Below are 56,457 nucleotides of genomic sequence, written 5' to 3'. Positions count from 1 at the left end.
CTGGTGATAAGCGCCGCGATACCTACGAGCATCGGGCCATCGATCATGTCGGTCATGTCGGTCATGTTCCGACTCCCATGTTGATCCGATAGCCCATGTTCCATATATGTTCTTTGTAGGACAGCGCTATTTTTGCACGTCAGACAAGGATGTCTTCGGGCCCGAAAATGAGCCGTCGGACCACCTCGCCAGTCGCAGCTTCTTCGTTCGAAAATCCATCAAACTGGCGCAGTTCGCCGAAATTGAGATCGGTGAGGCCTTCTATACCCGCCACGGATCGCTGGTACGTCTTGAACGCCCCGAACAGCAACGATTGCTCAGTCAGGTCGACGTCATGGTCGATGAGGTAAGCAGAAGCGGAAGGTCGGCCGTCATCATGAACGAAGGCGACCACTTTCCAATAGGCGAGCGGGATCGCGACGCCGCGATAGACCGGGTCGTTCTGCCGGAAGACGGGGCCGGTGAACACGGTTGCTCGCTCACCGACGCGGCGCGTGTTGCTGAGGATATAGTCCTCGAGGCTGAGCCAGGTACGTTGGTTGAACGCGGAAAGCTGCGGCGCGCAATTGGTGAAGTGGAAGGTGTCGCGGTTGGCGACGCCAGCGGTTGGACCCCAGTTCGGATCCTCCCGGCGGACGAGGTGGCCACGGTCGAAGTCATTGTTAGCGTAGAGTTCGTCACCGGCCTGGGCCGTCTCCGGGATGCGGCCGTCGAACGCCCACGGATCACCGCCACGGGAGACCGAGACGCTCGCACTGCCATCGATGTTGACGCCGGTGAACAGCGCCAGGCGACGGCTCTTCGACATGACGATCGAAAAATGCTCGTAGTCGAGCCGTGCGTCGCTGTTACCCGGAACGGGTAGGACATCGGCTGCAATCGCAGAGGTGTCGGGCAACGGCACGACAAACGCGCCAAGGTGTTCGGCTCGGTATCCCTGCCGTCCTGCGAACGACGATGCTGGGGAGGTCCGGACTGCTGTCGCGTCAGGCGCGAGCGAGCTTTCGCTCGTCGACGTGATTGGACGTAGATCATCGAGGCGGGGCCGATAGGACATGTCGATCATCATTGGTTCGTTCTCTCCGATGGCTTCACGTCGTGTCCGTTCGAGGCTTAGTTGTTCGACCGCGAGCGCGTGCTGATGTGTCTGGGTCAGTTTCATAGCAGCGGAAAACGGCAGGCGTGTTTCGTCTCCGATTTGCAGCGGTACGGCCAGGCTGATGGAGGTGACGGCGGTTACCCCCTCGACCAATATGTCGTTATGCTCAGCTCACGTGATGCGCGATCCGGCAACGCTAGTTAGCCGACCGGTAGCTCTCGGCCAGATAAGTCATTCTGCCATTTGACGCCGATATCGAAGGAAGAGCCTCCCTGAATGGGAGGTAACAGACCCATTCAGTATCGCAACATGGCGGCAGCCGCATAAGCATTATCTGGCGGTTGATGATCTGCTGCCATGGAGGTCAGGTGATGGTTCGCAAATTACTCTTCGGTGCAGCGTTTCTCGCTTCTGCCGCTGCGTCCATGGTGCCATCGGTCGCCAGCGCGCAACGTTATGACGATCGGTATGAGCGTTCCTACCAGGGCGACGACCGGCGGTATGAACAGCGTCCCCGCTACGTTTCCCGCCGCGATGACCGACGCTACGATGATCGCCGCGGTTATGATGATCGTCGCGGATATGACGACCGTCGCAGTTACGGGGGTCAGGGCTATGACCGTCGTCCGCAGCGGTGCAGCCAGGGCACGACGGGCGCAATCATCGGCGCGCTTGCCGGCGGGCTGCTTGGTCGGACGATCGACAGCCGCGGTGACCGTGCACTGGGCACCATCCTTGGCGGTGGGGCTGGTGCCCTTGCCGGCAATGCCATCGAGAAATCCAACAATCCGGGCTATTGCCGCTAAGCCTGCAATTACTGCCGATCGTTGTTGAGCCCAAGTGCCTTCGGGCGCTTGGGTTCGCGGTTACATGCAGCAGGCTTGCCGACTTATAGCGGCGGGATGTCCTCATAGCGGCCACCCCCTGTCGCTAAAGCGGTGACATTCGTGACGTTCGAAAGTCAGGATATCTGCGACAAAGGGAATGGTTTTAGCGGGCAGGAATGATGGAAGAGTTCTCGGTGAGTTGCGCCCGACGTTGAGCGCGACGCCGGTACCACACTGTCCAGAGCCCGAGAGCACCCATGGAGCCGTAGCCCACGAACGGGCTGGCGACCATGTAATCGTGAATGTTCAGGGCAAATACCAGACCGCAGGCAACGGCAGACGACAGGAGCAGGCCGACGCCCCAGACCAGCGTCATCGTCGTCATGATACGACGAAACCTTGGCGTGTCCCGTTTTGCCTCGAACGCGGCAACTTCGTCAGGCGATTTACGGGCCAGGCCGGCGCGGGCAAGCTGATAGATCAGTGGTCGGCCGATGGCGGCCGAACCAAGAAACACGAGGCCGATCAGTGCCGAGACAAGGTTCTCGCGAAGCTGGAGGAATTTTGCCGATCCCCCTCCCAGCATGGCCAGCAGCGACAATCCGATACCGGCCAGGACCAGCACGGACAGGGCATCGACACGGCGCCGACGAATGAACTCGGCAAGCGACCACAGCAGGGGTGGCAGGGAGGAGGCCATCAGTGCCACCACATCGCCCGAATGCGGCGCGACGCGGTCGTAGATCAGAATCGGCAGCCCGAAGTTGATACCGGCCTCGATCGCGATGAGACCGATACGGCCACCCGATTGACGGTTCATCACAATGGTGTCCTTCATGTTCGTGACGATCGTGTTCATTCTACCCCTCCCTGATTGATCCAGTTGCCGTGGAAGCCGGGTGGGATGCGGTGGGGCAGGCTCACGGTTGCGACTGGGTTGCCTTCAAATTCGCCTGCGTCGAGGATCACCAGCTCGGTGGTGTCGCTCGGCTCATCGATGACCAGGCCGATCAGCCATCCATCGTCCTCATCCGCATCCTGATGCGCGGGCACGAAGACGAATTCGCCTGGATGACGGCCGGTGCCGAAGTCGTGCACCTCCCGGGTGCCTGCGACCAGATCATGCTTGTAGAGGCACCCGGCGCTCTGGAAACGACGATCCGATTGGACCCCCATGGCGTAGGCGTAGCAATATGCCTGGCCGAACCGACGCTCATCGAGACGCGGGAACTCCTGCGGGGTTGCATCGATCGTCTGGATAGCGGTCGTCCCGGTGACGGGATCGAGCGTCCAGCGCTCCAGCCCCCGCGAGATCGCATCCGGCCCGCCAGGCTGACCGGCAAACATCGTCGGATAGGCGCAGACGTCCAGCGCGACCCTGCCATCCGGCAGGTCAAAGGCATTGGCGACGTGAAAGACATAGGCCGGTTCGACGTCACACCAGATAATGGCGTGCTGATCGCCGCCGCGTGGCATCAGTCCGACGCGGGCGCGGTGGGCCGGGTTCCAGGCGTAGGGCAGCGGCTGACCAGAGAGCAGCGTCGGCAGCGAGAAGGTCACCGGCAGGTCAAGGATGACGACGTAACGCGCGGTGATCGCGCAATCGTGGATCATGGGACCGTGCTCGACCGCGATTGGCTCCTCTCGCACCACCTTGCCCGAACGGTCCAGAACGACGTGGCGGATCTCGTTGGGGCGACGCCCCTCGTAGCAGATGCCGTGATGCTCGCCAGTTAGTGGATCACGGTGCGGGTGTGCCGTGAACGACCCGGCGAGGGAGCCGCCAAAATCATCATAGCGTTGCTCGTCCAGGGTGTCGGATAGCTCGACCGGGTAGCTGCCACCTTCGACCAGCGCGAAGGCACGGCCGGCAAGGGCGACGACATTGGTATTTACTGTGTCATTGGACCCACGGCGCGGCCCGGGTGCCGGCATCGTGCCGCGAATGGCTGCGTTGGCCTGCGAAGCAATCCAGCGGTTGCGATACCAGAGCGCCTTGCCATCACCGAGTGCGAGACCGTGCACCATGCCGTCGCCAGTGAACCAGTGGAATCGGGCAGGATCAGCATTCAACGCGTTCGGACCGATCCGCAGATAACGGCCGCTGAGCGCCGGCGGGATGGTGCCACGAAACTCCAGCTCGGTGAGCGTGAGCTCTTGGTTCATCGGGCGATGGATACCCGACAGGTAGTGGATGGCGGGTTCCGTCTCCCCGCGTTTCTTGTCGTCGATCTGCGCCAGAACGCTAGCCATACCCACCCCCAAATGTTTACAGTGTGAGCATAGAGACAAAGGTAACAGTGTCAACATGGAAAAGCGGTATCACCACGGCGACTTGCGCAAGGCGTTGGTCGAGGTTGGCCTGCGGCTTCTGGCCGAGCGCGCCGTCGAAGGCGTATCACTGCGTGAGATGGCACGTGATGTCGGGGTCAGCGCGACCTCGGTCTATCGGCACTTCCCGGACAAGGCGGCGCTGATGCGGGCGCTTGCCCTTGAGGGGCTGGACCGACTGGCTATTGCCCAGCAAGACGCAGCCAGCGGCAAGAGCGGCACGGCGTCGTTTGCGGCGACCGGGCGGGCCTATGTGCGGTTCGCGCTGGCCAACCCTGCCCTGTTTCGTTTGATCTTCACGTCATCGGCTCAGTTGCAGGCGACCGGTGAAATCGAAGCGTTGCGAATGCTGCGTGCCAACGCTGCCGCAGGATTGCCGAGCGGCGCAGACGCGGGTCAAGCCGAGACGAATGCCTTACGGTCCTGGTCGCTTGTCCATGGGCTTGCCATGCTGATGCTTGATGGCCAACTACCAGCTGACGACCAGCTTATCGAAACGCTCATCTCTGGATAGTTCGTTGCGCCACGGTCCGGCATTGGACAGCAGATTGTCGCAAATCCAGTGACATACGAGACGTCCGAAACTTAGGACATGCGCGACATGAAGGTATCAATCTAACCTATTGGCTTGGGGTCTACGGTTTGTTAGCCGCGGTCGCCTTGGTGAGGGTGCGGTGTTCGTAGTGGTGATGCTGCTAGCCCGGCTGCTTGGTTGTAGCCATTGGGGTAATGGATCAGCTCATCCGTCATGGAGTTGCTGATCGAAGCGGTCGATCTGACACATCAGTTGGCTCACACTGGCTTCAGACGTACCTAGTAGCTTCTGCGAAGCCCACAAAACGGTGGCTTAAACGCCATTGTCCGGGAACGTAAAAGAACCAGAATGGTTATCGCCCTCAGGGGAGTCTGGCAGTGTGGCACGCTCCATGGAGGCGTGATGAAGCAGCGGGACGACTGGCACCTGACAGAAATGCTTGATTACGACCACGGACGAGCGGATCCGTTCGCGGCGGCCGTTCGCGCGACACGTATGCCGATGGTCATCACCGACCCTGCACGGGACGATAATCCGATCGTCTTCTGCAACGAGGCGTTCCAGCAACTGACCGGCTACGATCGTGACGAGATCATCGGACGCAACTGCCGTTTTCTTCAGGGCGCCGATACTGATCGTGACGAGGTGGCGAAAGTCCGGGCCGCCGTAGAAGCGCAGACAGATATTGCGGTTGATCTACTGAACTACCGCAAGGACGGCACCACGTTCTGGAATGCACTGTACCTCAGCCCGGTGCGCAACGACGCCGGCGAGGTGGTGTTCTTTTTCGCGTCACAGCTGGACGTCACCGAGCGCGTTCAGGCCCAGCGCATCATCGCCGAGCAGAAGGTGGTGGTGGAGCGGGAGGTCGCGGCACGCACGGGCGACCTGAAGGCGGCACTGGAAGCCAAGACGCTGCTGCTTCACGAGGTAGATCACCGTGTCAAAAACAACCTGACGATGATCGGATCGCTGCTGCGACTTCAGGCGCGCAGCATTCCCGACCCTGCGATCACGGCCCGTCTGGAGACGATGCTCGAACGGGTCGACGCGCTCGCCACGGTTCATCGGCGTCTCTATCAGTCGGACGACGTTACCCGGTTCGACGTCGGGGCGTTCGCTGAAAACCTGATATCGGATGTCGTCGGCGCCAGCGGCCGCAGCGACATCGAGATCGAAACGCGGATCGCAACGATCGATGTGCCTTCCAGCAAAGCTACCCCGCTTGGCCTGATCCTCAACGAGATAGCGACCAACGCGATCAAGCATGCCTTCAGCGATGGGCAGGCTGGCACGATCACTGTCCGTGCCGCCCTGGATGGCAACGATGCCATCATCGAAATCAGCGATGATGGAAACGGACTTCCCGAAGGCGATACCAGGCCAGATGGCATAGGCAAAACCCTGATCTCGCGTCTCGCCCGTCAGGTAAGGGCCACCGTCGTCTGGTCGGACGCAGCGCCCGGGGCATGTGTAACCCTGTCTTTCCCGGTGAACGACTGATGCCGACCCATCTGCAAGCGCCCCTCAGCGTCCTGATCGTCGAGGACGAAGCTCTGCTGGCGATGGATATGGAAGCGATGGTTGAGGATGCCGGCCACCGGGTCATCGGTGAAGCGGCCTCACTTTTCGAGGTGGAAGACCTTGCCGGCGACCTGCGGCCAGATCTCGCCTTCGTGGACATCCAGCTTGCGCAAGGGACCAACGGGCTGGATGTCTGCGCCTTGATCCGGAAGCGGTGGACAGATGCAATCGTGATTTTCGTCACCGCCAATCCGCTCAAGATACCGACCGATTATGCCGGTGGTCACGGGGTGATCCCCAAGCCGTTCTCGCGCAACGGCCTGATCTCGGCGATGCGCTATATCGAGGAAGGCGTTTGCGATCCTCCGCCTGTCTCTCCCCAGCCCGCCAGTTTCATTGCCGCTCCAGCTTTCCTTGCACGATGGTCATGACCACGGTCATAGCTGGAGCAGGCTATTCCCAAGTTGCGTCTAGGGCAGCTTGGTCAGGGGCTAATATTGCTCTGATACAAACTGTTAGCTAGAGCTGTTCCTGTTTTGGATCGTAAGCCACTTCCTTCTTCCCCCATTGAGCCATTCGAAGCCCCTCCGCTGGTGCAGGAGGCGATCGAGGCGTTTGCGCGTGGTATCGATGGCAGCGATCCGTTTGTGGCGGCGTTCGATCATTGCATCACGCCGATGGTCGTCAGCGATCCGACGCTTCCCGACAATCCGCTGGTCTACGTCAATGCCGCCTTCGAGCTACTGTCGGGTTTCCCGGCCGCAGAGGTCATCGGGCGCAACTGCCGGTTCATGCAGGGGCCCTTGACCGATCAGACCGATGTCGAACGGATGCGGCAGGCGATCGCTCGCCGGGAACGCATCGATATCGATCTACTCAACCATCGCCGTGACGGGACGCCGTTCTGGAACCGGCTGATGGTCGCGCCAGTGTTAGGTGGTGATGGCGCTCTGCGGTACTTCGTCGCCTCGCAGCTCGACGTCACGCTGGAACGCCATCGCCTGCGGCAGCTCGAACGCGACCGCGATGTCCTGAGCGCAGAAGTTGCCGAGCGCGAGCAGGCACTGGCGGAGCGCGAGACTCGCTTGGCGCTGGCGCTGGACGCCGGCGGGCTTGGCACCTGGAATATCGACCTGCCCGACTGGCGTTTGAGCTACTCGGCGATCTGTCTTGCCAATTTTGGACGGTCTGCCGAAGAGGTTCTGACGCCTGCCATGCTGTTATCGTTCGTCCATCCCGACGATCAGGAGCATGTCCGGTCGGCGTTTTACCAGACGCTAGAAAACGGCACGCCGTACCAGGTAGAATATCGTATCCTGACTCCCTCGGGTGACCAGCGCTGGATCCACTCGCAAGGTTCTCTGCAACGCCGCGCCGACGGTTCGCCCTTGGCGATGTCAGGGTTCTCGACCAACATTTCGGACAGGAAATTTGCCGAGGAGCATCGTGCCGTTCTCGCAAGCGAACTCACCCACCGTGTGAAGAACACGCTCGCCACGGTCGGTGCGGTGGTAAGTCAGACGCTGCGAGACGCATCGTCGCTGGAGGATGCACGAACCGCGGTGGGTGGCCGAATTGCTAGCCTAGCGGTGGCCCATGAACTGCTCCTCAAGGACGAGATAGATGGCGCTGCCATTGGTGATATCGTCGAACGCGTGCTCGCACCGTTCATGGACAGTAAGGGCCAGCGGTTTTCGGCCGCAGGCCCCACGATACGGTTGACGCCGGAGGTGACGCTGGCCCTCTCCATGGCGTTGCATGAACTGGCAACCAACGCGATCAAGTACGGTGCCCTGTCAATACCTGACGGGCAGGTGATGATCCGCTGGGACGTTACAGGAAGCGCAGTGGAGCGGCGCCTTGCGTTCTCTTGGGTGGAACAAGGCGGTCCGCCGGTGGTGCCGCCAACCCGCGTCGGGTTTGGCACTCGGATGATCGAACGCGTCCTGTCCCGACATGTTCGGGGCAAGGCCGAAATTCTCTATCTGCCGGACGGAGTTCACTTTGATATCGAGGCACCGATCTAAGATGAGGTAGCCAACTTATCGGCAATGATAGAAAAATGCCCACCCCACGGACACATAAGTTAACGGCGCTGGTTTAGCTCCTACTAAATTAGGACCAAGCGTCATGTGCCATGTGCTCGTCATCGAGGATGATTTCCTCATCGCTGATCATATCATCCAGTTGATCGAGTCAGCCGGGGGTACATCATTCGATCAAGCCGCCACCCAAGACGAAGCAATTCGGGCGGCACGTGCCATGCCGCCTTCAATTATCATGTCTGATGTCAATCTTCTGATCGGGACAGGCCCCGCTGCGGTACGAGCGATTATCGCCGAACATGGACCAACGCCAGTCATATTCGTGACGGGTTCCCCCGATGCCTACCGTCTTTGCAATACCTCAGCGATTATATTGCAAAAGCCTATCAATGAGCGTGTTTTAGTTGATACCTTTCGTGATTTGGCGCCAACTTGAAAGTTGGTTCATAGCGGTAAGATTTCTTCATAGCGCCCGGCCTTACGCAGCGGGCGTACGATCCCGTTGAAGGCAGCGGTGACCCCTTGGCACGACCGATATCATTCGTCTGTGAGGCTGCATCCCAGTAGAGCACGAGGGGCCATCGCTCAAAGCAGTGCGGCAACAGGCTGCGCAGCGCCAGCCGTACCTCAACGACGTCAACCCGCCCCTCGGAACAGCGCGACACACCGGTGCGCAGGATATGCACCGACAGCGCGATGACGACGCGTCGGTGCCTGGGCAGCGTCGACACAGGCTCACTGGAAGTCGTGCGACCTGAACCGCACGACCTCCTCCGGATCCATGCCGTGGGCATGCGGCGGCCAGTAGCAATTGCGCGGCTCCGGCTTCCAGCCCTTGTCGCCGCAGTCGGGGGAGCCGGGATGCTGGCCGGCATCACCGCGGCCGGTGCGGTGCGGAAAGGACATGTCGCCAACGCAGAGGAACAGGTCACCATGGTCGATGATCCGGTCGCAGATGACGTGGATCACCTCTCCGCCATGCCGTTCATCAGCATGCCGGCGTTGTTGACGACCACGTCGAGCCTGCCATGTGCCCGGGCGAGCCCCTCGACCGCCGCGACGGAGCTCTTCTCGGAGAGCACGTCCATCTCGACGGGGTGGACACGACCCTCATCTTCTGCCCGCAGCGACCGGGCGGCGGTCTCGTTGCGGCCGTCGACCCCCCGCATGCCGGCGTAGACGATATAGCCTGCATCCCGGAGCGCCTCTGCGACTGATCGGCCGATGCCCGACGCCGATCGGGTGACGAGCGCCACCTCGCGCTCTTCCCGACGAGTGGTCATGCCATGCCTCCATGGGCCCGCACGCTCTGACCGCTGATCCAATGCGCCTTGCCCGAGACTAGCTGCTCGATGGCGTCGGCAATGTCATCCGGCTGGCCCAAGCGATCCGTTTCGAAGCGCTGGCAGATGAGGCCGGGCGTCAGGTGGAGGCTCATGTATGGAAGGGCATGGTTCACGTCTTTGCGACCAACGTTGCCATGCTGAAGGCATCGGCTCAGGCGCTTGATGGGACCGCGGAGTTCCTCAAGCGCCACTTCTGACCGAGCCCGGGCCCGTCCGCGTCACCGGTCGGAGCCGAAGCGCGGGCGAGAACGTCGTGCCAAACCTGCGGCCAAGCACGGCTGCGACTGGTCAGCCATGGAGTGGTGCGCCCTTCACCGCCTTCTGGACGTCCTTGGCGGGGCCTCGAACGGCAACGCCGACTAGGTCCGCAGTGTCGACCGGCCCGCGGAGAAAGACCTCTCGATCGGCACAATCGTGACCGGTGTCGAACATCGCGCGGACATAGGCCGCACAGCATAGATCGCGCTGCAAGGCCTGCTGTCGAACCCGCCGAAGGGTGTCCCACCCTCATCAGGCAACAACTTTGATTCCCCTCGTGCCAGTGCCTTTTGAGTATACGCTACGCGCTCTCGCCCCTTTGAGAGGCGGTTTCGATTAGCAGATCACCCATCGGATTGCGTGATAATGGGCACTCGAGTCCTCTTAAGGTTCTAGCCAAAGAGCACCATACGGCACCTACTCAAGCGGCACTGTCGACGCTTCGTCTCGCGTGTCACGAAGTGCCCTCCCCACTGCCGCCAGTCCCACAAACGATCAGAAAGCGGGAACGCCAAACGCTTCTCGGAACTCGACCATGTGAGAATGTGAGATTAGCCTTGGAGGAACGATATAGTCGCTTGACGTTAAGTCGATCTAGGTAGATTTAATGCGCATGTCTCGAACACGCGCGCTCTCACCCCATGCCCGGATGGTCCTTGCCGTCCTGCTCGATGCCGGTGGCCAATGGTCACATGGCTATGAACTGGCCCGCCTCGCCAACGTAAAATCAGGCACGCTCTATCCACTCCTGATCCGTCTGGAGGCGCAAGGCTATCTCGAAGCGGAATGGCAGCAGCCCGCTGAAGGGGGACGACCGCCGCGGCACGCTTACCGGCTGACCGCGAGCGGCGTGCAGCTTGCCCGCACCAATCCCCCCGGACATGCGGTTCCACCGGTTGGGCGAAGCCGGGAGGCAACCACATGAGCGCCGGCCTTCGCCGCGGTCTGGCCGATCTCGCGTGTCGTGCCCTGCAAGCGACGCTGCCCCCTTCGCTGCATTCGTGGGGATGGGCGGTCCGTTGCGAGACCGCTGGCATCCCGGATGACACCAAGGCGCTCCTGTTCGCGCTCGACAGCCTGTGCGGACTGATGCCGCGCGCAGTCGCATCGCATCTGCTTCACCTCTTCACCTCGCTGAACGGCGATGGCGTTCCGTTCTCCGAAGGATCGACTTCCATGCCAGTCTTCGACGCCATGCTGCGTCGCCCTCGCTCCCTCGGTGTCGCCTGTGCGATCGGTGCGGTCGTTCTCGGCCTTGTCCATATGGTGATCGCAGGTGCGCCGACGCGCTATCTCGGGGTCAATGTCGGCGCACTGGCGGTCGGCCTGACGATGCTGGCGCTGCTCGGCCGCACCGCATCGATGGGACGACGATGGACGGGCGGTGCCATCCTCGCGATGACGGGCGCGCTGCTGGCGACCGCTGTCGCCGGCACCGAGGTCGAGGGCGTATCGCGCTGGGTAAGGATCGGCGGATTTGCTCTCCAGCCCAGCCTGATCCTGTTGCCGCTGATGATCGTCGCCTTCTCGCAAGCCCGTAGCGTGTCCGCGACCGCAGGCATCGTCGTCGCCGCTGCCGCGATGGCGCTACAACCCGACCGGGCGATGGCCGGGATGCTCGTTCTCGGCCTCACGACGCTCACGTTCCTATCCCGTGATCGGCACTCCATCGTGGCGCTCGCCGCCAGCATTGCCGGTTTTGTGGTGACGTTCGCTCGCGCTGATACGCTGCCGGCGGTCCCCTATGTCGAGCGGGTCTTCTACTCGTCGTTCGATGCTCACGCCGGTGCCGGTCTGGCGGTGCTGGGTGGCTCGGCGCTGCTCCTGGTCCCGGCGATCGTCGGTTGGCGACACGATGCCGGCAACCGCGCGACCTACGCTGCTTTCGGTGCCGTGTGGTTCGCCGCGATCATGGCGGCAGCGCTCGGTAATTACCCGACGCCGCTGGTCGGCTATGGCGGCAGTGCCATCATCGGCTACGCATTGAGCCTGCTGGCGCTGCCGAAGCGGGCCGGAGTCCACGCCGGCGTCGCTTCCCGAACGCACGGCGAGACGGACAGCAAGCTGTCCGACCGTCATCTGCTCGTCGGACTGGCATGATCGCATGTCGGCTTCCACTGCTGCCAGCAAGCTCCGTCACACCGTCCGGCTGATGATGACACGGCCCTACCGGTACTGGCTCATCGCGGCGCTCCTCGCCGCCCTGATCTACTATGCATGGGGCGAGGTTACTCGAACCCGGGGCGCTCAAACGGTGTCGTTCCACCCGGCGGAGGAAACGTGCGGCATGTCCGGGTCGCTCCGCTACTGCGTCTATCGTGACCGGCGGGGGACAAACGGCGATGTCGTCTACCATATGCACGGTCGCAACCTCGACGAGCGCATCTGGAACGACGACACCTACATGACGGCCCTGATCCAGGCGGAATGGCAGCGCCGCCCCGAGCTGCCTCCCACCGTTGTGACAATATCCTATGGCTCGACCTGGCTGCTGACGCCGAAAGGGGAGAAACCAGACAGCGGGCTGCTGGATGATCTGATGGCCCGTTTGCCGGCGATCGAGGCGAAGATTGGGCGGCCGCGTCGTCGTCTGCTGATGGGCGAGTCGATGGGCGGCCTCAACGTCCTGATCGCCGGCCTGTCCTATCCATTGCGGTTCGCCAAGGTCGCGGCGCTATGCCCCGGCGTATATGCGACCTCGCCCTTTGCCTCGCTGTCCACGATCCGCACGACGATGCAGCGCACTGGTGCGAACCCCGAGATCATCTTTGGCGTATGGATGATGGCGCGCAAATATGCGGCGAACGACGTCGAATGGCAGCGTGTCTCGCCGCTCGCGCTGATCGAGCGGGCTGGTCCGGCCTATCCGGCGCTGTATCTGTCAAACGGCCTGTATGACACTTACGGCAATTTCGAGGGCACGCAGCGGCTTGTCGACAGGGCGCGCAAGCATGGCGTCAAAACGGAGTGGCATCCGCTCTATGGCGGGCACTGTGCTACGGACGCAGCATCGCTCGCAGCATTCCTTTCATCCTGACGCCCTTCCCGATTGGGAAGCTGCGACGAGACCACCCAAGCGGGTGTGATCGCTGCACTTCCACCAGCAGGGGCCGTTTTCTCAGAATCCGTTCCCAATTGGCTTTTCAAAAATGGTCAGGTCGTGACGGGAAAGCGGCCCGCTGAAAACTGCTGCCCTTATGCTACCTATCTGTGTTCAGGAAGCATCCGATGCCACTATCCATTCGCCGAGCAGCGTCAGGCCACACGCCTTTGCCAAAGCGACGGAACCATGGTTGTCGAGCTGGCAGCGGTACTGAGGCTCATAGTCCTGCTGCCGCGAGTGGCGACTGATCGCTTCCACGACGGCGCGCGCGTAGCCCTTGCCCCTGACATCGGACAACGTCAGCACGCCGAGGTCCGCGATCCGGCTGTTCTGCCATGGAAGCGCGCTGGCAGCGCTGACCAGGCGATCGCCATCGAAGCAACCAAAGACGGCCCAGTGATCGAGTTCGACATAGGCGTCCTCCAGATCCTGCTCCGACGCCTCCGTCTGAAAGGCGTCGAATGCCGCGCGGTCAGCGTCAGTAAGTTGACGTAACGCCTTCGACTGATCAGCTGCTGATGCCGTATCGCCAGCAAGGTAGAACAGGAAATCGGGATCGTGGAAAACGACGCCCGCTCCGGTCAATCGATCGCGCAAACCCGCGACCGTCATCATTCCCGCTGCATCGATGCCGATCACTTCGGCCAGTTCGGGCGTAAGGGCCGCGCGCGTCGAACCATCCTGCCCCTCCAAGATCATCGCCGGGCGCCTGGGGCTCAGGGTCGGTACCACCGTCAGCGTGACATCGCCTTCCATATCGACGCGGCGGCCGTCGAATGCTTCGAGCCAATAATCCAGGATTGCGCGCGGGAAGCCGGTCATGGCGCACGATAGCACCGTGCATGCGGTGCCGGTAGTTTTCGCCGAGGCGATCGGCTATCGGCGATGCCGTCCAGCGATTCACGAAAGGAGGGCCACGATGACCGATCATACCGCGCCCATTCGTGGAGTGATTTGGGTCGGCAGCATCCTTCTGCGCCACTGACGCTTCCGGTCACGAACACGACCGATACCCATCATCGCTGATATGAGGGCCACGCGAAGTCGCGTGGTGATGTTTCCATGACTGACGACGACGAAGACCTGTTTCCCCGCGTCTCCGTGCTGCGCAAGGTGTTGGCTTTCACCTTCCGGCTTTGGGCACGCGCACCGGTACTGGCAGCCGCCTGTGCTGCAGCAATGCTGCTCGGCACCCTGACCGAGGTATTCGTGCCGCTTTATGCCGGGCGGATGATCGATGCCGTCGGCAGCGGCGATGCAGGACCCGCCTGGCGTGCGTTCGCGGCCATCGCGGCGCTTGGCGGTGCGATGGTCGTGCTGCGCCATCTCGGCTGGTGGGCGATCACGCCGCTGACGCTCAACATGATGCGCGACGTGACGCAGGAGGCGTTCGCACGCGTCCAGCGGCTGTCGACTGACTGGCATGCCAACGCCTTTTCCGGCTCGACCGTGCGGCGGATCACGCGCGGCATGTGGGCGCTCGACACACTCAACGACGTGCTGCTGCTCTCACTGCTGCCATCGCTGACCGTACTGGTCGGGACGGTGATCCTGCTGGCGGCGCACTGGCCGCTGCTCGGGCTGGTGATGGGCATCGGCGCGCTCGCCTATATCGTGCTGACGGTGGGGCTGGCGACCCGCGTGCTGGCACCGATCGCGCGGCTGTCGAACCAGTGGGATACGAAGATGGGCGGCGTGCTGGCCGATGCGATCGGCACCAACGCCGTCGTGAAGGCCTTCGGTGGCGAGGAAAACGAGGAAGCGCTGCTGGCCCGGACCGTCGCCAAGTGGCACCGGCGCACGCGGCGGACCTGGATGGCGTTCACCTGGGCGGGATCGGGGCAGCTCGCATTGCTCTGGCTGATCCGCATCGCTGCCACCGGCGCGGCGCTATGGCTGTGGTCACGCGGGCGGGCGAGCGCCGGGGACATGGCCTATGTCCTGACCAGCTATCTGGTGCTGAACGGCTATCTCCGCGACATCGGCCAGTACGTCCACCAGCTCCAGCGCTCGGTGAACGAGATGGAGGAACTGGTCGCGCTCCACGACGAACCGCTCGGCGTCGCCGATCGCGTCGATGCGCGTCCGATCGCGATCAAAGCCGGTACGATCCGTCTCGAGGACGTGACCTTCCGCTATGCTGGACAGGACCGGCCGCTCTACGAGCATCTGGCCGTGACCATCCCGGCCGGGCAGCGCGTCGGACTGGTGGGACCGTCGGGGTCGGGCAAGACCAGCTTCGTTAAACTCATCCAGCGCCTGTACGACGTGGATGCCGGCCGGGTGACGATCGACGGGCAGGACGTAGCGCACGCGACGCAGGCTTCGCTCCGCAAGCAGGTTGCCATCGTGCCGCAGGAGCCGGTGCTGTTCCACCGCACGCTAGCCGAGAACATTGGCTATGGCCGAGCCGATGCGACCCAGGCGGAGATCGAGGAGGCGGCGCGGCTAGCCAACGCGCACGACTTCATCATGGCGCTGCCCAAGGGGTACCGCACCCCGGTTGGCGAGCGCGGGGTGAAGCTGTCGGGGGGTGAGCGTCAGCGCGTTGCGATCGCCCGCGCCTTCCTCGCCGATGCACCGATCCTGATCCTGGACGAGGCCACCTCCAGCCTCGATTCCGTATCCGAGGCGGCGATCCAGCAGGCCATGGAGCGGCTGATGGTGAACCACACTGCGATCGTCATCGCGCACCGGCTATCGACGGTCCGGGCACTGGATCGGATCCTCGTCTTCGCGAATGGACGGATTGTTGAAGACGGCACGCACGACGCTCTCCTGCGAGCGGACGACGGACATTATCGCCGCTTGTTCGAGCGGCAGGCGGGAACAGCAGCGCCGGCGATTGCAGTGTAACGCTTGGCGCTGCCTATCGCGAAAATGCGGAGGTTTGGGCGTCGGGTATGTCGACGATTTCCTACCGGCGGAACGTCTGAATGTGGTGGAAAGCCGACATTGCCCCGCTGCGAAGAAGCGTTAGGTTCGGCGCTGCATGGCAACGCTGACCGGGTTCGATCACCTCTACTTGGAGGACAGCTTCTTCCTCGGCTTCGGGGTGATTGACGGAGCCATGGAGTTGCGCGCGCTATTCGTCCTTGCCCGCGATCACCCGCTGTTTGAGCCGCCGCGCGGCGACGAGCAGCACTGCTATCGCGAAGGTTCAATACGCGTCGCAGGCTTCCGACCGCTGGACGTGCACGGGGCGGCCCGACCATCGGTCTTGCACGATCCTGACGGTTCCCTCGATCTTGGAAGTATCGAAGTCAGCGCCGATACGGACAGCTACCGGATCACCACAGAATGGTTCGACATGCGTTTCGAAGCCGCCAGCGTAACCGCCACACTGCATTCGAATGTCGGCTGATGGGCGGGAGCCGTCCGGCAGCTTTCCTATTCGATAGCGGTCCGTCGGCTTTCGGGTAATTTGGTCGGCTCGGAGCTGCCGGAACGGCACGACGTGGTGGATAGCGGACATTCGAAGCGCGCTGCAACGCATCACGGCAATGATGGCGGCAGTAGATCGTCGGTCACCCAGCCATCTGCCACGACCGTCATCGCCCGCCCGTCACACGAGCGTACATATATATAGGCCACGGTATGCCGGTTCGTGCCGTAGTCCTGCACGGCAATGCGGGTAAGGTCGTAGCTGATGCTGCTGCCAGCGCGCTGTGGGCCGTTCAATCGCCACGTACTTGGCGGGCGGGTGGGATTGCCTCGCTCCTCTTCACGGATGGATCGAACCCACTCGTCCAGAGCCGCTAGGCATGACGCTGGGTCTGCGTATTGTTCGACGGCCTGCCGTCTGCGGCTACCTACCGGGTCCGAGGTAGGCACAGCCATGCATGGTATCGGCATCATCGAAACGATCACGATAGGGAGCAACTTCATCAGTGCACATTAGCCAACCCGGCAGTGTCCGCAATTAGGCAACAGGGGAAGACCGGATGTGGTGGAAAGTCGACGTTCGCTTACGGCTCCGTCAGAGACAGCCTTTCATCTGTGTCGTCGATTATGTCCAATAGGGCTGCCTGCGCCTGCTGCGCCTTAAGCACGACGTCATTCCATTTCGGATCAGCAAGAATGGCCTCGTGATCGTAATCACCGTTCGGAGGACGATAAGCGTCAAATATGCCATGAAACGCGGCAACAGCTTTTGCCTCTCCGCTGGTCAGCAGACCGCCACTTACCGCCCGCCGATAACCGTCCTCAAGACTGAGACCGTTAAAGTAGCAGCATAGATACTCGACGAAGGAAAAATGCGGATTGGTGTTTTCTTTGTCGAGCCACATACGCTCCTGCGTTGCGCAGTCCGCGACTTCTTGCACACTTCTCAACCAGTTTATGCGCCAGTTTCGGCGTAGCTCATTATTCTGGATCATCGGCCATTACGTAATCCGATCAGCGCACGTCCGCTACCGGGCGCGATCTGTCCGGCAGCTTCCTGCCCGTCTCCTGGCGCAGCCAGCGACACGCTAGGCCGTTAGTAAAGTCATCGACGGCGCCAGTTCAGTTAGCGACGCGGTCTAAAGAAATATGCTTGAGGCGGAGCGGCCGACCGCAACCGACGGGGTCGCAGGCGTCCTTATCCTGGGTGAGTGGCTGATCCTGCGGGGCGGCCTCCACTTGGTCCGCTTTCTGAGCAGGCGGTACAGGTAGGAGATCCATGACGCTGTGCTGAAATTGCACCGCCAACAATTCTAGGTTTTCTTTGCTTTCACGGTGTGCGCAACCCGAAGTGCACATGCCCACCAAGGCAAGGGCAAAAAACCTGTCGTGCGTCCTTTTCATGCATTGATCATGACGCTGAAATCGTACGGCTGCAATCAACGCTTGAGCCTCTGAACCCAGCAGTTGCCGTTCACCTGGCTCTAGGGGGCCGCTTGATGCCGTTGAACGTCGTGATTTGGTGGCTAGCCGCCGTTCCTGGTCCCCGGCGAGAAGGGCAGACTGTCGCCTATCACAACCCCTTGGACGGCATAAAACTCACGCGGGATGCAGGTAGCGATGCAGTAGAGCACATTATCTGCCTCTTTACCGAACCAGAAAGAAACGTCGCCGTCATCCTGATGCTCGACGTGGATCGGCGCGAAACCGTGTGCTTCGAATAGCCGCGCAGCATCGCTCGCGCGTTCCGACCTAACCCTGACACGTCCGCCAATGCGCTTCTGCGAGGGTGGCCTGTCGTTATTTGGCGGCGTCATCTCACGATATTGTGCGGAACGCGGACCGTCCGCAACTGGTGGAATAGCGGACGTAGCTTAATCGTCCAGCAGGCGGCGTAACTCCACGCTGACGAGGCCTGAGGCGTTGCCAGCAGTTAGCACGGCCCGCAAATCTTCAAGCGATTGCAGTCGATCCGCCGCGTCAAAGAGTGCGTCAGGATCAGTCGCTCCAAGGTTTTCGGCTCGGGTGCGGAACATGAACTTGCTCTCGGCAACCGTGGCGGGTTCCCCGAGTGCGATCGGCCAAAGCGCAAAGTTGATGTAGCTCTGGTCCTTTGACCACGCCGACCCTTGTAGATTCACAAGCTGTAAAAATTCCGCTGTGCGGCGGACCCAGTTCGTCTTTCCCTTGCGCTTAAACCCGCGCCGCAAAGCGGCTTCGTCGATGGTCGTCGCGTCCAGCATGGAGCCTTTCAACCCGATCTTGCGAATGTCCGCAACTGGGCGACTGCGGAACGGCTGCTTTTGAAGGCCTACTGCGCGCCGAAACCGTGTCGTGAAACACCTGTTTGTCGCACAGTTGTAATTGAGACCGGGTTTTCCGTACATCCGGTCGCTGGAACGGCGATAACTAGTGGAAAGCGGGCCGGCCTCTTTCGATCGTTAGTCTGCTGTAAGCAGACCTTCGAGGGAATTAGCCAAAGGATGTTCGGGGTCATACGCTAAGTGCCCCAACCGTACCAATCACGATCGTTTTTCAGAATCATGTGAGGTTAGTGATTGGCCGTCCCCTGTGATCAACCGACATGCAGACTGCCGCAGCAGGAATGACAAGTATGCTTGACTCATAATGTCGCGTATGTTTTACATCGCGCAAGGGAGATCGGCGATGTACGAATTCACGCACGGTGGCACATGGTTCAACTGGAAGGCACTGGATCGCTCAAGCCGGTGGTTGGCGATTAGCAGCATCGCAAGTGCTCTGATTGCCGTTGGTCCGTTGCTGAAATGGACAAGCGACCTGGGTTATAGGATCGGCTTGTCGTTCGGCATGAAAGCGGCAGGCACGACCGCAACTATGCCTGCCGCTGCGGTCGACAGTGCTTCGCCATGGGTCGCGTTCTGGGTTGTTGGTTTTGGATTGCTGTCGGCGATCCTATGGTGGCGGTTGAGCGTACGACAAGATGAGCTATTCCATCGCATTCAAAATTACGCACTGGGGATGGGCGGTGCGTGGACTGCGGTTGCGCTGACGATCTGGGGCTTATTTGATATGGTTGGTTTAGCCGCTTCTATTCAACCACCAATGCCGCTGATGCTTTTCACGATGTTGACGACCGTCTTCGGCTGCGTAGCGGCGCGCCAATGGGCATCGTAACACGGTTGCCCGAACGCCGGGCGGTAGCTCGACTGACACAAGCGATGCTTGCATCGCAGGTTGGCGTCTCACGGCAAACAATCAACTCGATCGAAACCGGCCGGTTCGAACCTAGCCTATCGTTGGCCTTGAAGATCGCAAAGTCGTTTGAAACCTCAGTTGAGGAACTATTTGCTTTAGCAGATTAACAGGCAAGAATCCTATTGGACGAATGGCCACTCTAAGAAGTTCACGTTGCTGACCTTGGTGTCTTCATGTAGGCAACTGCCGCCGTGTCGTCGGCGCGCATGTCTTAAGCTTTGGACGTCGCATATGTCGTCGTTTTTGCGAATCTGGTTTGCCCGGAAGTGATCAAAACGGTCTGGCGTCTTCAGGAATTAATACCGTGATGGCCGCAATACAACAGGTCACGTCGGCGTCAGTCAGCGTCGGGATCAACAGCTTTTTGGGCAAGACGAGACAGCAGCGTAATTGGATCACGCCCGTTGCCGTAACCATACTTGGCTGCTTCCCTTTTGTTGCAACGCCTCTCACCGGCAAAAATGCCACAGCGGCCAGACGGTGTTAGCGCCGCCATGCCAGTCTGCGCATCGCTTCGAATTGGACCCGTTGGGGGAGCGCGCTCAGTCGGAAGCGGCAATCGGTACTGATCGCGCTTTTGACCACAGACGACAATTTCGTCATCATGGGAACCATCGCTATCACAGCCGGGTAAGATCGACAGGGACAGTGGCTTTGGCGAATGTGCCAAGTCGAAAGTGCCGAGGTCCGGACCTGCTGGCGCTGCTTGCAACGCAATGATCAGCCACAACGACATTGATTGCCCTCGCTATCCAAAAGTCCGATTCATGGCAGCGCACAGCCGATAAACGCCAGCAGCGCTGCAACACCGTTCCATGTGCGACCTTTCATGCGCTATATCCCTTTTTGCGATAACTATACTTGGCACTCGCTACGATAGGCGGCTTGCCGAAAGCGTCGGCGTCCAAGCCGTCAGGGTGTGGCGTCCTGTCGCTTCCAACGAGGGCCGCGGACGTCGAACCCCGCTGCGACCAGATCGTCCAGCACACCGCCGGGCTCTGCCAGCGTATCGAGAGACATCACCGCGAGCGTCACTTGCGGACTGTTCATCAGACTGTGGATTTTTGGGCCTAGCGACGCATCACGCGCCTGTTCCAGGCGGCTGCCCCTAGGCCAGCATGATCGCTGCCCATTATCCGCCCTGGCGGCCAGAGCGTCGGGAATGCGGCGTGCCGCCCAAGCCGCCGATCGCGCGTCGCGTGCACTCGCACGGGCTTGGATGCCAGCTGCTCCGGTCTCCACCAGCGTCACGGCATCCATCAGGCATGCCACGTGCGTGCGCGAAGCCGACCCGAAGAACTCGGCCGTGACATCCTTGAGGTTGCCTTGCTCTAGGGCGACCTGCTTAGCTTTGTTCTTGCCAAGGAAGCGGCGGACATAGGCGTCTGCGCCAGGGTCGAGCTTCCGCCTGTCTCTGGTCAGGCCGTTCAGCGTCATCGCCAGATGGTAGGGATGCTTGCGCTCGAAGCCCGGTTTCAGAATGCCTCGATCGCGCAAGGCGACGAGCCGCGCCCATTGCGCCGGCGTTGTCATCGCCTGCAAGGTCTGACCATCGGGAAGGGAGGCTTGCTTGCGCCATTTGCCGACAACGCCGATGAAGGAAAACAGCCCGAGACTGATATCCATCTTTTCGGGAAACATGACGCGGTCCGCTTTGGCGAGCGCGGCGTCCAGTGACACGGGGTCCCATCGGGTACCCGGGGCGACGCGACCGATCGATCCCACCAGCACGACCGTCGTTCGCGGTCCCGTCACGCGCCACACAGGAATGCCGCTGCGCTGCGCGACGACGACGATGTCTTCGGCGGTCGGGTTCGACAGAGCAGCGGAAGGCGTCTGCGCCGCTGATTGCATGACCGGGACAAACATCACGCTGACACCGATGATGCCTTGAGTGACGAGTCTTGAAAGTGATCCCAATCTCATTGCTGCCTTCTGCCGTGCCATTATGTCGGAAACGGGGCTGTGAGCTTTTACTTTGCTATGCCGGAATACGCACAACGACCGTTTACAGCAGGGCGACGTCGATCAGTCTTGAACCTTCTGCCGGCTCACGGGAGCCTACGAAGGTCAGATCCCTAGGTCACGATATTGGCGTCCGCGACTCGCGAACTTCCTCTGCTGTGACCAGGTATGGGCGACTGCCTATCCGGCGATTTTAGCTACCGACGGTGCCATATCGCAAAAGTGCCGAGTTTAGCGACAGTGGCATGTCTGGGTTTGGTGAGGTGCGGTTGTTGTTGCCCCCTAAAGGCCTGACGGGGCCTCGCGGGTTTGTGCGATGTACTCGCGGGGTGAACGATAGCCCAAGGCGCGATGCGGATGCACCTCATTGTAGTGCGCCAGCCATCCTGGCAGCTGCTCGATGACCGTCTGAGCGTCCGGCCTGGGGTTCACGCGGACATAGTCGCGTTTGAGGGTTCGGACGAACGCCTCGGCCATGCCGTTCGACTGCGGGCTGCTGACCGGAGTGGTGCGTGGCAGCAGGCCGATATCGCGGGCGAAGGTGCGGGTGTCACGGGCGGTGTAGCAACTGCCGTTGTCGGTCAGCCACTCGATGGGTTTGGGTAAGCGGTTCACGGGTCCGTAGCGGTGCTCGACGGTGGCGACCATCAGGTCCTGCACGTCCTCGGCGGTGATGCCGCCCGTCGTTGCCACATGCCCCATCGCTTCCCGGTCGCAGCAGTCGAGCGCGAAGGCGACGCGGACCTTCTCGCCATTGTCGCATGCGATTTCCAGCCCGTCGGAGCACCAACGCGTGTTGCGCTGGTCAACGGCGATGCGGCCGTCGTGACGCCGTTCCTCGCGATGTTCGCCATCTCGCCGGAGCAGCAGCCCATGCACCTTCATGACGCGGTAGACGCGCTTTGGATTGGGCGCTGCGCGCCCGGTCTTTTCGGCCTGCCGGCGCAGCAGAGCATGCACGCGACGATAGCCGTAGGTCGGCAGATCGGCGACGAGCAACCGGATGTCGGCGACCAGTTCCGCGTCCGGCAGCGGCGGCCGTCCACGCGGTCGCGGAGGCGGTCTGTTGCGCATCGCGGACAGATGCTGGCGGGCAATGCCGAGCGCGTCGGCTGCCTTGGTCACAGACCATCCCTCGGCAACGAGGTAGAGCGCAGCAGCAGTTTTTTTGGGCCTGCGGCCCGGGACACGGCTTCGCGGAGCAGTTCGTTCTCCATGGCCTTCTTGCCCAGCAGCCGCTGCAGTTCGCGCACTTGCGCCTCCAGCGCCCGGTACTCTGACGCCGGCACCACTTCCTCGCCGGCTGCCGCGGCGGTCAACGCGCCCTGGTTGATCAGCCTGCGCCACGTGAAGACCTGGCTGCCGCTGATGCCGTGCTGGCGGGCAACAAGCGACACGCTCATCCCCGGCAGATACGTCTCCTCGACGATCCGGACCTTCTCCTCCGGTGTCCACCGCCTCCGGCGCTGCACACCGGAAAGGAACTCGCCATCATTGTAACGCCTGGTCGTACCGTCAGTCATATGCCTCACTCTTATCCAAGAGCGAGATCCTGTCAGGTCAATTAGGGGGCCACCTCAGCGGTCGTACCGCACACCTTGTGGTCCGCGTTTAGTTTAGCTGACGTTTGACTGCATCACAGCGCTTCGCGCTGCCCATACGCCATAAACAAGTCCGAGAATGGAATAGGAGGCCATGACTGCAAGGAAAGCGCGAGTGAGATTATAACCGCCGACGTTTGCAACGAAAAATGAGCATCCAATCAGTAGGAATGTGAGGCCCCAAAACGCGCCTGATATTCCGTTAAAGATGTTGCTTCGACTCATGGCGTTCCTCCAATCCCTGCGTGCATACCAGCAATACGGCTCGTCCGGTATTGGGCGCTTTCCGCTAGGCGGCTTTTGCATCCGTTCTGCCGATCTTCATTGTCACGCATGGTGGACCACTGGCAAGCAACATAGATGCTCTTGAAGAGGCGGCTTTCATTGCGACAAGGACGATGTCGGTGCAGCACCTCAGAAAAGTAATTTAGTAAATTTGAACTGTGCAGTTGAGCAGTAAGCCATCTCCTTGCCATCCACGATTGGAATGAAATCTGCCCCAAAAGTTATTCCACCTATATTTATGGCGACCTTTCCAGCTTGCGACAAAGAAAACGTGAAAGGCACTGATTCTTTTACATCTACTTGTCCTAATAATATCTCTTTAAATGATTCTCCACTTTTTGTGTTGAGCTTGATGTCAAACTGCTTCGCATGTTCCGATGAAGCCATTAATCGGAATCCAGTGCTGATCAGGCCATCGGCGCTAACAAAACGCACGCCCGCAAGGGGTAGGTTATCACCTGATCGCATTTCCACGAGTTCAATAATACCGCTGACCGATATTGGCCCATTTATGTCTTGTGTTACCGAAGAGTAGTGATTCTTTGGAACATCGCAATCAAAGTCTATAGTAGACGCACTTGCCGGATACATATGAAATACCATCATTAACGCTGATAGCGTGCGCGTTACCGTGATCGCATATCTGGTCACCCTTTGTCTCCTTAACAGAGCGATGACCGATGACGGCAGCACTCGTAGCTTTACATGCACGTGATGTGCAAACGTCCGCAAGTGCGTGCTTCCCGTCGGTCCGCTTTCCCGTCCGGAAATGTCGTGAGGTAGTGGAAATTCGGCCGGCGCCTTTCACTAGGCTCTCGCGCAAGCACTGTTCCTACGTCAACGGTCGCGTACCCACGCTCCGGAAGCTTGGCGTTGCATCTCTTCCTCAGCCAGATCGGCTGTAGCGAACATGCCGCTGACGATGCGATCTACTAAATAGTATGGCTGTGACCCGTCAGGCAGCGTCGCGCCATCATGCACAATCTGAAACAAGCCATCTCTACGCTCACGGATTGAGTATCGCATCACGCCGTCCGGAGAGACGAACTGTCGAACTGGCTCACCTGCGTGGTTCATTGCTCCAAGATGCCAGCTTCTCGCATCGTCCGCTATTGGGGTTGAAGTTGCGAGGATGAATGGCCGGGATTGGGCGGCAGCGGAACGGCAGCTTTCTCGAAAAGGAACGGCTAGCGAGATTGCGCGCGCCGCCTCAAATGGGATCGAGAGAGGGGAAGGCGGGATTGCGCTAGCTCACCTTATAAAGCTGACATCGTCGCGCGGCAGCGCCGACGATGAATGACAACCGCAACTATAGGCAGCACAAGCACCGGGAGAAGTCGCATGGCTTTTGCTGCGTCTGGATGCTCACCAAACCAAAGCGTGGATAGCATGGCAAGATTTGCGGCGCCCCACATGAGTGAGCCCGTGAGGCACAAGCTAGCTGCGATGATGCCGAACTTTATCATGCCGCTCATAACCCGCTTCCCATGCTTCCGCGCTCGTCTTGGACCGAAAGCGGCGTGGGGAAAAGCGGGAAAGATTGCACTGACCGAACGGCTGCTTTCGGTGGCCGAGATAGGCCACATGAGCGTCTATGTTTGCGCGAGAGCCGAACGGCAGTTTTCGGGGAACAAGGCAGTCCGGACGCTTACGCCGACTATCGGAAAACACATGATTTTCGGCAGTCGCTGCCAAGACAACCAAAGCGACACCATATCTCCGTCTGTTGTAAGCGACAAACCCAGTCGAATTGGCTGACTATGCGGAAACCTAAGTATATAGGTTTTACGACATGGCTCTAACCGTATACCTGAGGCCGTCCTATGTGCTGACCCCTCTAGGTCTACGTCGGCGCACTAGAGCCTCATTTACAGCCAGAGTTGGCGTGCCATTCTCAGTGTTTAGTCGAAACTTCCTGAATATCGAGGAACGGGCCGCCCCAATTGGGCCCGGCACGATCGCGGTTAATCGTCGCGACGATAACGGAGTATGCGAAACTGCGCCATGCGGGGCCGGGATAACCAGTGGCAAGCCGCTCGGCGTTTTCGGTGTCTCCGACTTTGGCAAGGAAATGGATCAGTTGAAGGCGCTGCCTAGCCGCCGCGTTACGGTCGGACAGGTTACCGGTGTCCAACGCGGGAACTGCAGCGGCTGCCGTCTGCAGCGTCGACCTTGTGCCAGCCGCATCGCCCGCTTGCATGCGCCGTTCGATAATCGAAAGTCGCGTCTTTCCCAGAACCAGTGGGTTGCCCGATCGGGTCGCGGCATCAATAGCCTTGCCATCCTCACCGGCATGGAGCCAAACGTCTGCGGCGATCTCGTCGCCCAACCCCTTTGGACATAGCCGCGCCAACGATCCTGACGCCTGAAGCCGGGTGATATAGGCGGCCACTGCCGTGCTGTCCTGCGTCGGGAGGACCCATTCAGTAACACCTGTCAGCCCATCGTCCACCATTGTGCACTCAGAGGATGGGGTCAGCAGGTTCGTCACCGTCATGGCGCGGTCAAGGTCACGCGCTTTGAGAAAATCGGCGATAAGGCCTTGCGCCTGGGCCGCTGGTTCCGGCGAAATCATCTCACCATCGGCTTGCTTCTTGGCAAAGGCCTGCCGCACTCGCGCGATGGCGTCATCCGGCCTGCCCTCGATCAGATCGACCTCAATCGTGTCGAGTTGCTCGGTCACGCGGCGCTGCGTGTCGCCATCAAGAAGCGGCACCAACCGACGCAATCGACGTACCGCGTCGGCCGTGCCGCCAGCGGGACGTTCGGGCACGCGCCTCCATGTTGCCATGTAGAGAAGCTGCGCCTTGGTCGGTCCAGGCGGTAGCGCATCCGCTGCTATCAATATCAGACGGAATGGCGGGATTGAGGCCGGAACAATGCCGGGAGGCGCACCTATCGAGAAGCAATCGCGAATACGCCGCTCGTACCCGGCAATTGCACTTCGCGGCTTCAGTCCCTCGATAAACCGCTCGCAAGCATGGCGCTTGCTGTTCTGCTCACCTTGTTGCGGTAGAACCTGATGGGTCAGCCTGTCGGGACCGGAGCGAAACGTCCGCAACTCGTAATCCTCAGACATAGCAGCAGCCGCTTGAATGGCATGGTCACGGTCGGCATGGCGGAGGTTGCGCGAGATTTCACGAAGAACGACATCGCGCTCCCGACCATCTGGCATCGACTTCGCCTCAGCAACCGCGCGCGCAGCCAAACTGCCAGCAGGCGTTGCATCCGCGCAGCCGCTCGACAGAAAGATCAGGCTGATGACCGTACAGATAGAGCGAACGCGGGCGGGCAGCATCGAAAGATGTTACGCCAGAACAACCGGTATGCAAACGACACTGCTGAGCGAACGTTTTCGGGCCTATTCCCGCCGTCATTTCTCGGAAAGAACCTGACCTAAAAATGCGCGGTCGATCCGGATCGCAGGCGGTTGATGGTCTGCCGTTCAAAGGCTTGCGGATCTTTGGCGGCTGCCCGCAACATGTCCTCGTCCAACACCAACGCAACCTTGCCATCGGCGAGCATGAGCCCGGTATCGCACGCCGATGCCAGCGTGCCGAGGTCATGAAGGGCAGTGATGAGCGTCAGGCCGCTATCGACCTTGTCGCGCAAGGCTTCGCGCAAATCGAAGATTGCGACGGGATCGAGCCAGTTGAACGGTTCGTCCAAGACCACGAGCGGATGACCACCTGCAAACGCTGCGGCAACCGCAATGCGCTGTCGCATGCCTGCAGAACAGTCCCCGATCCAGGAGTTGAGGAGCGGAGGAAGACCCAACGCTTTGTCCAGCTTTCCCAGACGGGAACGAACATCATCGATGCTCCCACCAACGAGTTCGAGAACGTCGCGTCCACGCAACGCATCCGGCAGCTTGTCGGCCGGCGGCGAGAAGCCGAAACGCAACGCGCGGGCAGCACGATCATCGACCAGTTCCTCGCCAGTCACCCGGCATGATCCGCTGGCGAAGGGCAGCCGGCCGGCAAGCGCTCTAAGCAGGCTCGTCTTACCCGATCCGTTGGCACCAATGAGGCCGAACCATGATCCGGATGAGACGGTCAGATCGACATCCTGCACGACGCGCCATCCGCTCCGCTCAACAGTTGCGCTTGTCAGCTCGATGGCGAGGTTCATGCCAGCAGCCACGTCTTCGTCCGCCCTCGGCGTTGCAACTGCCAGAGCACGGCGATCATGATGACGGGCAAAGCCACGGGCATTGAGTAGGCGACCAGCAAGAGCAATGCCGCGAGGATGGAGACAAGGAAATCGGCAAACCGCTTGGCATGCAGCCGATAGGCTAGGATGCGCAGCGTCAGGAGCAGCAGCATTGAGCCACCCGTGGCGGCGACGATGCCGCTCGCGATCGGACCGAGGCAGGCCCAGCATCCCGGTACCGCGATGGCCAGGAATGACGCCACCCCCTTGGCGTGGTGAACAATGATGCGTCGCGGTCCGTGGCCGGCGACCGTCATGAAGCGGACGACAGCGTCATCGACGCTGATCAGTATCAGCATGAGCAGCACTGTCCCGATGCCAGCGATCGCGAACAGCGCATTCATGCCCAGCGTGCGCGCAGGTAGCAACAGCACGAGCAGCACCGTTGCGGCGACCACCCCGCTGATCGGGGGGTGCGACCACGCCTGAAGCACCCATGCGGGTCGCGTGAGGCCGGCAATGCGCCTCGGCATTCCGAAGTTACCGGTCATTCGGGCAACCAGCACTCCGGCAAGATAGGCTGGCATGCTGACTAGCAGCAGCGAGGGACGTGCGATCAGGGCCACCACGGCCAGCAGCGCCATTCCGATGCTGTGCCATGCCGTCATGTAGCGCCAGCGCGACTTCGGGTGCAGGGCATCGGCAGCAAGTAGCCCGTCGGAGGCGTGGAAGGCGAGGCGCGTCGCGACGAGGCGCCCCGCCCCCATACCGATCGCCATGCTGCCAGAAAGAGCCGCCCATGCAGCACTCATCCAGAGCCGATCGGCGAACCATGCATGGACGACTACCAGTATAGCCAGCAGAATGAGCGCGGCAATTATCCGGTCGTGCCAGCCCGCGAACGTTGCGCGGATTGTGTTCAAGAGGATCAGCCGATCCTGAAGAAACAGACGGCTGGTTTCTACCCCTGTCGATGGTGTGCCCGGTAATGCTCGTACCATATGAGCATTCTACGGGTCGCAGTGATTAAGCCAAGATGCGCAGCCCGAAAACCACCGCGATATTCTCATTGCACCATTCATTCCGAGCGGGCCGAGGCCTGCGTGCCCGCCGCTCTCAGACAGGAAAGGCACTCGCGCTGCACAATGTCGGCTATCTTGCAGCTTCAGGTGATTGCTTATCCAACAACCGGGGGCAGCTAAAAGGCAATGCATGCCTCTCCGATTGCGGAATGGCTACGGCACGCCCCGGACGCGTACCACGATCAAAACAGCTTGCGAACGCCCAGCCGGATCGATCGGCCGACCGGATCGATGAAGGCGGGCTGGAACCGGTTGGGCACCGCCCCTGTCCGGTCGGTTACATTGATGCGGTCGTTGAGCAGGTTTTCGATCGTCAGTTGCACTGACAGGCGCTTCGTCCATGGCTTCTTAACGACATTCTCGATGTCGAGTTGGCTGTAGAGCACGATCCATGTCCGCCCCGAAAAGCGCAGGTCAGACGCGGCGAGATCGCTCCTGATCCGCGTCGGCCCCTGCAGGCGTGAATAGGTGCCGAGGTTATATTGCCCGATGTTGCCGCCGATATTGGCTTCCACCTCCCAGCGCGGCCGCCCGCCGGTGCCGTTCAGCGTCTCGCCGTCCAGCAGGTCGAGCGGCGCGAGACCGGGGCGCAATGTCACCACATTGTCCAGCCGCATCGACGCCGTCACCGAAGCGAAGATGCTGGGCCGGGGTTTAGGTGGCACAGGCGGCGGTGTAGGTACTGTCGGCAACAACCCGGCTGGCGGAGCGGGGGGCGGCGGTGGCGTCGGCCCGATCTGCAGGTACAGGCTGGTCGTCAGCCGCAGCTTGCGCTCGCGCTCGCGGTCGATGTTGACCGAACGCAGATCGACCTGCGTCAGCACGCCCCCGGCATCGCGCACGAACCGGTCGGGAAAGGCACGCTGTACGGCCGGTGTCGCCGCCCCCAGCATCGTCGCCTGATTGCGGATGCGCGTGTCGAGATAATCGATGCCGAAGCGCAGGTCCTTGCCCTTGAGCGGCGTGATCGCGACGCCCAGCGTCGTCACCCGGCGTCGCTCGGGTGCCAGCGCGGCATTGCCGCCGACCACCGTCGTCACCAGCACGCTGTTCCCGGTCGCGAAGTCGAAGAACGGGATGTTGGGGGCCGCCAACGTCGGATCGGTCAGTAGCGAGATCGCTGGCGCCGCCTGCGTCTCATTGACCGAGGCGGTGAACTGGACCGGCTGCAGCGGCGCCCAGTTCATCCCGTAGTTAAGGTTCAGCAGCCGCCCGAAATCCGATACGTCGGACAGACCGATCATCCCGTTCGCGCTCAACTGGCCCAGGCGGGTCAGGAACTGCCCGTCGGGCCGGGCGATCGGCAGCGTCGCGTTGATGCTGCCCCCCCGCGTCGTCCGCGTCAGGTCGACACGCGTATCGGCGATCGCGGACTGGAACCCGCTGCTCGACGACCGGGCATAGTCCGCCGTCAGCGTCACCTGCGCGGGGCCGGCGGGCAGGCGCAGCGTGGGGCCAGTCGCCACCACCTTGCTCACCACGGTGCCGGTCACCGTACGGCTGCGATTGGCGATCAGCACCGCCTGTGCGCGATCGATCGGCGCCAGCGGGTCGCCGCCCGCCGCCACCGCATCCTGCAAGGGATCGACCGCGATCCCCTGGTCCGACACGGCCACCCCGCGCACCCGGTCGTAATTGGTCGTGGTGTTCCACGTCCACCGCCCGATGCCGCCCTGTAGGGTACCGCCGGCATGGAGGTTCAGGCTGGTGTTGCGCTGGCGCAGGACGGTATCGGGCAGATAGCGATAGAGCAGCACGTCGCCGGCGAACGGCAACGCCGGATTGTCCCCCGGCACCGTCAGCAGCACCGGCGCCAAGCCGTTGCGCCCGACGCTGCGCTGCGCCTCCATCGACAGGTTGAGCGATCCGTCGAGGGAGCGGCCGATCGGCGATCCGATCGTCGCGTCCACGTTCACCCGGTCGCTGCGGGGCTGCAACCAGCGCCAGGGCCCCAAGTCGGTGATCGCCGGCCGGTTGGCGGTCGCGAGGTAGCCGGCCAGCGCCCCGCGCGCCGCCGGATCGGTGGGTACCGCCGCGACCGGTACCGCCGCCCCCGCCAGCGTATCCAGCCGCGGATCGAGGCTGGCGCCATTGATGCCGGTGACGTTGCCCTGCACGGCATACAGCACCGCCGGATCGGGGAGGATGCGGCGCTGCGCCTGTTCGACCGGGTTGATGCGCAGATGCGACACCGACAGCGAGGTGCGACGCGGCCCGTCGATCCGCGTCGCGGTCATCTCGGCGTAATTGGTCTCGCCGCCACCCTCGGTGGCGGTGCTGGGCAGCAACCGCACTGCCACCGCACGAAACCGCTTATTGGTGATGAAATTGAGGATGCGCACGGTCGGCGCGAACCCGAAACGTGCCGCCTCCGCCTCCGGCAGCACCTCGGTGCGCTCGATCGCTTCGGGCGGGATCGACTGCAGTTCCTGATAGCCGGATATGCGTCGGCCGTTCAGCAGCAGCACCGGCTCTTCGCCAGTGGCCGACGTCGTCAGCGGCTTCAGCCGCTCGAGCAGTTCCTTCATGCTGACCGCGCCCAACGCACGGATCGCGTCCGGGTTCAGCACGGCGACCGGTTCGACCTCGCCGATCGCGGAGCCTGCCACGCGCTTGCCCATGACGAGGATGTCGGCATCGTTTGTCGGCTGCCTCGCATCCTGCGGAGGCACGCCTGCCTCGATCGCTCCGGTCTGAATCGTGGCGGCAGACAGACAGGCGACAATCCCGATCATTATTTCGGCTCCCCGCCGCTGCCAGTCGTGGCGGCACCACCCCGACTTGTCGTGGCTTCCAATGTATTTGTGGCCGCTTTTTGACCATGACCGCCAATGCACGGATCGGACAAGCGATCGGCCGGAAATTGACGTCATCCGGCCAGGAGCCTCTGCCCCTTATCGCGTGATGCCGTGACGTTTTGTCGGCTGATGCCGGGTAGGCTGTTCGAACAGGCTCGGCTTGGAAGGCCGCAGCGATGAAGTTAACCAGCGGGCATGGTTCGTGAGGATGGCTTTTGGATACGTAGCGCTCTGGCGGTCTACATCACCGGTTTCGGCATCGGCGCCTTCAACCATGCAAGGGATTTCCTGGCATGGGGCTGGCGTCCCTACAATTGGGGGCCTCCGCTACTCGAGGTTTTTTGGACGTCTCTTTTCGTCATGGATGTGGCGGTGGTGGCATTGATCGCGCGCGGCTGGCGGCGGCCTGCATTGTCCCTTGCGGCGGGCATCATGATTACCGACGTGGGCGTGAATACCTTTGCATGGCGCATCCTTCACATCGACGCGTTTGCGACGGCCGTTCCATTGCAGACGGCATTCCTCGGCTTCGTGCTTGGTTCGATGCCGTTCCTCTGGAATGCAAGGGCATCGCCTGCGCACAGGCGCATGAAGTAGAACGTGCGGTGACCGACCATTTGCGAACGGATGGGTTCGTCACGGCTGAAAGCTACTGCTTGAGCAGGTAGAACGTCGATGTGACACCTCGTTGCGGCGCTTGAGCGACGACGCGCATGGTCTTTCCGTCGTCGAGGACGGTCATCTCGAGGATACTTCCGACACGGCCGCGCAGCATGGACCTTTTTACGATGGTTCGAGGGCTGGGCGAGGTGATCGTCACCATGCCACCAGAAACGTCTCCCGTGACGGCGACGGGTGGCCCATCGATTACCGCCTCGAAGCCAACCCCCTGAGGAGACCATGAGCTGAAACGATCCTGCTTGAGTGACAGGAGCCAGTCCCCTGATCCCCCATCCACCGTGATCCCGGTCTGCTGCCAGGTTCCGGAGATCGAGTGGGAGCCTGATGGTGAGGGCTGGATGCGACGTTGCCGAGTTTCGCTCCGAGCGACTGAACCATTGGGGTTTGCCTGATTGGCCACCTGCCAGGACGCGGTCTTCCCATCTGGAGACACCGTGTATTCCACCGAATAAACCACCTTGCCGCGAAGCATGTCTATCTCGCGCACGCTTCTATCGCCGATGACCGTGATCGACACTTGATCGATGTATTCGTTGTCGTGGACTGGATGCAGCCGTCCGTCTGCCGGAATCACATCTGCTTCAGCTTCTTCGCCTTTGCGAAACAGGCCGTCTCGAAGGATCAGAACAGTAGGCTTGGCGTTCGTTTGCATTGACGATCCGTCGGGTCGCCATCTGCCGTCAAACACGCTTTCAAACTGTCCAGCAGCCAACGTACCAATCTTGTCAGATATCGTGAGCGAAATGCCTGTCTGCGCTTGAAAGGCGGTGGAGGACAGGGTTGTCACCGCGATCAAAATCCGTCCGGCCATGTTTACGGCGGTGATCATGGCGTTGGTCTCACCGAGACGACCTTATACTATGAAACGACGGGATTTGAGGGAATCTGGCACGGTTTTCAATGCTTTGCAATTTTCCAAGTGTCACGGCCGTTTGGGGGGGGCTAGGTGTTTAGTCCCGGCATCTGGTGGATCGGGTCGACGATGAACCGGTCTGGCTCTGACGTCCAGATCTTGGTGATATATTCGTAAGGTGTGAGCCCGCTGAGCGTCTTGAGCCGGCGGGCGAAATTGTAGGCGGCCATGAAGTCGGCGAGATGCGTCCGAAGCTGGTCGTGGCTCTCGTAGTGGAAGCGTTTGACGGTCGCCTCCTTGATGGTGCGGTTCATTCGCTCGACCTGCCCGTTGGTCCACGGATGGTTGGGTTTGGTGAGCCGGTGCTCGATGCCGTTTGCCTCGCAGATCATGTCGAAGCGCATCTGGCGCGACCAGGCGGTGTTGCGGTTGCGCGGTTGCTCAGCGAACTGGATGCCCCCTTCGACTTCGCTCAGCAACCGTATTGGAGGTCAAGCGGGATCGGCATGCCATGGTCGATCATAGGTGAGCATGGAGTTGGCGACCGTGATGAGCTTTCGCATGGCAGCGACGATGGCGACCTTGGGCGGTTTGCCCTGTTCACGCAGGCGTTTGTAGAAGGGTCGAATGGCGGAGTTGCAGCGGATGGCGACAATGGTTGCCATGTAGAGACAGCATCTCGCTGACATCCGCCCACCCGCAATGTGCGCCTGACCGCGCGACATGCCGCTATCGCGGTTCATGGGTGCGACACCAGTGAGCGCGGCAATCTGTTTGTTACCCGTGAGCCCGAGTTCAGGAAGCTCGGCCACCAGCGTGGCGGCGGTAACCGCTCCGACGCCGGGGATAGTGCGCAGGAGTGCAGCGCGACGGGCAAGCGTCGCATCGGCTTCGATGGCATCGGCGATCGCTTCGTCGATGGCGGCGATCTCCTTGGCCAGAAAGGCCAGATGCCGCTCGACTGAACCGGTGACGAGCGGCTGACCTGGGATCGGTTCGCGCTGTTTCTCCTGAGCTGCGGCATCGACAAGCTGGCGGCGTCGGCGGACCAGATCGGTCAGCCGGACCTGTTCGGGCGATGGTGCAGGCGATGCCAGCGGCTGCATGGCATCAGCGAACCGCAGGATGGCGGCTGCGTCAATCTCATCGGTTTTCGCCAGCCGGCCGGTGGCACGGGCAAAATCCCGCACCTGGCGCGGATTGACTCTGCTGAGCGGAACCGTCTCGGTGGCCAGATCGCACGTCAGGAGCCGGGTATAACCGCCGGTCGCCTCGCAGACGACGTGGAGACTACCGAGCCGACGTACTCGCCGGACCAGTGCGGCAATGCCGCTGGCATCGTTTGGCGTGCGCCATACCTTGGCTACACCGGGAAAGGCGACATCGAGATGATGCTTGGACACGTCGATGCCGACATACTTTGGCTGCTGCATGATGACTCCACCTCGCATGCGGGCTCTGACGCCCAATCAACCGTTCGAGACGATCATGAGGAGAGCAGGCGACCGAGCTGAGTTGCGATCTCGGTGACCAAGGACAGGCACGATCCACCCGCTCCCGTGATGGGCTGGGTCATGACCCAGCCCATCACGGGATCAGCGCATCACATCAGCGCCAATCCTGCCAGCAATATACGAGGACAGGATTGTCGGTCAGGATCGTGTGGATGCGGTAAGGCACAGCCTTCAGCAGGTGTTCGAGGAACTCCCAGGCTGTCCGTCGATCAGCCTTGTCGACCAGCTGGGTGACCGCGAACTTGCTGGTGCGATCGATGCCGACGAACAGGTACAGTTTGCCTTCCGCGGTCTGCACCTCGGCGATATCCATATGGAAGAAGCCGATGGGGTAACGCTTGAAGCGTTGCCGCTTCGGTTTGTCGCCTTCGATGTCTGGCAGGCGGGAGATACCATGCCGCTGCAGGCAGCGGTGCAGCGCTGACCGGGTCAGGTGCGGGATCGACGGCTGCAGCGCGTAAAGGCAGTCGTCGAGCGGCAGCAACGTGTGGCGCCGGAACGCGACAACCATCGCCTCCTCCGCTTCGGACAGGGTGGTGGAATGAGGGGCCTTCGGCCCGGTCTTCAGATCCTCGACCGTCGCCCGCTTCCGCCACTTCGCCACCGTCTTCGGATTGATCCCCAGCTCCCGGCTCAGCGTCGCGAGCGAAGCTTGCGATCGCTGTATTGCTGCTCTGACGGCGTGCGTGGTCGTGGCGCTCCCGTGACGTACCTGTCCCATACGGCTTCCTTCCATTCCAACGAAAGGATCGCACCATCAAACCGTGGGATCAAACACCTAACGCCTTGAGAATGGCCTCTCCGCGCGATCGTCGCGATCCAGGTGGCCAACCGTTTACAAAAAGCCCTCACCGGCGTGCTCACGGAAGCGTTCATGATCCCGGACATATTCTGCCACCATGTCGATCGAGGCATGCCGGCTATGCTCGCGCATCTTGAACAGATTGGCGTTCTGCCGACCGGCTTCGGTGAGGAAGCCTGCTCGAAGGGAATGCCCGGAGAATAACGCCTCCGGATAACCAGCGGAACGGGCGGCCGCTTTGACGACAAGGGCGACACCCTGCGCACTCATGGGATGATCGGTCAGCCGCCCCTGCGGCGTCAGCTTGCGGAAAACCGGACCGCTGTCGATTGCTGCCTTCTCCAGCCACGCACGGTAATGCCGCACCGGCTCGAGGCGCCTGCCATCGGGGATGGCAACACTATGTCCCCTGCCCTCCTGGTCGGTCTTCGAGGTCGGTACCCGCACGAGCAATCCGCGTGCCTCGTCAGACACCCGTCCAACCGTGATGGCGACCAGTTCTGAGCGGCGAAACGCGCCGGCCATCCCAATCGCGAGCAGCGCGCGATCCCGGTACGCGCGCAGGTCGTCGCCAGTGATCGTGCGCAGCATGTCGCGTAGCACATCGCCGTCTGCCGGGCGCTTCTTGCCGGATGGGTCATCGCGCTTGTCGCGCCGGATCGCGCGCATCGCCTTGTCGAGCCGCGCGGCGTCGGGCTGATGCGTCGGCGGGTCGATGCCGGCCGCGCGGTGGGCAAAGACGATGGCGGCAAGGCGGCGACCAATCGTTGATCGACCAAGCGGCCTGGCGACGGCCGCTCGCCCACCCCGCGATTGCTGCGGTGCCTGCGGCACAAAGCCACGTTCGGCGAGCAACGTCAGAAAGGCGGCGACGATCGCCGGCGTCGCGGGCAACGAGCGGTAACCGCTTTCTGCGCACCATGCGCAAAACAGTCGCCAGTCGGATTGGTAGGCGCGCAGCGTCGCCGCGGCGGAGGCGCGTGCGACATAGTCGTCGACGCGATCACGATCATGGGGTGCGAGGTCGGGCAGGTACAGGCCGAGCGCATTGACCCGGTCGGCCACAACGTGGCTTATTGCTGTACTGATATCCCTGTCTTCATCTTGTGACACGCTAGCCGATCCGATCACCACGATGGCACCGCTGCCACTTTTTGCGGGCCCACCCGATACGCGAGCGACCGATTTTACGCCATCACCTATTTAGCAGGAATCGGTTTTATCGCTAGAATGGTTTCCCGGATGCTTCGAGCTTGGAACCTCATTCCGGTTCTCCCGATCCAACCGGTCTTCCACCCTTCCCATATCTTGACCGTTATCCCTCTTTTATCTATTTCATTGATATCGGCTTAAAGCCGGTCGTGCTTCTACTACGATCCGCGCGTGCAGGCTGAGCCCGCACGCGCGACCGAGCCCCCCGCGTACCGGCAGCAGCCGGCACGCGATCGAGATCCCGCCGCGCAGGTAGCAACCTGCTACGCATCCAGCACAGGAACACCCGCTCATGGCGACGAGCATGGAAATCGTACCCTCGGGCGAATTGCAAAAGCAGTTCGGCCGCTATTCCGACGAGGCGATGATCCGCCCGGTCGGCGTTAGCCGGAACGGCCGCGTGCGCTTCGTCATGGTCCCCGTCGATGAATATGAGCGCCTGCGCCGTCGTGAACGGATCGCCGGCCGCGTGGAGGATCTTGATGACGAAACCCTCGAAGCCATCCGCGGCGTCGAACCCGGCCGCGGCGCCGAAGACGCCGAAAAAAGGCTCAACGCTGCCGCAACCGGGTGAAGTCCTCAACTACAGCTACCTCTGGGAATACGAGTACCTTAAAGGTCGTGACGAAGGTATAAAGGACCGGCCCGTCGCCGTCGTTCTGGTGACCCGTCCCAAGGACGGGATCAATCAGGTGCACGTCGTGCCGCTGACCACCAAGGCCCCTACCCGCGATCAGTTAGCGATCGAAGTGCCGGACGCCGTGCGACGTGATCTTGGGCTTTCCAGCGACAGGTCTTGGATCATCATCACCGAATGGAACCGGTTCGCGTGGCCAGGCTATGACATTCGGCCCATCGCAGGTCGCGAGCCGGCGGTGAGCTATGGTTATTTGCCGGCCAGCTTCTTTCGGCGCGTCCGAGATGCAATTGTAGCAGCCGGAATCGGTCGGCCGGTGGATCGGGACTATTAAGCTATCGCACTGAGCTGCGTGACAGGTTACAAAACCGTGATGTACTGAGACTTCAATCCGATAAGGTGTTGAAGCGTTGACCGGAGAGACTGAATTTTGGCTATCGCAATAAAGCCGCCTTCGCGTCAGCTCCTCACCCGCATGGACACACGGTTTGCGCTTCAGCAAGATGACTGGAATGACTACAGCTTCCAAACCCTTTATCACCTGCATTTTAAGCACGGCGATCTCGACAGCGACGTAACATACATTGGCGGAGTAAAGATCCTACGCAAAGGCCAAACCAAGAGTGATCCGATACTCTTAACGAAGGACTTTACCAAACTTTCGTCGGACTGGGTATCTGTGGGTACAAGCCTGGATTACTACCAGCGGCTCAACGAGCTACCGACGAAACGACGATCTGCTATCATGAATGCGCTGAACGACGTAGTATCCCGTCCAGAGCTTGTTGAGGATTTTGAGAATGAGGATGGCTGGGGAACGTCGCTTTTCCGGGATAATTCAGACTGGCGCAGCTTCCTTGACGACGCCCATGCTCTTTATGAGGGTAACTTTTCAGCTCTTGCCGACCTTAGCCAAGCCTTTTCGTTCACCCCTGCCGGCACCGACAAGCCGATCGATTTAGATTTTCAGTCGCCAATCCCACCATTCTATCTTGGGTCGTATCGTCACCTTGGACCTAGTCGGAAAAGAACGCTTCTCCCTGAGAGGATCGTTGTACTGGTTGGCCGAAACGGTTCCGGAAAAAGCACGATATTATCTCGGTTAGCGCACGTAGCTTTCGCCTCCCCTCAAGAACGCGCGACCAAGCCAATCAAAGCTCTAGGCTTGCTCGACCCTCCGTCGATTGGCTTCATGCGCGTCATTACTATTTCGTACAGTGCCTTCGATAGCTTTGTGGTCCCGGGTCTCGTTGCCAAAGATTTGGCGCAAACCACGCAGGATCTAGTCGCTGGAGACGGCCGCTTCGTATTTTGCGGCCTTCGGGACGTCGCGGCTGAGGCACAAGCCGATGTTGATCGCGATCAGGAACTCAACTCGGATGAAGAAGAGAGTGACGAAGATGAGCCCCCTGTAGAGCGGCGGACTACTACCCGCCTCAAGCCCGTCGAGCGGCTGGCAGATGAATTTGCCGCGATGGTCGCTCGCATCAAGAAACAGGAAAAGCTCGACCTGCTTGACGCAGCGCTTAAGCCGTTGATCGACGACCCGTCCTTCGCTGACCTGAAGGAGCAGATGAACCGGCTAACCGGAACAAGCCGATCGGCGCGCACGCTGTTTCTCGGCTGGAGCACTGGCCACAAAATCGTCCTACATGTCGTGGCCTCACTCGTTGCGCATGCGAGGCCCCGATCGCTCATCTTGTTCGACGAGCCCGAAGCCCATCTGCATCCCCCGCTCATTGCAGCGCTCATGCACTCCGTTCGCATCGTCCTTGCGGAAGTGAATGCACTGTGTGTCGTTGCCACGCATTCGCCCGTTCTTCTCCAAGAGACACTGTCTCGCCACGTAAGACGAGTTCGAAGAAAGGGACGCTCACTTGTCATTAAACAACCGAAGCTCGAGACCTTCGGCGAAAGCGTCGGGATTCTCACCTACGACGCTTTTGGCCTAACCGCATCGAGCACCGACTTCCATAAGGTGCTGGACTTGTTGGTGGATGGATGCGATTCCACCGACGAAATCGACGATCTGTTTGAACCCGGTCTTAGCGCTCAGGCCCGAGCTTATGTCCTGGCGCAGCTCGCTCGCACCAAATGAGAAATTTACCCCAACCGACGCGGGCCGGCGAGCGCGCCGACCTGAAAAAGGCAGTACGTCGCTATCGATACCGCGGAAAAACGCTTGGCCATGACATCACCGATGACGAACTCGACCAAGTCATTGCTCTTTATGATCTATATGGGGTTGGTCAGGGACTTCCGAGCAACGCCCTGCTAGGTGGAGCAATGCCTCCCGCCTTACTAAGCGCGATCCATGACGCCTATGCCAAGACACAGAATGGCCGTACGCTGGTTCACATCAGGGAGCGTTTATTCAAAGATGTCGATCTTTGTCCTGTCTGCGGGATAGATCCCGTTACCGAGCTCGACCACCATCTACCGCAATCCGAGTACAAAGCGCTCTCGATCCACGCTCGGAATCTCGTGCCAATGTGCCACTTGTGTAATCACGCCAAACTTGCAGGGTTTGACGTCGACGGTAACGGCTTTCTCCATCCTTACTTTGACGTCCTGCCCGATCTCAATTTCTTACTAGCGACCATTGAGTTAAACGGATCCGCCTTAATAGTTGATTTCTCTATCGACGCCGCCGCAGTGCTTCCTGCTGGCTTTCCCGACCGTTTGACTGGACAGATGGCGGCACTTAAACTTGGCAATCGGTATCAGCGCGAGGTCAACACCTACATTTCTTCCCAGGCGGCATCCTTGCATATCGCCTATAACGGGACAGGCCAAGAAGGGGTGCGGACTGTCCTACGCCTTCAAACACGATACGAAACGCGAGCCTTCCATCGTAATCACTGGCGGCCAACCCTCCTTCGTGCGCTTGCCAGCCACGATCACTTCACTGGCGGTGCCTTTTCTGAGGTGCTGCCGATTCCGCATGACATGCTCGTCGACCTTGAACCGTAACCCATCCCGGTGAGACACTTATTTAAGCCGCTGCGAAACTATCTACGTGGATACAACCGCGAAGCAATGCTTAGTGCGATTTACTATTTAGCGAACCACATCGAGTGGAATACAAAACTTCCGCCGCACCTCATTCAGGCAAATCCCTTCGGGAAAAAACAGAAGATTTATCTCGGTTTTTACCTTTGGAGCCTCGACACCCTCGCGCGGGAGACTCTACTTTACGGCCAACCGTATGGTGGAAAGCACAACGTCGATTGGCGGGCTTGCGCCCGAGCTCTAAATCTCTTGAGAGATGCTGAGGACCAAGCATCGGCGGGGGTCGATGATGTTTCGATCTTCGCGGAGATGACCAGAATAGCGCACCGCCAATTCCATTGGCAGCAGAGTTTTAGTCATGACGACCTAGCTCGCTACATGCGCATATACGGCCAACCAGGAATTCGACAGGTTATAGAGGCGGAGTACGCTCTCTCTGTCGAGCAGTTGTTTCAAGGGGGCTTCGCGCTTTTAGCGACCTTTCTGACACACGAAATGCTTTCACCTACCTTCGCAAAGGATGCCGGAGACCTTCTCGGTTTTGATATGGCTCCTCTTATGAACCGGTTTTCGACTACCATACCAAACCTGACTGACAGGATTCTAGAGGAACAATCGCTCGACCAAGACTGGGCCTATACCTTTAATCCATTGCGAAGTTCGCCCCTTATCACGATGCCAAATGGGAACGTACGCTGCCCCATCACGGGTATGCTAAGCCGCCGCTTCACGGACGGTATGTACTTTGAGGTCGGCAAAATCCCGGATGCCTTGAGCCGCTACCTCGGCCCCGCTTATCAGGCGTATGTTGGTGAGGTACTCACCGCGGTAGAAGGTGACTTGAAGATTATTGCGGAAGCCCCTTACGGAACTGCTCGACGTCCGAAAAACACCGTAGATTGGATCGTCGAGGACAAAATGGGAGTTTTGTTCATTGAGTGCAAAGTCCTTCGGTTAGGGAAGCTTGCACGTTCCAAAATGGCCCCGGCGCCTGAGACAGATCATGAGTACGCCAAGCTTGCTAAGGCAATCTGTCAGACTTATCAAACCTTGCAGGATGCCATTGATGGCCACTATCCAAATTGGGTCAGTTCCACCAAGTCTATATATCCGCTGATCGTTACTATGGACGACTGGAACCTATTCACCCACGAAACGCAGAACGCATTAACCGAGATGGCGTTATCCGAAATGAAAAAACGCAATCTAAATCCGGACCTGTTGGATAATTTTCCCTACAAAATATGCCACATCCGCGAGTTCGAGCGCGCCATGCAGGTTATGGCGCAGGCTGGTATTTCCCCGGTAATGTCTGGTCTCCATGGTAAGGATCGGCTTGGCTGGCAAATGGATGGCTACTTAAGCACCGACTTTCCAAAGGAGCTTACGAGAAGCCTATTTCCAGATGATCGATCAAAAATCATGCCGATGCCTATTCCTCTTAGGTAATTCATGGCCTTCAACAAGAACCAGCATTTCGTGCTTAGCGTCCGTCGCGCGAGAGGAGGAAGGTTTATCGTCACCATCGTCGACTCCGGCCCTGGGCCTGAATGGTGAGAACGCGGATGGCACTATCGAGGCCATAATCGGTCGTGCACGCGTCCCAAGGCGAACTGCCAAGTTGCGGCGACTGGTTCTTCAGGGCGAGCTCGCGAAGGTTATGCGCGAACAGCGTCGTGACGACCGCCTGCAGCTTGTCGCGTCGCATCGCGGTCGCCGCTGCCGCGACGCGCTCGTCCTCACGTCGCCGCCCTATCACCGCAATGGTATTGAGGCAGAGATCTAGACCGGCCTGCCCCGCATTGGACAGCGCAAGCGGGGTTTCGCCGCCTTCCTCGATCGGCGTGGTCAACCATATGTCGGCTTCTTGCCCCAGTAATCGCGCTGCGACATCGCGGAGCCGCTGACTCCGCTCCGCTGCTTCGCGGCTCCGTCGTGCCGACAACCGTTCGACTGCGCGGTAGCGAGCTACAGCCAATGGTAATCCGAGCACATCGTCGACGGCATCTTCCCCGCCGGCCACCATTTTCACCAAGGCGTGCAGCGACGCGATCAAATCGTGATAGGGTGCCCCTCCGGAGATTATGATCTGCGTCGGCGATGCGCTGTTGCCTGGCAGAACCGTGTCCAACCACGCCTGCGGTTCAAGCAGGAAGGCTTCTTCCGGCGGTAGATCGGCGATAATCTGGTCGACGAGCACGTGCGCCACTTCCTCGCGACGATCGATCTCAATCAGGCGACGCTGCTCGCGCTCGATCCCCGTCACGACATCATCGGGAAGGCCATAATGGCCGGGTTCGTCGGATTGCAGACTTCCCGTCACGCAGAGCGCATCAAGATAGTCCTCGAGCGCTTCATGCGGGAAACGGAAAGCGCGATGATGGACACGCATCCATGCGCGTACCTTGTCGGTTGGCGGTTGGACAAAGGCCCGCGCGATGAGCGGCTTGAGATACACGAGCACACGCTCCAGCGAGAATGTCTCGGCCTCGTAGTTTCTGATGTCGACAATCGAGACGAACTTCTCGACCACGGTTGCTTGCCACTCGTTTTTTGTGACGGCGAAGCCTTCGCCACCACCTGAAATGCCGATCAGCTCGCCCTCGTCCCGGGCAATTAGTTGGAGGAGCGTGGGATCGCTGATCGGGCAGACCGCCGCATGCGCGGACGCGGCAGCGCCCAATAATGCGCGCGCGTCTGCCTCCACCGTCAACGCCTCACGTCGTTGACGGTCGGTTTCCTGTGCGGCCTTGCGCCGCGCCGCCTCCGCCAGGCTCGCCGCTGCTGCGGCCAATTCCGCCCGCAGCTTGTTTTCGGCCCGATCCCGCCTTGGGTTGCAAAGCCAGCTCCGCGGCGCCGTCTCCAGCAGTCCGCGCTCGATCACGGCGATATCCTGACACGTCCGCAAAAGACGGAGGTTGATTTCAATCGCTGGCCAGCTGTTGGACTGGATCAGCGCGATCTTGTCCTCGCCGCACGGATGGGTGACGCAAATCTCGACGATCAGCTCGCGCCCGTCCTCGAGAATCAGCACGATGTCGGGCACGATGCGGTCGAGACGCCGCTCAGACCGGACAGCGCTGAATGTCATCCACTTTGCCTTGCTCTCGTGGCGCGAGACACCGTCGACGACGGCAGTCACCACCGGCGTCCAGATCTGCCTTTTTTCCACCAGCAGCTGCTTGGCCCAGTAATGCGCATTGGTTTCGCGGCCGCTGCCACATCCTGAGTTTTTGCCTTGATGCGAGAAGTGCGCCGCCTTCTTCGCACCCTTGCGGGCTATCAGCGGCGCCTTGCAAGCCGGACATATCAACCGGCATGCAAGGCCGCGTCGGGCAGCGTTGATGTGGACTGGCGCGCCCTCGACATCGAGGCCCCAAACGAGATCGACCCCAAAACCTGCAAAGGCGGAGTGATCGACAAAGCCGAAAGGGTTAGGGGTTTGATCATCCATACGGCCGGGATTTGTCCTCCTATGCCAACCCGCAGCCGACGAGCCTCTACGACATGACTCCGCTGTCCGCTACGCTCCGTGCCCCGTGCTGACGTCTCCTGGATCAACTGCGACAGCGCGTTGCATGCCGTCAGCATCTCGCCAGCCCGTTTACCTGCGCAGGCTGTCATCGGGGCACTTGGCGCAATGACGAGGGACACCCGCTTTCGTCGATAATATATGAATATAGCGCTCAGGCAGACCAGTTGCTCGAAATCGGATGATTACTGGACAATCCGTTCAATCTGCACTATCTAATCAATCTAATTGGAGGCCATTATGAGCGAAGCAGCGCTGACGTTGGGCGTGGACGAGGTGCAGGCAGTCTTGCGCGGACGCAATCCGCAAGCCCCGGCCGCAGAGATCAAGACCATGGCACGGATCGTCTCGATCGCAGTCGATGTCATGTCGGGCTTTCCTGCAGTCGACCTGCGAGGTGTGGCGCGCGAGCATAAGCTGCGCGTCGCGCTGGAACAGGTCGCTCGCCAGTTCACGCCCGGCGAGACGACGAAAGGCGGGCCAGTCGAGCGAACGCAGGGTAGCGGTCTTGGCGAGGTGATCAGCCTGAGCGAAGGGCGTGCCCGTCTCGCTGCCTATGCGGCCCCGAAGGCGATCGAGGACTGGGCGGGACCAGTGGGAGGCGCCAGCGACATCGAGGCGCAGATCGGGGTCAAACGAACGACGCTCAACACTTGGTACAAGCAAGGCGCGATCATCGGTCTGCTGCGCGGACAGCGCAAGCTGGCCTATCCGCTAGAGCAGTTCATCGACGGCCGTCCCCTCCAGGGTATCGCTGACGTCTTGGCGGTCGCGCCGGACCCGCGCTCGGCATGGCTCTGGATGCGGCAGCCGCATGGCGCGCTGGACGGAGAAACACCGCTTGCGGCCTTGCACGCGGCCCAGCAGGACAGGGTCACTGCGATCGCGTTGCGGGACTTCCACCGCGACATCAACTAATCGGCCGGCGATGGCGCTCGATCCAAAAATTCTCCAATCGCTGACCCGTCGGGTCGAGCCAGCTAACTATCTACGTGTTACGCCTTGGGCGCGGCGCAGCACTCCGCTCGGCATGGGCTTTGGCGAGACCCGGTTCGCCAGTCCCACCAAGGCCTTCAAGCTCCTCTATATCGCCGAGGATCTCGCGACGTCCGTCGCCGAAGCGATCATCCGTGACCGTTTCGAGGGAAAGACCATCCGCGAGCTGGCGCAGTCGGACATTGCCGATTGGGGCGTGTGTGCGCTTTCGGCGACCCGGCCGCTCCGGCTGCTGACGCTGCGCGGCGACGCCTGTTTCAAGCTCGGCATCTCGACTGACATCGTCGGCGCCAAGGCGCACGACGAGGCGCGTGCCTTCAGCCAGGCGCTCTATGATACGACCGATCTCGATGGGATCGTCTACCACTCCCGGCTCCGCAAGAAAAACTGCATAGCGATCTACGACCGTGCGGTGACGCCCGGGTTGAGCGCACAGCCAGTGGTCCAGCTTGAGCGGCTCGCGGCTTTGGTCCCTGCCCTCAAGACCCTTAAGACCAACCTGATCTGACATAGTGAGAGTTCCAGCTGATAACCCAATGGCGTCTCCTGCCCCGCCGCGACCGCCGCTCTGTTCCGCATTGCTTGAGCGAGCCCCGTCGGCTGCCGGCCCGCATCCCTGCCCCGGGTCCGAACATTCAACCGTATCATACCAAAATCTACGTTCTGCTCGGCCAGCCAGGAGGTATAAGCTTTTCGTTTGTCTGAAGCGTCCATCGACCTCTGACCGCTTTCACATAGTCTTCGTCATCGTTGATGAAGGCATGCTCGATCAGGATAACCTGGAGGCCTGCCTGCCTGTTTGTTTCATCGAACAGAAATCGGACGATACGGCGCATCGCTGACCGGTCGGTATCTTTTGCCATCTCCCCAAGACTTTTCTCGTCTCCGCCTTCAGGGTAATATGGCCGACTTATCTGGTCGACGACGATTAGGCCGGGAACCGGCGCATCCACGTCTGCAAGATGCTTTTGAAGTGAGAATGCCAACGCAAGATGAATCGCCAGATAGTTCTGGTCTGAACCAATCTCACTAAGGGCGAGCGCAGCGCGCCGGATTGGCTCGATGATCGTTACCTTGGGTGTGGCCTGAAACAGCAAGCGAGATCGGAACACAGGCATCTCGGAGGGGAGTTCGCTCAACATTTCGGTTGCATAGTTGCCGATCACAATTTCAGCGTCACGTAAGCGTTCTTGCTTCGCTTCGGGATCGACCCGGTCCCTCAGCGCCGCTATCTCAGCCTGAAGCGACGCAATATTGGTGGGAACGCTTTCGACATCCTGTGTCGTCATTTCCAGGAACTGGTGAACCCGGCCAAGAACAAGGGCTCGTTGGTGAGCAAGCGTCGCCGCAGCGCCGCTCGCGTCCCGTTGCCGGATGACCGCAGTGATCTGGGCTTCCACTTCTCTTAAACGGCGCGTTTGTTCCGCAAGGGATGCATCCAGTCGGATTTGTTCGTCGGCAAGCTCGGGACGCAATCTGTCCACGGCCAGGACTTCGTGGTCCACGACCTCCAGAGAGGTCCGAATCTGGTCAGCCGCTGCGCGTCCAGCTTCGTTGGTGCTCTCACATACCGGGCATCTACCGTCGGAAAGCTTGAGATGCTTAACCAGGCCCAACTTGTGCGCCTGGCCGGATACCGCTGACTCATATCCCGACATTTCTCGCATCGCGAGTACTAGTGATCGGCGACGTTCTCGCATCGCCTGCAACTCGCGGACGAGGCCTCGTCGCTCTACCTCCAAGACAGCCAGATCATCGCCCTCCCGGATCGTCACCGCTAGCGCATCGGTTTGCGTGACGGCATAGAGCTGAGAAAAAAGGGCCTGGTCTGTCGCGTCAGGCGTCGGTGCCTCCGCCAAGCCAATATCTGCTGCCTGGCTGAGTAGAGCCATGGAGCGTTCGGCGGTTTTGCCCTTGCTTCGCTCCTTCAGTTTCGCGTCACGTTCCAGGCGGTCGAGCCCGACCTGCAGCTGTCGGAGCCGGCGTTCGGCTAAAATGCTTTCCTGATCCGTCGCCCCCAAGAAAAAGGGCATAGTCGCCTTGATATCGCGAGCTTTCTCCACACGGTTCATATCGTGAAGGAGGTTGCTCCGGCTGATTATGACGTCGGCCGACAAAAAGACATACGGCGTGATGTCGCGAACGGTCGCCCGCCCCTTCTTCGAAACGTCTTTTAGGGCCGGATTTTCGATATCTCCAATACCGAACGCCCGCTCGATCATAGTCCGCGCGGTGTCCCTGTTCGTGGCGCCCTCAAGCCGGTCACCAGTGGCGGGAAGCGTCAGCTTTCTGCCGCTTCGCACGAACATCTGTTCGGTGCCCTTCCCTGCTCGGGGAATTCGCCGCCCGACAATCATGTGCTGATCGCCAAGGCCCCAGAGAACCGCCACTGCGGTCGCGTGCTCGCGAACGTAAAACGGCAGGCCACAGCTGCTCGACCCAAGGCAATAGTCGATCGCGTCAATGATCGCAGACTTACCAGTCCCAGACGCACCGGTGATAATATTAACGGTGTCCGGCATAAAGGTGATGATGCGCCGTCGATCACCGACACCGTACAAGGCAATCTCAAGGACGTTCCAGCGAGTCAAGGCGTCACTCCAAACGCAGAATAGATTGCAGCTGCTGTACCGGCCTTTGCCATCCAGTTACCGAGCCGTTCGGCACGTCTGAGCACTTGCTTTGGCTGAGGTGGCAATTTTTCTACAACTCCTTTGCCCGGCACGTCGGTGCCGAGACGAAGGCTCCCCCCGGGCTCCAGCCGAAGTGCTTTCGAGAGAAGCGCCAGTTGAATTCCTCCACTAACGATCGGAAGCGCGGCGTCGAGACGAGCGCCAAGCCCGAACCGGACCTCGGGGTATCGGGTTAACCAAGCTAGCAGCCCCGTCGAAGCATTCGTGCTTAAAAAAGTATTTTGCAGATCATCCGAAACAGCAATCGGCACGGCCAGATAGAACAACGCTATCGAGGGCGGGGCACCAGCTATGTCGAGATAGCTCCGACAGAAACCGATGGCGACAAAGGCGGCGAATGCAGGGTTAGATTCTGCGAACATGTCAACGGCCAAAGTCATGGTTTAAAACCGAGTTGAGTGCGGTAATCAGGATGCCAGCCTACGCTACCCGTGATGGAGAGTATCTGATACGCGCCCCGGACATAGTGCGGGGACACGATTTTGGGAGCGATCGGCTCGAGCTGCTGCGGTGCGTCGAAGTGACTCCACTTGAGAAGGTTGCGCCCGTGCTCCTTGGACTTGTCCTCGGCACAGCCTGCCGCCTCGGCGCACATATCGATGTGCCGGTCGCTCCATTCCTCAACAAGTCTCGAATCATAATTTACAATTGTGGTAAGATGTGCGGGATTCTGATTTGACCAGCGAGAGCGTTCTTCCCGTGCTCGCCATTCGACTTGTATCGCACGACGGATTGTATCCTTGGACCCGTCGACAAGCGTAATCTGCCGTTCCAGCATGCTATGAGCTTTATACGACGATGGTAAGATTGACGTCGCAAACCCACTCGTCAGTTCATCGAGCTCGATAGCGCTTACGATTTCCATGAAGCGCTTGACCAATTCGAACCGGGATATCCCGATGTCCCGTTTCTTCGTAAGCAAATCGAGTATCTGGCCGTTCCACCATTCCACTAGCTGGCGCGCAACCACTTGACGTCGTTCCTTCAGGATCGATGTCAAATCTGCGGCTAGCTGGTCCTCGATGGCAGCGATGGTCGGTTGATTGGGCTTGATCCGCATCCGCGACAGGATCGCAGTCTTTTTGTCAGGCTCAAGTGCGAGAAAGGCAGTGCAACCGGCCACGCGTTCGGCGTGCGGGAGCGCCTTGGCTTTTGCAGCTTTTGCTTCAACGCGCTCTTGGAGAACTCGTTCAGCCTCTTGGTTCAGCGTATCGAGAAGTTTCTCGCGGTCGTTGCCGTCGTCAAGCAGCAGTTCTAGAGGCGAGCCACTCGCGATCCCCGTAACAGCCACAAGGTGCAACCACGTGTGACTAAGATCAAGACTTGGCAGGACATCAATCCATCCCTTCAATGTTCTCCAAACGTTTTTACTCGCTATGGTAAGCGGAACCGGCTTAGTCTTCAGAGTATGCTTTAATTGCTCGAGAATGGTATCGCCGTTGGAGGCTAAGACAACATCGTCTAACGTTTCGACCCAAACCGTCGCGTCGTCGTCGGCGTCACGCCACAGCAATAACAAGGCATACTGGCCCTGATATAGGAAGCCGAGAGCGGCGTCGTCTGCACTATGCGGATTCTTACCCGTCAACGCCCTGCCCCGCCCTTCGTCGCCAACTCGGTTCTGCCGTGCCGATCTTCGCCAGCAAGACACCGGGTGTATGTTGGAACATTGGGCGCGCTACGTAAACTGCGCTGACGCGCTCGGTATGTGGAAACTGGATTTCTCTCACGGCCGTCCGCGATCCGTTTGACCCGGAATTGTAGTTGGTTCGGCGCAGGATCAGCCTGTGCTCAATTACTGAGACGGTGTATCGCTGCCTGTAAATGTCAGCGCTAATTGGCACGGTCTACCAGAGGTAACTGACACTTCGACCTGGCAATGTGCGGCCCTGCCATCATCGCGTCTGAAACCATCTGCTTGTCGCGACCCGCACTCTACAGCCCCCCGCCCGCCCCGCTACAGATTGCGCGATTAATCGATTTTGTGACGGTGCTTTTTAGGCATGCTTCCGGATTCTTCACACCGAGAGCTAGAAATTAAACGATCTTGGAGCGGTGGCCTTTTCGACAGCACCCGATAGTCTGCGGAGAGCGAAAGCCGGAAGCAGTCAGGTTGGGAATTATTATGTTGGATTTCACCGCACTAGGCGGGGGTGGAGGCAACGGCGCTCCAGTTCTGGAGCCTCGGAAAATCTTCACCACTCTTGTTCGACAACCACGCTTTCGGTTTCCATCCGCGAACCAAGGTGAGGTATTGGATAAGTGGTTCGACCTTCGCGGACGTCGAGATAACACTATAAAGATGAATACCGGTTCTGGTAAGATGCTCGTGGGACTGCTAGCGCTCCAAAGCTGTCTTAACGAGGGCATCGGCCCAGCCGTTTATGTCGTTCCTGACAACTACCTTCTTCATCAGGTTCTAGCTGAAGCACGTGACCTGGGGATTGTCGCAACCGGGGACGCGGATGATCCCGCGTTCCTTGCTGGTCGTACCATCTTAGTTATAAATATACACAAGCTAGTTAACGGCAAGTCGGTGTTCGGTGTTGGGGGGATCCGAAAGCCAATCAGCTCTATTGTGATAGACGACGCCCACGCGTGTCTTTCGACTGTAGACGATCAGTTTTCAATATCGTTGCCAGCTATCCATCCTGTGTATAACGAGCTTCTTCGCATTTTTGAGGATGACTTGAGGGCCCAATCAGAGGTTGGCCTGGTCGAGTTAAAGAATGGCGATCCCCAAGCCTTGATGCTCATACCGTTCTGGGCTTGGCACCAAAAGCGCGAACAGGTCATCTCCATTCTTCATTCGTATCGGGAAGATGACGGCCTCCTTTTCAAGTGGCCTCTGCTCAAGGACGTACTCGCGATCTGTCAATGCGCAGTTGGTGGAGCGGGCTTAGAGATAGCCCCACGCTGCGTACCGATCGAGAAGATCGCCGCATTCCAGCATGCGAAGCGACGGATCTATATGACCGCAACGCTAGCCGACGACGGTGTCCTTGTCACGAAACTCGATGCCGACCCAGGCATGGTCTCGTCGCCTATCAAACCGAAGGGAGCTGGTGAAATCGGGGATCGTATGATCGTCGTCCCACAAGAGATAAACACCAATATTGTGGAAGGCGATATTAAGGCACTGGCAGTTGAGATCGCTAGAACCAAGAATGTAGCTGTTATCGTGCCGTCTGATCGCCGGGCGGCTTTCTGGTCGGACGTTGCTGGTCAGATTCTAAAAAGCGACACAATCGCGTCCGGAGTTGATCGTCTGAAGGGGGGGGAACATGTCGGTATCACTGTTCTGGTCAACAGATATGACGGTGTTGACCTGCCTGATGACGCTTGCCGTCTGTTGATAATCGACGGCTTACCGGAATTTCTAGGACTACTCGATAGAATAGAGTCATCGGTATTGGAGGGCACCGATTTAGAGCTGCTTCGCCAAGTTCAAAAGGTGGAACAAGGCATGGGTCGCGGTGTCCGATCCTCCGAAGACCGCTGTGCAGTGCTACTTCTCGGCAACCGCCTGGCCCAGAGGATTAATCAACCTTCTGCGAGGTCCATGTTCACGCCCGCGACACTTGCGCAAATGGATTTGGGACGTGAGGTAACGCAACAGGTCAAGGGGCAACCGGCGAGCGCGCTTCGCCCTCTTCTGGATTACTGCATCGAGGGAAACATTCAATGGTGGCAAGCTGGTCGATCCCGCCTCGCCCACGCACCAGAGGGACAAGCCAGTTGGGTAAATCCTTCGATAGTTTTGCAGAGAGAGGCTTTTGACCTCCTTGCAATGTCGCAAAGCAAGCAAGCAGAGCCGAAGCTGCAGCAAGCGGTGAACGCAGAGAATGATCGCTCCGTGCGGGGCTACTTGAAGCAGCAGCTTGCTGAGGCTCTTACAATAACAGATCCCGCTGGGGCTCAGGCCGTTCTATTATCGGCGGTTTCCGACAACCGGCGCGTCGTCAAACCGATCGCCGGTATAACGCACACACGGATTACGGCACCCGCGGTACAAGCCGAGGCAAGCCTGTCGTTTATCTCGTCGCGCTGTATCAACCCAAACCAGATTGTCCTTCTTGCGAACGCTCTCGCGGACGACTTGGTATGGGACGAGCTTCGTACAGAACGCTTTGAAGCATCAATACGTGAGTTGGGAAAATTAGGTGGGTTCGGATCTCAACGGCCCGACAATGAATATCGTGACGGTGGCCCGGACAATCTTTGGGCCGTGGGCGGCCTGCACTTCTTCGTCATTGAGTGCAAGTCTGGCGTGAAGAACGACGGCCGACTTATTTCGAAGGATCACTGTAATCAGTTGCTAGGATCTATATCTTGGTTTCGCCTGAATTATGACGCAAGCTGCACTTACACTCCTATCCTCATCGAGCCAGTGAGTAGGTTTCAGCAGGAGGCTTCGCCTTCTTCTGATATGCGAGTGATTGATGATGAAAAGCTGAGGGCTTTACGGGACGCTATTCGATCGTTCGGCGGGGCGGTGGCGTCGCTTGGAACATTCAATGATGCATCGGGTGTAGCTGCAATACTTGATAGTCACCGATTCACTGCTGCAAAGTTTCCAAATCATTATACAAAGCCGTTTTCTAAATAGATATTGTGGTGTCGGTCACTCCTTTTCTTAGCGGCTGCCCGGCACCTATGATGCATTCGCCGATCCCCCCACTTGACCATCCCTGACTTGCCGGTGCCTTTTGGGTATACCCTGAAAGCACCTTAGAATACTGGTCTTTTTACAGTCCGCGACTAACTTCAAAAAACCGGCCCCGATTTCTAGGAAAATCCTTTTTGTTCCTAGGCCTTTCAAAGACCAACGAGCACCAACCCATCGGAGACCGATATCCCACAACGTCACAGGTCAACGGGGCGGTATCACTGTGATTACTCCTAATCGAAAGCCACGAACAATTAGCGATAAATGGAAGCACCTATCTAAGGGAAGCACCGGTGCGGCACGTACTGCGAATAAGGGGGGCCTTACGCGGAGAACGACGATGCACCACCACATGAGCGCCGAAATGCAGGCCTGCATGGATGCCTGCCACCACTGCCACATTACCTGTCTGTCGATGACGACGCAGCATTGCCTTCAGGTAGGCGGCCCGCACGCCGCGCCCGACCACATCAAGATCATGCTGGATTGCGCGCAGGTTTGCGCCACCTCGCTCGACTTCATGGCGCGCGGCTCCGACCAGCATAAGCTCGTGTGCGGCATCTGCGCTCAGATCTGCCGGGCTTGCGCGGCGAGCTGCAAAGGGCTGGACGGGATGGAAGAGTGCGTCGCCGCCTGCGAGCGGTGCGCCGAGGAATGCGAGAAGATGGCCGCCTGAGCGGCGAGGCGGGCGGCGCTTGGCCGCCCGCCCTTCACATCGCCGAAGCGGGCGGTTCGAGCGTCCCCAGCCATGCGACGAGCGCCAGGATCGCCACTGCGCAGCTCGCCTCGACCGCGAGGCTGCGCCGCAGGGCGCGAAGCGCGCCGTGATGATCGGCCGCGGCGATCGAGCGCTCGAACGCCGGCGTAAGTCTGAAGCGGTTGAGCGACGCGAGCGCGAGCATTGTGCCGAACAGCGCTAGCTTGGCGATCAGAAGCTGGCCGTAGCGCGTAGTCGGAAGGTCCGGCAGATTGGCGAGGCCGACCAGCAGCCACGCGTTGACGACACCCGTGACGACGATCGTGCCGACCAGGATCGTGCCGACCATGCCGAACCCGTGCAGTGCGCGGTGCGTCAGAGTCAGATGGGCGGCGTCGACGCGGCCGACCGGCCGGGCGACCAGAAGCACGAGCCCGAGTAGGGCTCCGGCCCAGGCTCCGCCCGCAAGCAGGTGAAGAATGTCGGCGCCCAGATGCACCCAGCCAACAGCGCCCTCGTCCATCGCGCCGTGTCCTGTCCAAGCAAGCGTGGCGAGCGCCACGGCCGCAGCGAACGTCACCAAGCCGAGCAAAGCCGCGCGATCGGTTGCCAAGAGGGCCGCGACCGACGCCACCACGAGCGCAGCTATGCGCGCTTCCCACGCGGTGCCCGTTGCGGACCCGGAGAGGAGCATCCCGATCGCCTCCTGATCGACCGGCCAGGGCGGTGCCCCGGCCATCGCCGCCGCGAGCAGTGCGAGGGCGATCCCGGAGAACAGGAGGCCGAGCAGGCCGCTTCCGACGAGCCAGGGGCGCAAGGCGAGCGCATTGGCGCGCTCGCCGGCTTTGAGGCCGTAGAGACTAAAGGCCGACAAGCCGAACAACCCGCTCAGCGTTGCATAAAGCGCGACGCGAACCGCGATCAGCGGCCAGTCGGTCTCCACCCTTACTTGACCGCGAAGGCGAAGTTTCCGGCTACCCGGTGGGTGTCAACCGAGACCACATGCCAAGCGACGCTGTAGCGCCCCGCGGCGAGCGGCGCCTTGGGCGTGACGACGAGCGTGCGGCCATCATCGGCGACCCCGGCCGCAGCCGCGACCTTCATGGGCGCGTGCGCGGTGCCGCCATGCGCGGTCATCATCAGGTCCGCGCCCGAGAACTTCGGCATCAGCTTCTCGCTGAACCGCAGCGCGAGGCGCGCGGGCTTGGCGACAGTCGCGTTCGGCGCCGGTGAGGCGGACAGCAGCTTAGGATGAGCCTGGGCGGCGCTGGCGAGCCCGAGGATGGCAAGGGCGGCAGGGATTAGGGCGCGACGCATGCGGTTACTCCGTGATGTTCTGTCCATTCTACGCGGCACGGTCGCGCACCCCTCACGCGACCGATGAGGGATGATGGGCAGCGCTGCGTAACCAGTGTTAGAGGGGCGGAGTGGAAAACATGGATGATCTGGACAGAGCGTTGGTGAGGTTGGCGGGAGCACCTGTTCCGGCTGCGCTGGACGACGTCGAAGCACGTGTTCTCGCGCGCATCGGCACACGGCCGGTCGTGCGACAGGCCGGGCTCGGCATCGGTGCGGTGACGGTCGCGGCATTGGCGATCGGCATGATCGGCGCCGAGCTGCCCGCGACCGCGAGCCCCGCGGTGTCGCTCGCACCGCTCGGCGGGGCCTCGCCGCTCGCACCCTCGACTTTGCTGATCGGCGAGCCGTGACCTCGACCAAGCGCGTCCTGCTGTGTGTCGTACTCGCCTTTCTCGCGGCGATCGGGGGCGTGTTCGTTGGACGTGCGCTGTTGCCCCAGCCCAAGCAGCCGGGCGCCGCGCTGCACGAGGTCCTGCACCACAAGCTCGCGCTCGATGCCGATCAGCAGGCAAAGCTGAAGGTTCTGGAGGACCGGTTCGCGGTGCAACGGCGCGCTCTCGAGCTGGAGTTGCGCGCGACCAATGCTCGGCTCGCCGAGGCGATCGAGGCCGAGCACGGCAACGGCCCGCGGGTCACGGCCGCGGTCGATCAGAGCCATGCCGCGATGGGCGAGCTCCAGAAGGCCACGTTGGCGCATATCTTTGCCATGCGGCAGCTTCTGCGCACCGATCAGACCTCTCAATTCGATGCTGCGGTGGTGAAGGCGCTCACCGACGGCCAGGGGTGAGCCTCGATTGGACCACGCTGTCCGATGGCGAGCTGGCGACGCTCAGCATTGCCGGTCGGCAGGCCGCTTTTGCCGAAATCGTGCGACGCTACCAACAGCCGGTGTTCCGGCTCGCGCGGGCATGCGTCGGCGAACCCGACGAAGCGCTTGATCTGGTGCAGGAGACGTTCGTCGCCGCACACCAGGCCCTCCCGCGCTACGACGGGCAGCGCGCCATGAGAGCGTGGCTTTCGACGATCGCGATCAACAAATGTCGTGACTGGGCGCGAAAGCGCACGGTGCGCCGGTTCTTCTCCTTCGCGGCCCCCATCGATCATCGGGCTGAAGCTGTGGTGGACGATCAGGTGGCAATCGACGACGGCGCAGCCGACCGCCAGGAGTTGGACCGGGTAACAGATGCCATTTCCGCTCTGCCCATGAATCTAAAAGAGGCTCTGGTGCTGCGCACCATCGAGGGTTTGAGCCAAGCCGAAACCGCCGACGTGCTGGGGATCAGCCAGAAGGCTGTCGAAACCCGCCTCTACCGTGCCCGCTCGCGCCTCCTCGAAAAGTTGAACACCGAACAAGGGATCGGCGTGCGGGACGCGTAGAAGGAGTGAAACGGGCCGGTAGCGGCCCACCTTCTAGGAGCTTTCATGTCGCGCGTTCTCGACCGCCGCCAAGTGCTGCGCGGTGCCACCCTAGCCGGAAGCGGCCTTGCTCTGTCGGCCTATATGCCGGCGTGGGCGCAGCCGGTGTCCGCGGGCATCGCCAAGCCGTTGCCGACAGTTTCGGGCGACGACATTACGCTAAAGATCGCTCACCAGATGATGATGATCGACGGGCGGCAGAGCCACGCGATCGGCATCAACGGCACCGTGCCTGCTCCGCTCATCCGCTTGCGCGAGGGGCAGAACGTGCGCCTCCACGTCGTTAATGATCTGGATGAGGAAACCTCTATTCATTGGCACGGGCTGCTGGTGCCCTTTCAGATGGACGGCGTGCCCGGCATTGCCTTTCCAGGCATCCCGGCACGATCGACCTTCACCTACGAGTTCCCGATCATCCAGAGCGGCACCTACTGGTATCACAGCCACTCGGGGCTCCAGGAGCAGGAGGGGCACTACGGGCCGATCCTGATCGACCCCAAGGACCCCGACCCGGTGCAGTTCGATCGCGAGCACGTCATCGTGCTGTCCGATCACAGCTTCCAGCACCCGCACTACCTGTTCGACCGCCTCAAGAAGGAGTCGGGCTACTTCAACCGCCAGCGCCAGACCCTAAGCGGGCTGCTGGCGGGCAAGGATCAGCCGCTCAAAGAGCGGCTGATGTGGGGCAAGATGCGGATGGACCCCGCCGATGTCGCCGACGTGACCGCCTCGACCTACACCTATCTGGTCAACGGCCATGGTCCCAAGGACAATTGGACCGCGCTGTTCCGGCCGGGCGAGCGGGTGCGGCT

General features: G+C 60.4%; 55 protein-coding genes and 3 pseudogenes (2 of these 58 only partly in view). 28 read left to right on the top strand and 30 right to left on the bottom strand.

From position 1 onward, the window contains the following. A protein-coding gene (locus ABD719_RS15670; protein ID WP_344694306.1) for a hypothetical protein crosses the window boundary here: on the bottom strand, positions 1–65 show its 5' end (the start). Its footprint begins 115 nt before the window's first position; 65 of the gene's 180 nt are visible here — the first part of the coding sequence; it begins with the start codon at positions 63–65; its stop codon lies off the left edge, out of view. Positions 66–139: 74 nt separating this feature from the next. Next, entirely contained in the window at positions 140–1,252 is a 1,113-nt protein-coding gene (locus tag ABD719_RS15665; protein ID WP_344694304.1) for a DNA/RNA non-specific endonuclease, read from the bottom strand. Between the two features lie 218 nt (positions 1,253–1,470). Between ABD719_RS15665 and ABD719_RS15660 the strand changes: the two genes are divergently transcribed. After that, the gene (locus tag ABD719_RS15660; RefSeq protein ID WP_344694303.1) at positions 1,471–1,905 is read left to right on the top strand and encodes a glycine zipper 2TM domain-containing protein; all 435 of its coding nucleotides are present in this window, start codon (positions 1,471–1,473) and stop codon (positions 1,903–1,905) included. A 184-nt stretch (positions 1,906–2,089) separates the two neighbouring features. Here the strand turns inward: ABD719_RS15660 and ABD719_RS15655 are convergent, their stop codons facing one another. Then, positions 2,090–2,785 (bottom strand): VC0807 family protein, encoded by a 696-nt coding sequence (locus tag ABD719_RS15655; protein WP_344694302.1) that lies wholly within the window; start codon positions 2,783–2,785, stop codon positions 2,090–2,092. Beyond that, complete coding sequence (locus ABD719_RS15650) at positions 2,782–4,179, bottom strand: 8'-apo-carotenoid 13,14-cleaving dioxygenase (RefSeq protein ID WP_344694301.1); 1,398 nt, start codon at positions 4,177–4,179, stop codon at positions 2,782–2,784. The genes ABD719_RS15655 and ABD719_RS15650 overlap by 4 nt, the downstream gene beginning before the upstream one ends. A gap of 55 nt (positions 4,180–4,234) precedes the next feature. Between ABD719_RS15650 and ABD719_RS15645 the strand changes: the two genes are divergently transcribed. The 5 genes from ABD719_RS15645 (at position 4,235) to ABD719_RS15625 (ending at position 8,797) form a co-directional block, all read left to right on the top strand. Further along, entirely contained in the window at positions 4,235–4,771 is a 537-nt protein-coding gene (locus ABD719_RS15645; protein WP_344694300.1) for a TetR/AcrR family transcriptional regulator, read from the top strand. A 423-nt stretch (positions 4,772–5,194) separates the two neighbouring features. After that, the gene (locus ABD719_RS15640) at positions 5,195–6,295 is read left to right on the top strand and encodes a PAS domain-containing protein (protein WP_344694298.1); all 1,101 of its coding nucleotides are present in this window, start codon (positions 5,195–5,197) and stop codon (positions 6,293–6,295) included. Further along, the gene (locus ABD719_RS15635) at positions 6,295–6,747 is read left to right on the top strand and encodes a response regulator (protein ID WP_344694296.1); all 453 of its coding nucleotides are present in this window, start codon (positions 6,295–6,297) and stop codon (positions 6,745–6,747) included. Before ABD719_RS15640 ends, ABD719_RS15635 begins: the two co-directional genes overlap by 1 nt. A 162-nt stretch (positions 6,748–6,909) precedes the next feature. Continuing rightward, the gene (locus ABD719_RS15630; protein ID WP_344694294.1) at positions 6,910–8,343 is read left to right on the top strand and encodes an HWE histidine kinase domain-containing protein; all 1,434 of its coding nucleotides are present in this window, start codon (positions 6,910–6,912) and stop codon (positions 8,341–8,343) included. Positions 8,344–8,446: 103 nt separating this feature from the next. Further along, positions 8,447–8,797: a response regulator gene (locus tag ABD719_RS15625; RefSeq protein WP_344694292.1), complete on the top strand. Its 351-nt coding sequence runs from the start codon at positions 8,447–8,449 to the stop codon at positions 8,795–8,797. A gap of 299 nt (positions 8,798–9,096) precedes the next feature. Here the strand turns inward: ABD719_RS15625 and ABD719_RS15620 are convergent, their stop codons facing one another. The 4 genes and pseudogenes from ABD719_RS15620 to ABD719_RS15605 form a co-directional block, all read right to left on the bottom strand. After that, entirely contained in the window at positions 9,097–9,330 is a 234-nt protein-coding gene (locus ABD719_RS15620; RefSeq protein ID WP_344694290.1) for a hypothetical protein, read from the bottom strand. Further along, complete coding sequence (locus ABD719_RS15615) at positions 9,327–9,644, bottom strand: SDR family NAD(P)-dependent oxidoreductase (protein ID WP_344694289.1); 318 nt, start codon at positions 9,642–9,644, stop codon at positions 9,327–9,329. The genes ABD719_RS15620 and ABD719_RS15615 overlap by 4 nt, the downstream gene beginning before the upstream one ends. Next, positions 9,641–9,799, bottom strand: a complete 159-nt coding sequence (locus tag ABD719_RS15610; protein ID WP_344694287.1) for a hypothetical protein — start codon at positions 9,797–9,799, stop codon at positions 9,641–9,643. Before ABD719_RS15610 ends, ABD719_RS15615 begins: the two co-directional genes overlap by 4 nt. Positions 9,800–9,995: 196 nt before the next feature. Further along, positions 9,996–10,196 (bottom strand): annotated as a pseudogene (locus ABD719_RS15605) (DUF2000 family protein); the annotation flags it as partial. A gap of 382 nt (positions 10,197–10,578) precedes the next feature. Between ABD719_RS15605 and ABD719_RS15600 the strand changes: the two are divergent. The 3 genes from ABD719_RS15600 to ABD719_RS15590 are packed head-to-tail and all read left to right on the top strand — an operon-like array spanning position 10,579 to position 13,002. Further along, positions 10,579–10,890, top strand: a complete 312-nt coding sequence (locus ABD719_RS15600) for a PadR family transcriptional regulator (RefSeq protein WP_344694286.1) — start codon at positions 10,579–10,581, stop codon at positions 10,888–10,890. Continuing rightward, entirely contained in the window at positions 10,887–12,065 is a 1,179-nt protein-coding gene (locus ABD719_RS15595; RefSeq protein WP_344694285.1) for a hypothetical protein, read from the top strand. The genes ABD719_RS15600 and ABD719_RS15595 overlap by 4 nt, the downstream gene beginning before the upstream one ends. 4 nt (positions 12,066–12,069) lie before the next feature. After that, a complete protein-coding gene (locus ABD719_RS15590) occupies positions 12,070–13,002 on the top strand; it encodes an alpha/beta hydrolase-fold protein (protein ID WP_344694284.1) in 933 nt (310 codons plus the stop codon). Positions 13,003–13,179: 177 nt separating this feature from the next. On the opposite strand, the gene ABD719_RS15585 is transcribed toward ABD719_RS15590, so the two are convergent. Next, entirely contained in the window at positions 13,180–13,890 is a 711-nt protein-coding gene (locus ABD719_RS15585; RefSeq protein WP_344694283.1) for a GNAT family N-acetyltransferase, read from the bottom strand. 240 nt (positions 13,891–14,130) lie between these two features. Here ABD719_RS15585 and ABD719_RS15580 point away from each other — a divergent pair, with 240 nt between their 5' ends. Then, entirely contained in the window at positions 14,131–15,924 is a 1,794-nt protein-coding gene (locus ABD719_RS15580) for an ABC transporter ATP-binding protein (RefSeq protein WP_344694282.1), read from the top strand. Between the two features lie 136 nt (positions 15,925–16,060). Continuing rightward, positions 16,061–16,432 carry a hypothetical protein gene (locus ABD719_RS15575; RefSeq protein ID WP_344694281.1) on the top strand — a complete coding sequence of 124 codons (372 nt, stop codon included), beginning with the start codon at positions 16,061–16,063 and terminating at the stop codon, positions 16,430–16,432. Between the two features lie 604 nt (positions 16,433–17,036). Here the strand turns inward: ABD719_RS15575 and ABD719_RS15570 are convergent. Then, positions 17,037–17,447 (bottom strand): hypothetical protein, encoded by a 411-nt coding sequence (locus ABD719_RS15570; RefSeq protein ID WP_344694280.1) that lies wholly within the window; start codon positions 17,445–17,447, stop codon positions 17,037–17,039. Positions 17,448–17,951: 504 nt separating this feature from the next. Here ABD719_RS15570 and ABD719_RS15565 point away from each other — a divergent pair. Next, the gene (locus ABD719_RS15565; RefSeq protein WP_344694278.1) at positions 17,952–18,176 is read left to right on the top strand and encodes a hypothetical protein; all 225 of its coding nucleotides are present in this window, start codon (positions 17,952–17,954) and stop codon (positions 18,174–18,176) included. 150 nt (positions 18,177–18,326) lie between these two features. On the opposite strand, the gene ABD719_RS15560 is transcribed toward ABD719_RS15565, so the two are convergent. Further along, positions 18,327–18,695, bottom strand: a complete 369-nt coding sequence (locus ABD719_RS15560) for a DUF4304 domain-containing protein (protein WP_344694277.1) — start codon at positions 18,693–18,695, stop codon at positions 18,327–18,329. Between the two features lie 424 nt (positions 18,696–19,119). On the opposite strand from ABD719_RS15560, the gene ABD719_RS15555 reads away from it, so the two are divergent. Together ABD719_RS15555 and ABD719_RS15550 are read left to right on the top strand one after the other, a co-directional pair. After that, a complete protein-coding gene (locus ABD719_RS15555; protein ID WP_344694276.1) occupies positions 19,120–19,608 on the top strand; it encodes a hypothetical protein in 489 nt (162 codons plus the stop codon). Beyond that, the gene (locus ABD719_RS15550; RefSeq protein ID WP_344694275.1) at positions 19,596–19,796 is read left to right on the top strand and encodes a helix-turn-helix transcriptional regulator; all 201 of its coding nucleotides are present in this window, start codon (positions 19,596–19,598) and stop codon (positions 19,794–19,796) included. The genes ABD719_RS15555 and ABD719_RS15550 overlap by 13 nt, the downstream gene beginning before the upstream one ends. 230 nt (positions 19,797–20,026) lie before the next feature. Here ABD719_RS15550 and ABD719_RS15545 read toward each other — a convergent pair whose 3' ends face one another. The 8 genes from ABD719_RS15545 to ABD719_RS15510 form a co-directional block, all read right to left on the bottom strand. After that, positions 20,027–20,425, bottom strand: coding sequence for a hypothetical protein (locus ABD719_RS15545; RefSeq protein ID WP_344694274.1), 399 nt, complete (start codon positions 20,423–20,425; stop codon positions 20,027–20,029). Between the two features lie 176 nt (positions 20,426–20,601). Continuing rightward, positions 20,602–21,609, bottom strand: a complete 1,008-nt coding sequence (locus ABD719_RS15540) for a TraB/GumN family protein (RefSeq protein WP_344694273.1) — start codon at positions 21,607–21,609, stop codon at positions 20,602–20,604. Between the two features lie 327 nt (positions 21,610–21,936). Continuing rightward, positions 21,937–23,177, bottom strand: a protein-coding gene (locus ABD719_RS15535) for an IS3 family transposase (protein WP_344694272.1) whose coding sequence is annotated in 2 segments (ribosomal slippage) — positions 21,937–22,830 and positions 22,833–23,177 — 1,239 coding nt in all. Because the reading frame shifts where the segments join, the coding sequence is not laid out codon by codon here. Positions 23,178–23,669: 492 nt separating this feature from the next. Then, a complete protein-coding gene (locus ABD719_RS15530; RefSeq protein ID WP_344694271.1) occupies positions 23,670–24,191 on the bottom strand; it encodes a hypothetical protein in 522 nt (173 codons plus the stop codon). Between the two features lie 1,243 nt (positions 24,192–25,434). Beyond that, the gene (locus tag ABD719_RS15525) at positions 25,435–26,838 is read right to left on the bottom strand and encodes a hypothetical protein (RefSeq protein WP_344694270.1); all 1,404 of its coding nucleotides are present in this window, start codon (positions 26,836–26,838) and stop codon (positions 25,435–25,437) included. 98 nt (positions 26,839–26,936) lie between these two features. Beyond that, a complete protein-coding gene (locus ABD719_RS15520) occupies positions 26,937–27,671 on the bottom strand; it encodes an ATP-binding cassette domain-containing protein (protein ID WP_344694269.1) in 735 nt (244 codons plus the stop codon). After that, positions 27,668–28,615 carry a hypothetical protein gene (locus ABD719_RS15515; protein ID WP_344694268.1) on the bottom strand — a complete coding sequence of 316 codons (948 nt, stop codon included), beginning with the start codon at positions 28,613–28,615 and terminating at the stop codon, positions 27,668–27,670. Before ABD719_RS15515 ends, ABD719_RS15520 begins: the two co-directional genes overlap by 4 nt. 341 nt (positions 28,616–28,956) lie before the next feature. After that, complete coding sequence (locus ABD719_RS15510) at positions 28,957–31,509, bottom strand: TonB-dependent receptor (protein ID WP_344694267.1); 2,553 nt, start codon at positions 31,507–31,509, stop codon at positions 28,957–28,959. 258 nt (positions 31,510–31,767) lie between these two features. Here ABD719_RS15510 and ABD719_RS15505 point away from each other — a divergent pair, with 258 nt between their 5' ends. After that, a complete protein-coding gene (locus ABD719_RS15505) occupies positions 31,768–32,169 on the top strand; it encodes a hypothetical protein (RefSeq protein ID WP_344694266.1) in 402 nt (133 codons plus the stop codon). A 52-nt stretch (positions 32,170–32,221) separates the two neighbouring features. Here the strand turns inward: ABD719_RS15505 and ABD719_RS15500 are convergent, their stop codons facing one another. The 5 genes and pseudogenes from ABD719_RS15500 to ABD719_RS15480 all read right to left on the bottom strand — a co-directional run bounded on the left by ABD719_RS15500 (position 32,222) and on the right by ABD719_RS15480 (position 36,487). Beyond that, positions 32,222–33,082, bottom strand: a complete 861-nt coding sequence (locus tag ABD719_RS15500; RefSeq protein WP_344694265.1) for a DOMON domain-containing protein — start codon at positions 33,080–33,082, stop codon at positions 32,222–32,224. A gap of 113 nt (positions 33,083–33,195) precedes the next feature. Beyond that, a pseudogene (locus tag ABD719_RS15495) lies at positions 33,196–33,570 on the bottom strand (integrase core domain-containing protein); the annotation flags it as partial. Positions 33,571–33,597: 27 nt separating this feature from the next. Next, entirely contained in the window at positions 33,598–34,539 is a 942-nt protein-coding gene (locus ABD719_RS15490) for an IS110 family transposase (RefSeq protein WP_344694264.1), read from the bottom strand. Between the two features lie 205 nt (positions 34,540–34,744). Next, positions 34,745–35,341, bottom strand: a pseudogene (locus ABD719_RS15485) (transposase family protein); the annotation flags it as partial. 114 nt (positions 35,342–35,455) lie between these two features. Then, complete coding sequence (locus ABD719_RS15480; protein WP_344694263.1) at positions 35,456–36,487, bottom strand: site-specific integrase; 1,032 nt, start codon at positions 36,485–36,487, stop codon at positions 35,456–35,458. A 439-nt stretch (positions 36,488–36,926) separates the two neighbouring features. Between ABD719_RS15480 and ABD719_RS15475 the strand changes: the two genes are divergently transcribed. The 5 genes from ABD719_RS15475 (at position 36,927) to ABD719_RS15455 (ending at position 41,732) form a co-directional block, all read left to right on the top strand. Further along, the gene (locus ABD719_RS15475) at positions 36,927–37,208 is read left to right on the top strand and encodes a type II toxin-antitoxin system Phd/YefM family antitoxin (protein ID WP_344694262.1); all 282 of its coding nucleotides are present in this window, start codon (positions 36,927–36,929) and stop codon (positions 37,206–37,208) included. Further along, on the top strand, positions 37,117–37,605 hold the full coding sequence (locus tag ABD719_RS15470; protein WP_344694261.1) for a hypothetical protein: 489 nt from the start codon (positions 37,117–37,119) through the stop codon (positions 37,603–37,605). The genes ABD719_RS15475 and ABD719_RS15470 overlap by 92 nt, the downstream gene beginning before the upstream one ends. 96 nt (positions 37,606–37,701) lie before the next feature. Then, positions 37,702–39,369, top strand: coding sequence for an AAA family ATPase (locus tag ABD719_RS15465; protein ID WP_344694260.1), 1,668 nt, complete (start codon positions 37,702–37,704; stop codon positions 39,367–39,369). Further along, positions 39,366–40,244, top strand: coding sequence for an HNH endonuclease (locus ABD719_RS15460; RefSeq protein WP_344694259.1), 879 nt, complete (start codon positions 39,366–39,368; stop codon positions 40,242–40,244). The genes ABD719_RS15465 and ABD719_RS15460 overlap by 4 nt, the downstream gene beginning before the upstream one ends. A gap of 66 nt (positions 40,245–40,310) precedes the next feature. Further along, on the top strand, positions 40,311–41,732 hold the full coding sequence (locus tag ABD719_RS15455) for a hypothetical protein (protein WP_344694258.1): 1,422 nt from the start codon (positions 40,311–40,313) through the stop codon (positions 41,730–41,732). A 70-nt stretch (positions 41,733–41,802) separates the two neighbouring features. Here the strand turns inward: ABD719_RS15455 and ABD719_RS15450 are convergent, their stop codons facing one another. Beyond that, complete coding sequence (locus ABD719_RS15450) at positions 41,803–43,737, bottom strand: competence protein CoiA family protein (protein ID WP_344694257.1); 1,935 nt, start codon at positions 43,735–43,737, stop codon at positions 41,803–41,805. Between the two features lie 318 nt (positions 43,738–44,055). Here ABD719_RS15450 and ABD719_RS15445 point away from each other — a divergent pair, with 318 nt between their 5' ends. Next, a complete protein-coding gene (locus ABD719_RS15445; RefSeq protein ID WP_344694256.1) occupies positions 44,056–44,733 on the top strand; it encodes an antitoxin Xre/MbcA/ParS-like domain-containing protein in 678 nt (225 codons plus the stop codon). A gap of 10 nt (positions 44,734–44,743) precedes the next feature. After that, entirely contained in the window at positions 44,744–45,319 is a 576-nt protein-coding gene (locus ABD719_RS15440) for an RES family NAD+ phosphorylase (protein ID WP_344694255.1), read from the top strand. Positions 45,320–45,467: 148 nt separating this feature from the next. Here ABD719_RS15440 and ABD719_RS15435 read toward each other — a convergent pair whose 3' ends face one another. From ABD719_RS15435 to ABD719_RS15425, 3 genes are read right to left on the bottom strand one after another with little or no spacing between them, the layout of a single operon-like run. After that, the gene (locus ABD719_RS15435) at positions 45,468–47,402 is read right to left on the bottom strand and encodes a DUF3732 domain-containing protein (RefSeq protein WP_344694254.1); all 1,935 of its coding nucleotides are present in this window, start codon (positions 47,400–47,402) and stop codon (positions 45,468–45,470) included. Next, a complete protein-coding gene (locus tag ABD719_RS15430; protein WP_344694253.1) occupies positions 47,399–47,884 on the bottom strand; it encodes a three component ABC system middle component in 486 nt (161 codons plus the stop codon). Before ABD719_RS15430 ends, ABD719_RS15435 begins: the two co-directional genes overlap by 4 nt. Next, positions 47,881–49,092, bottom strand: a complete 1,212-nt coding sequence (locus ABD719_RS15425; RefSeq protein ID WP_344694251.1) for an ABC-three component system protein — start codon at positions 49,090–49,092, stop codon at positions 47,881–47,883. Before ABD719_RS15425 ends, ABD719_RS15430 begins: the two co-directional genes overlap by 4 nt. Positions 49,093–49,629: 537 nt before the next feature. Between ABD719_RS15425 and ABD719_RS15420 the strand changes: the two genes are divergently transcribed. Next, positions 49,630–52,113, top strand: coding sequence for a helicase C-terminal domain-containing protein (locus ABD719_RS15420; protein WP_344694250.1), 2,484 nt, complete (start codon positions 49,630–49,632; stop codon positions 52,111–52,113). A gap of 400 nt (positions 52,114–52,513) precedes the next feature. Continuing rightward, the gene (locus ABD719_RS15415) at positions 52,514–52,849 is read left to right on the top strand and encodes a four-helix bundle copper-binding protein (protein WP_056025254.1); all 336 of its coding nucleotides are present in this window, start codon (positions 52,514–52,516) and stop codon (positions 52,847–52,849) included. A gap of 34 nt (positions 52,850–52,883) precedes the next feature. Here ABD719_RS15415 and copD read toward each other — a convergent pair whose 3' ends face one another. Together copD and copC are read right to left on the bottom strand one after the other, a co-directional pair. Continuing rightward, positions 52,884–53,813 carry a copper homeostasis membrane protein CopD gene (gene copD / locus ABD719_RS15410; protein WP_344694249.1) on the bottom strand — a complete coding sequence of 310 codons (930 nt, stop codon included), beginning with the start codon at positions 53,811–53,813 and terminating at the stop codon, positions 52,884–52,886. A gap of 2 nt (positions 53,814–53,815) precedes the next feature. After that, on the bottom strand, positions 53,816–54,187 hold the full coding sequence (copC, locus tag ABD719_RS15405) for a copper homeostasis periplasmic binding protein CopC (RefSeq protein ID WP_056025248.1): 372 nt from the start codon (positions 54,185–54,187) through the stop codon (positions 53,816–53,818). 119 nt (positions 54,188–54,306) lie between these two features. Here copC and ABD719_RS15400 point away from each other — a divergent pair, with 119 nt between their 5' ends. The 4 genes in view from ABD719_RS15400 to ABD719_RS15385 are tightly spaced (at most 45 nt apart) and all read left to right on the top strand, a layout consistent with a single transcriptional unit that may run on beyond the window. Continuing rightward, positions 54,307–54,579 carry a hypothetical protein gene (locus ABD719_RS15400; RefSeq protein ID WP_056025246.1) on the top strand — a complete coding sequence of 91 codons (273 nt, stop codon included), beginning with the start codon at positions 54,307–54,309 and terminating at the stop codon, positions 54,577–54,579. Further along, the gene (locus ABD719_RS15395) at positions 54,576–55,016 is read left to right on the top strand and encodes a periplasmic heavy metal sensor (protein ID WP_056025244.1); all 441 of its coding nucleotides are present in this window, start codon (positions 54,576–54,578) and stop codon (positions 55,014–55,016) included. Before ABD719_RS15400 ends, ABD719_RS15395 begins: the two co-directional genes overlap by 4 nt. After that, positions 55,013–55,606 carry an RNA polymerase sigma factor gene (locus ABD719_RS15390; RefSeq protein ID WP_056025241.1) on the top strand — a complete coding sequence of 198 codons (594 nt, stop codon included), beginning with the start codon at positions 55,013–55,015 and terminating at the stop codon, positions 55,604–55,606. The genes ABD719_RS15395 and ABD719_RS15390 overlap by 4 nt, the downstream gene beginning before the upstream one ends. A 45-nt stretch (positions 55,607–55,651) precedes the next feature. Continuing rightward, positions 55,652–56,457, top strand: the 5' end (the start) of a protein-coding gene (locus ABD719_RS15385; RefSeq protein ID WP_056025238.1) for a copper resistance system multicopper oxidase. The gene runs 1,171 nt beyond the window's last position; only the first 806 of its 1,977 coding nucleotides appear in the window; the start codon lies at positions 55,652–55,654; the stop codon falls past the right edge of the window.

This window comes from Sphingomonas cynarae, assembly GCF_039537815.1.
GTDB lineage: Bacteria > Pseudomonadota > Alphaproteobacteria > Sphingomonadales > Sphingomonadaceae > Sphingomonas > Sphingomonas cynarae.
The sequence above is the reverse complement of the archived record's forward strand: the minus strand, read 5'-3'. Positions and strand labels throughout refer to the sequence as shown.

Coding starts and splice junctions, on each gene's coding strand:
- ABD719_RS15660 (WP_344694303.1), top strand. CDS start 1,471: ATGGTTCGCAAATTACTCTTCGGTGCAGCGTTTCTCGCTTCTGCCGCT.
- ABD719_RS15655 (WP_344694302.1), bottom strand. CDS start 2,785: ATGAACACGATCGTCACGAACATGAAGGACACCATTGTGATGAACCGT.
- ABD719_RS15650 (WP_344694301.1), bottom strand. CDS start 4,179: ATGGCTAGCGTTCTGGCGCAGATCGACGACAAGAAACGCGGGGAGACG.
- ABD719_RS15645 (WP_344694300.1), top strand. CDS start 4,235: ATGGAAAAGCGGTATCACCACGGCGACTTGCGCAAGGCGTTGGTCGAG.
- ABD719_RS15640 (WP_344694298.1), top strand. CDS start 5,195: ATGAAGCAGCGGGACGACTGGCACCTGACAGAAATGCTTGATTACGAC.
- ABD719_RS15635 (WP_344694296.1), top strand. CDS start 6,295: ATGCCGACCCATCTGCAAGCGCCCCTCAGCGTCCTGATCGTCGAGGAC.
- ABD719_RS15625 (WP_344694292.1), top strand. CDS start 8,447: ATGTGCCATGTGCTCGTCATCGAGGATGATTTCCTCATCGCTGATCAT.
- ABD719_RS15615 (WP_344694289.1), bottom strand. CDS start 9,644: ATGACCACTCGTCGGGAAGAGCGCGAGGTGGCGCTCGTCACCCGATCG.
- ABD719_RS15610 (WP_344694287.1), bottom strand. CDS start 9,799: ATGAGCCTCCACCTGACGCCCGGCCTCATCTGCCAGCGCTTCGAAACG.
- ABD719_RS15600 (WP_344694286.1), top strand. CDS start 10,579: ATGTCTCGAACACGCGCGCTCTCACCCCATGCCCGGATGGTCCTTGCC.
- ABD719_RS15595 (WP_344694285.1), top strand. CDS start 10,887: ATGAGCGCCGGCCTTCGCCGCGGTCTGGCCGATCTCGCGTGTCGTGCC.
- ABD719_RS15590 (WP_344694284.1), top strand. CDS start 12,070: ATGTCGGCTTCCACTGCTGCCAGCAAGCTCCGTCACACCGTCCGGCTG.
- ABD719_RS15585 (WP_344694283.1), bottom strand. CDS start 13,890: ATGACCGGCTTCCCGCGCGCAATCCTGGATTATTGGCTCGAAGCATTC.
- ABD719_RS15580 (WP_344694282.1), top strand. CDS start 14,131: ATGACTGACGACGACGAAGACCTGTTTCCCCGCGTCTCCGTGCTGCGC.
- ABD719_RS15575 (WP_344694281.1), top strand. CDS start 16,061: ATGGCAACGCTGACCGGGTTCGATCACCTCTACTTGGAGGACAGCTTC.
- ABD719_RS15570 (WP_344694280.1), bottom strand. CDS start 17,447: ATGATCCAGAATAATGAGCTACGCCGAAACTGGCGCATAAACTGGTTG.
- ABD719_RS15565 (WP_344694278.1), top strand. CDS start 17,952: ATGCCGTTGAACGTCGTGATTTGGTGGCTAGCCGCCGTTCCTGGTCCC.
- ABD719_RS15560 (WP_344694277.1), bottom strand. CDS start 18,695: ATGCTGGACGCGACGACCATCGACGAAGCCGCTTTGCGGCGCGGGTTT.
- ABD719_RS15555 (WP_344694276.1), top strand. CDS start 19,120: ATGTACGAATTCACGCACGGTGGCACATGGTTCAACTGGAAGGCACTG.
- ABD719_RS15550 (WP_344694275.1), top strand. CDS start 19,596: ATGGGCATCGTAACACGGTTGCCCGAACGCCGGGCGGTAGCTCGACTG.
- ABD719_RS15545 (WP_344694274.1), bottom strand. CDS start 20,425: ATGTCGTTGTGGCTGATCATTGCGTTGCAAGCAGCGCCAGCAGGTCCG.
- ABD719_RS15525 (WP_344694270.1), bottom strand. CDS start 26,838: ATGCTGCCCGCCCGCGTTCGCTCTATCTGTACGGTCATCAGCCTGATC.
- ABD719_RS15520 (WP_344694269.1), bottom strand. CDS start 27,671: ATGAACCTCGCCATCGAGCTGACAAGCGCAACTGTTGAGCGGAGCGGA.
- ABD719_RS15510 (WP_344694267.1), bottom strand. CDS start 31,509: ATGATCGGGATTGTCGCCTGTCTGTCTGCCGCCACGATTCAGACCGGA.
- ABD719_RS15505 (WP_344694266.1), top strand. CDS start 31,768: ATGGTTCGTGAGGATGGCTTTTGGATACGTAGCGCTCTGGCGGTCTAC.
- ABD719_RS15500 (WP_344694265.1), bottom strand. CDS start 33,082: ATGATCACCGCCGTAAACATGGCCGGACGGATTTTGATCGCGGTGACA.
- ABD719_RS15490 (WP_344694264.1), bottom strand. CDS start 34,539: ATGCAGCAGCCAAAGTATGTCGGCATCGACGTGTCCAAGCATCATCTC.
- ABD719_RS15475 (WP_344694262.1), top strand. CDS start 36,927: ATGGCGACGAGCATGGAAATCGTACCCTCGGGCGAATTGCAAAAGCAG.
- ABD719_RS15470 (WP_344694261.1), top strand. CDS start 37,117: ATGACGAAACCCTCGAAGCCATCCGCGGCGTCGAACCCGGCCGCGGCG.
- ABD719_RS15460 (WP_344694259.1), top strand. CDS start 39,366: ATGAGAAATTTACCCCAACCGACGCGGGCCGGCGAGCGCGCCGACCTG.
- ABD719_RS15455 (WP_344694258.1), top strand. CDS start 40,311: ATGCTTAGTGCGATTTACTATTTAGCGAACCACATCGAGTGGAATACA.
- ABD719_RS15450 (WP_344694257.1), bottom strand. CDS start 43,737: ATGGATGATCAAACCCCTAACCCTTTCGGCTTTGTCGATCACTCCGCC.
- ABD719_RS15445 (WP_344694256.1), top strand. CDS start 44,056: ATGAGCGAAGCAGCGCTGACGTTGGGCGTGGACGAGGTGCAGGCAGTC.
- ABD719_RS15440 (WP_344694255.1), top strand. CDS start 44,744: ATGGCGCTCGATCCAAAAATTCTCCAATCGCTGACCCGTCGGGTCGAG.
- ABD719_RS15430 (WP_344694253.1), bottom strand. CDS start 47,884: ATGACTTTGGCCGTTGACATGTTCGCAGAATCTAACCCTGCATTCGCC.
- ABD719_RS15420 (WP_344694250.1), top strand. CDS start 49,630: ATGTTGGATTTCACCGCACTAGGCGGGGGTGGAGGCAACGGCGCTCCA.
- ABD719_RS15415 (WP_056025254.1), top strand. CDS start 52,514: ATGCACCACCACATGAGCGCCGAAATGCAGGCCTGCATGGATGCCTGC.
- copC (WP_056025248.1), bottom strand. CDS start 54,187: ATGCGTCGCGCCCTAATCCCTGCCGCCCTTGCCATCCTCGGGCTCGCC.
- ABD719_RS15400 (WP_056025246.1), top strand. CDS start 54,307: ATGGATGATCTGGACAGAGCGTTGGTGAGGTTGGCGGGAGCACCTGTT.